Annotated in this window: 39 protein-coding genes and 2 pseudogenes (1 of these 41 running past the window's edge); 18 read left to right on the top strand and 23 right to left on the bottom strand. The window is 61.0% G+C overall.

The genetic code is table 11. The features are described 5' to 3' along the window. Nucleotides 1-615, top strand: partial view of a TlpA disulfide reductase family protein gene (locus PMI35_RS25060; protein ID WP_008056455.1) — the 3' portion only. It extends 240 nt beyond the left edge of the window; 615 of the gene's 855 nt are visible here — the last part of the coding sequence; its start codon lies beyond the left edge, outside the window; the stop codon is at nucleotides 613-615. Next, the gene (gene dsbG, locus PMI35_RS25065; RefSeq protein ID WP_008056453.1) at nucleotides 591-1,358 is read left to right on the top strand and encodes a thiol:disulfide interchange protein DsbG; all 768 of its coding nucleotides are present in this window, start codon (nucleotides 591-593) and stop codon (nucleotides 1,356-1,358) included. Before PMI35_RS25060 ends, dsbG begins: the two co-directional genes overlap by 25 nt. A 116-nt stretch (nucleotides 1,359-1,474) precedes the next feature. Here dsbG and PMI35_RS25070 read toward each other — a convergent pair whose 3' ends face one another. Both PMI35_RS25070 and PMI35_RS25075 read right to left on the bottom strand, forming a co-directional pair. Beyond that, complete coding sequence (locus PMI35_RS25070) at nucleotides 1,475-2,287, bottom strand: alpha/beta fold hydrolase (RefSeq protein ID WP_008056452.1); 813 nt, start codon at nucleotides 2,285-2,287, stop codon at nucleotides 1,475-1,477. Nucleotides 2,288-2,493: 206 nt separating this feature from the next. Then, nucleotides 2,494-15,489 carry a non-ribosomal peptide synthetase gene (locus tag PMI35_RS25075; RefSeq protein WP_008056447.1) on the bottom strand — a complete coding sequence of 4,332 codons (12,996 nt, stop codon included), beginning with the start codon at nucleotides 15,487-15,489 and terminating at the stop codon, nucleotides 2,494-2,496. A gap of 374 nt (nucleotides 15,490-15,863) precedes the next feature. Here PMI35_RS25075 and PMI35_RS25080 point away from each other — a divergent pair, with 374 nt between their 5' ends. After that, nucleotides 15,864-16,412, top strand: coding sequence for an RNA polymerase factor sigma-70 (locus tag PMI35_RS25080; protein WP_008056446.1), 549 nt, complete (start codon nucleotides 15,864-15,866; stop codon nucleotides 16,410-16,412). A gap of 46 nt (nucleotides 16,413-16,458) precedes the next feature. On the opposite strand, the gene PMI35_RS25085 is transcribed toward PMI35_RS25080, so the two are convergent. The 6 genes and pseudogenes from PMI35_RS25085 to PMI35_RS35205 form a co-directional block, all read right to left on the bottom strand. Next, on the bottom strand, nucleotides 16,459-16,677 hold the full coding sequence (locus PMI35_RS25085; protein WP_008056445.1) for a hypothetical protein: 219 nt from the start codon (nucleotides 16,675-16,677) through the stop codon (nucleotides 16,459-16,461). Between the two features lie 393 nt (nucleotides 16,678-17,070). Then, nucleotides 17,071-17,331, bottom strand: a complete 261-nt coding sequence (locus PMI35_RS25090) for a DUF6429 family protein (protein WP_008056443.1) — start codon at nucleotides 17,329-17,331, stop codon at nucleotides 17,071-17,073. 32 nt (nucleotides 17,332-17,363) lie between these two features. Continuing rightward, nucleotides 17,364-17,591 (bottom strand): annotated as a pseudogene (locus PMI35_RS0132375) (type II toxin-antitoxin system HicB family antitoxin); the annotation flags it as partial. A 166-nt stretch (nucleotides 17,592-17,757) separates the two neighbouring features. Next, the gene (locus tag PMI35_RS25095) at nucleotides 17,758-18,042 is read right to left on the bottom strand and encodes a type II toxin-antitoxin system RelE family toxin (RefSeq protein ID WP_008056441.1); all 285 of its coding nucleotides are present in this window, start codon (nucleotides 18,040-18,042) and stop codon (nucleotides 17,758-17,760) included. Beyond that, the gene (locus tag PMI35_RS25100) at nucleotides 18,032-18,277 is read right to left on the bottom strand and encodes a type II toxin-antitoxin system Phd/YefM family antitoxin (protein WP_008056440.1); all 246 of its coding nucleotides are present in this window, start codon (nucleotides 18,275-18,277) and stop codon (nucleotides 18,032-18,034) included. The genes PMI35_RS25095 and PMI35_RS25100 overlap by 11 nt, the downstream gene beginning before the upstream one ends. Before the next feature lie 123 nt (nucleotides 18,278-18,400). Beyond that, nucleotides 18,401-18,618: pseudogene (locus PMI35_RS35205) on the bottom strand (hypothetical protein). 504 nt (nucleotides 18,619-19,122) lie between these two features. Between PMI35_RS35205 and PMI35_RS25105 the strand changes: the two are divergent. The 4 genes from PMI35_RS25105 (at nucleotide 19,123) to PMI35_RS25115 (ending at nucleotide 22,112) form a co-directional block, all read left to right on the top strand. Next, nucleotides 19,123-19,482, top strand: a complete 360-nt coding sequence (locus PMI35_RS25105; protein WP_008056439.1) for a DUF6124 family protein — start codon at nucleotides 19,123-19,125, stop codon at nucleotides 19,480-19,482. 232 nt (nucleotides 19,483-19,714) lie between these two features. Then, the gene (locus tag PMI35_RS0132370) at nucleotides 19,715-20,023 is read left to right on the top strand and encodes a type II toxin-antitoxin system TacA family antitoxin (RefSeq protein WP_008056438.1); all 309 of its coding nucleotides are present in this window, start codon (nucleotides 19,715-19,717) and stop codon (nucleotides 20,021-20,023) included. Beyond that, nucleotides 19,981-20,499 carry a hypothetical protein gene (locus tag PMI35_RS25110; protein WP_008056437.1) on the top strand — a complete coding sequence of 173 codons (519 nt, stop codon included), beginning with the start codon at nucleotides 19,981-19,983 and terminating at the stop codon, nucleotides 20,497-20,499. The genes PMI35_RS0132370 and PMI35_RS25110 overlap by 43 nt, the downstream gene beginning before the upstream one ends. A gap of 746 nt (nucleotides 20,500-21,245) precedes the next feature. Then, the gene (locus PMI35_RS25115; protein WP_008056432.1) at nucleotides 21,246-22,112 is read left to right on the top strand and encodes a hypothetical protein; all 867 of its coding nucleotides are present in this window, start codon (nucleotides 21,246-21,248) and stop codon (nucleotides 22,110-22,112) included. A 267-nt stretch (nucleotides 22,113-22,379) separates the two neighbouring features. Here PMI35_RS25115 and PMI35_RS0132365 read toward each other — a convergent pair whose 3' ends face one another. Beyond that, on the bottom strand, nucleotides 22,380-23,504 hold the full coding sequence (locus PMI35_RS0132365) for a site-specific integrase (protein WP_032831440.1): 1,125 nt from the start codon (nucleotides 23,502-23,504) through the stop codon (nucleotides 22,380-22,382). A 103-nt stretch (nucleotides 23,505-23,607) separates the two neighbouring features. Between PMI35_RS0132365 and dusA the strand changes: the two genes are divergently transcribed. Further along, a complete protein-coding gene (gene dusA / locus PMI35_RS25120; RefSeq protein WP_081504790.1) occupies nucleotides 23,608-24,618 on the top strand; it encodes a tRNA dihydrouridine(20/20a) synthase DusA in 1,011 nt (336 codons plus the stop codon). A 13-nt stretch (nucleotides 24,619-24,631) separates the two neighbouring features. Here the strand turns inward: dusA and PMI35_RS25125 are convergent, their stop codons facing one another. The 9 genes from PMI35_RS25125 to PMI35_RS25165 all read right to left on the bottom strand — a co-directional run bounded on the left by PMI35_RS25125 (nucleotide 24,632) and on the right by PMI35_RS25165 (nucleotide 36,349). Continuing rightward, a complete protein-coding gene (locus PMI35_RS25125) occupies nucleotides 24,632-25,945 on the bottom strand; it encodes a sensor histidine kinase (RefSeq protein ID WP_008056427.1) in 1,314 nt (437 codons plus the stop codon). Next, complete coding sequence (locus PMI35_RS25130; RefSeq protein ID WP_008056426.1) at nucleotides 25,942-26,610, bottom strand: response regulator transcription factor; 669 nt, start codon at nucleotides 26,608-26,610, stop codon at nucleotides 25,942-25,944. The genes PMI35_RS25125 and PMI35_RS25130 overlap by 4 nt, the downstream gene beginning before the upstream one ends. 3 nt (nucleotides 26,611-26,613) lie before the next feature. Continuing rightward, complete coding sequence (locus PMI35_RS25135) at nucleotides 26,614-26,937, bottom strand: PepSY domain-containing protein (RefSeq protein ID WP_008056425.1); 324 nt, start codon at nucleotides 26,935-26,937, stop codon at nucleotides 26,614-26,616. Further along, nucleotides 26,937-27,245: a PepSY domain-containing protein gene (locus PMI35_RS25140; protein ID WP_008056424.1), complete on the bottom strand. Its 309-nt coding sequence runs from the start codon at nucleotides 27,243-27,245 to the stop codon at nucleotides 26,937-26,939. Before PMI35_RS25140 ends, PMI35_RS25135 begins: the two co-directional genes overlap by 1 nt. A gap of 89 nt (nucleotides 27,246-27,334) precedes the next feature. After that, the gene (locus tag PMI35_RS25145; RefSeq protein WP_008056423.1) at nucleotides 27,335-28,501 is read right to left on the bottom strand and encodes a zinc-binding metallopeptidase family protein; all 1,167 of its coding nucleotides are present in this window, start codon (nucleotides 28,499-28,501) and stop codon (nucleotides 27,335-27,337) included. Nucleotides 28,502-28,662: 161 nt separating this feature from the next. Next, on the bottom strand, nucleotides 28,663-31,020 hold the full coding sequence (ligA, locus tag PMI35_RS25150; RefSeq protein WP_008056422.1) for an NAD-dependent DNA ligase LigA: 2,358 nt from the start codon (nucleotides 31,018-31,020) through the stop codon (nucleotides 28,663-28,665). A gap of 77 nt (nucleotides 31,021-31,097) precedes the next feature. Then, nucleotides 31,098-31,943 (bottom strand): cell division protein ZipA, encoded by an 846-nt coding sequence (gene zipA / locus PMI35_RS25155; RefSeq protein WP_008056421.1) that lies wholly within the window; start codon nucleotides 31,941-31,943, stop codon nucleotides 31,098-31,100. Between the two features lie 255 nt (nucleotides 31,944-32,198). After that, nucleotides 32,199-35,687: a chromosome segregation protein SMC gene (gene smc / locus PMI35_RS25160; protein WP_008056420.1), complete on the bottom strand. Its 3,489-nt coding sequence runs from the start codon at nucleotides 35,685-35,687 to the stop codon at nucleotides 32,199-32,201. 2 nt (nucleotides 35,688-35,689) lie between these two features. Further along, nucleotides 35,690-36,349 carry a GntR family transcriptional regulator gene (locus tag PMI35_RS25165; RefSeq protein ID WP_008056419.1) on the bottom strand — a complete coding sequence of 220 codons (660 nt, stop codon included), beginning with the start codon at nucleotides 36,347-36,349 and terminating at the stop codon, nucleotides 35,690-35,692. A gap of 266 nt (nucleotides 36,350-36,615) precedes the next feature. On the opposite strand from PMI35_RS25165, the gene xdhA reads away from it, so the two are divergent. The 4 genes from xdhA to guaD all read left to right on the top strand — a co-directional run bounded on the left by xdhA (nucleotide 36,616) and on the right by guaD (nucleotide 42,751). Then, a complete protein-coding gene (xdhA, locus tag PMI35_RS25170) occupies nucleotides 36,616-38,070 on the top strand; it encodes a xanthine dehydrogenase small subunit (protein WP_008056418.1) in 1,455 nt (484 codons plus the stop codon). After that, nucleotides 38,063-40,462, top strand: a complete 2,400-nt coding sequence (gene xdhB, locus PMI35_RS25175) for a xanthine dehydrogenase molybdopterin binding subunit (protein ID WP_008056417.1) — start codon at nucleotides 38,063-38,065, stop codon at nucleotides 40,460-40,462. The genes xdhA and xdhB overlap by 8 nt, the downstream gene beginning before the upstream one ends. Nucleotides 40,463-40,580: 118 nt before the next feature. Further along, complete coding sequence (gene xdhC, locus PMI35_RS25180; RefSeq protein WP_008056416.1) at nucleotides 40,581-41,438, top strand: xanthine dehydrogenase accessory protein XdhC; 858 nt, start codon at nucleotides 40,581-40,583, stop codon at nucleotides 41,436-41,438. Nucleotides 41,439-41,446: 8 nt separating this feature from the next. Next, a complete protein-coding gene (gene guaD / locus PMI35_RS25185; RefSeq protein WP_008056415.1) occupies nucleotides 41,447-42,751 on the top strand; it encodes a guanine deaminase in 1,305 nt (434 codons plus the stop codon). Nucleotides 42,752-42,929: 178 nt separating this feature from the next. On the opposite strand, the gene PMI35_RS25190 is transcribed toward guaD, so the two are convergent. Further along, nucleotides 42,930-43,694, bottom strand: coding sequence for a GntR family transcriptional regulator (locus tag PMI35_RS25190; RefSeq protein ID WP_008056414.1), 765 nt, complete (start codon nucleotides 43,692-43,694; stop codon nucleotides 42,930-42,932). Nucleotides 43,695-43,917: 223 nt separating this feature from the next. Between PMI35_RS25190 and PMI35_RS25195 the strand changes: the two genes are divergently transcribed. Then, nucleotides 43,918-45,108, top strand: a complete 1,191-nt coding sequence (locus tag PMI35_RS25195; protein ID WP_008056413.1) for a benzoate/H(+) symporter BenE family transporter — start codon at nucleotides 43,918-43,920, stop codon at nucleotides 45,106-45,108. Between the two features lie 44 nt (nucleotides 45,109-45,152). Here the strand turns inward: PMI35_RS25195 and PMI35_RS25200 are convergent, their stop codons facing one another. Continuing rightward, on the bottom strand, nucleotides 45,153-45,497 hold the full coding sequence (locus tag PMI35_RS25200; RefSeq protein ID WP_008056407.1) for a YggL family protein: 345 nt from the start codon (nucleotides 45,495-45,497) through the stop codon (nucleotides 45,153-45,155). Between the two features lie 232 nt (nucleotides 45,498-45,729). On the opposite strand from PMI35_RS25200, the gene dacB reads away from it, so the two are divergent. Beyond that, nucleotides 45,730-47,190, top strand: coding sequence for a D-alanyl-D-alanine carboxypeptidase/D-alanyl-D-alanine endopeptidase (gene dacB / locus PMI35_RS25205; protein ID WP_008056405.1), 1,461 nt, complete (start codon nucleotides 45,730-45,732; stop codon nucleotides 47,188-47,190). A 125-nt stretch (nucleotides 47,191-47,315) separates the two neighbouring features. On the opposite strand, the gene PMI35_RS25210 is transcribed toward dacB, so the two are convergent. Together PMI35_RS25210 and rlmKL are read right to left on the bottom strand one after the other, a co-directional pair. Beyond that, a complete protein-coding gene (locus PMI35_RS25210; RefSeq protein WP_008056403.1) occupies nucleotides 47,316-49,703 on the bottom strand; it encodes a sensor domain-containing diguanylate cyclase in 2,388 nt (795 codons plus the stop codon). A 212-nt stretch (nucleotides 49,704-49,915) separates the two neighbouring features. Beyond that, the gene (gene rlmKL, locus PMI35_RS25215; RefSeq protein WP_008056401.1) at nucleotides 49,916-52,186 is read right to left on the bottom strand and encodes a bifunctional 23S rRNA (guanine(2069)-N(7))-methyltransferase RlmK/23S rRNA (guanine(2445)-N(2))-methyltransferase RlmL; all 2,271 of its coding nucleotides are present in this window, start codon (nucleotides 52,184-52,186) and stop codon (nucleotides 49,916-49,918) included. A gap of 528 nt (nucleotides 52,187-52,714) precedes the next feature. Here rlmKL and rmf point away from each other — a divergent pair. Further along, entirely contained in the window at nucleotides 52,715-52,930 is a 216-nt protein-coding gene (gene rmf / locus PMI35_RS33680; RefSeq protein WP_003223300.1) for a ribosome modulation factor, read from the top strand. A gap of 212 nt (nucleotides 52,931-53,142) precedes the next feature. On the opposite strand, the gene PMI35_RS25220 is transcribed toward rmf, so the two are convergent. Further along, entirely contained in the window at nucleotides 53,143-54,162 is a 1,020-nt protein-coding gene (locus PMI35_RS25220) for a quinone-dependent dihydroorotate dehydrogenase (protein ID WP_008056399.1), read from the bottom strand. A 229-nt stretch (nucleotides 54,163-54,391) separates the two neighbouring features. On the opposite strand from PMI35_RS25220, the gene PMI35_RS25225 reads away from it, so the two are divergent. The 3 genes from PMI35_RS25225 to PMI35_RS25235 form a co-directional block, all read left to right on the top strand. Further along, complete coding sequence (locus PMI35_RS25225; RefSeq protein ID WP_008056398.1) at nucleotides 54,392-55,603, top strand: CmpA/NrtA family ABC transporter substrate-binding protein; 1,212 nt, start codon at nucleotides 54,392-54,394, stop codon at nucleotides 55,601-55,603. A gap of 15 nt (nucleotides 55,604-55,618) precedes the next feature. Beyond that, nucleotides 55,619-56,194, top strand: a complete 576-nt coding sequence (locus PMI35_RS25230) for an ANTAR domain-containing response regulator (protein WP_008056396.1) — start codon at nucleotides 55,619-55,621, stop codon at nucleotides 56,192-56,194. Between the two features lie 267 nt (nucleotides 56,195-56,461). After that, on the top strand, nucleotides 56,462-57,671 hold a 1,210-nt coding region (locus tag PMI35_RS25235), incomplete at its 3' end, for a nitrate/nitrite transporter (RefSeq protein WP_008056394.1).

Here is a 57,671-nt window from a genome sequence, read left to right as displayed (position 1 = left end):
GGTTTCCTCGCCTGGCCCGGGGTCATCGCGCTGGTGCTCGCCACGCTCTACCGTGGCTGGCGTCGCCCGGGCCTGCGCCGTCCACTGGGCTTCGGCGTGGCCAGCGGCCTGGCGTTCTGGTTGCTGGCGACCTTCTCGCTGAGCATTTTTGAACAGGGCACGCGCTTGCCGGACATCAGCCTGCGCAATTCCGCCGGTGAAACCGTGCAATTGGCGGACTACAAGGGCGGCCCGCTGGTGATCAATCTCTGGGCCACCTGGTGCCCGCCCTGCCGCCGGGAAATGCCGGTGCTGGAACACGCCCAGCAACAGCGCCCCGACCTGACCTTCCTGTTCGTCAATCAGGCCGAAAGCATGCAGAGCGTCAGCACGTTCCTGGAAACCCAGGGCCTGAGCCTGTCCAACGTGCTGTTCGACGGCGGAGGTCGTCTGGGCCAGGCCGTCGGCTCCATGGCATTGCCAACTACGCTGTTCTATAGCCCCGACGGTCGCCTGTTGGGCAGTCATCTGGGCGAGCTGTCGCAAGCCAGCCTGGCTCGCGCCCTGGAAAACTTCGATTCCGTTCCTGCCACTTCTTCAAGGAAACTGCCATGCCCCGCCTCCGCCACCTGCTGACCCTGAGCCTGGGTGCCGCCCTGCTGCACCTGCCAACGGTGCAGGCCGAAGAGCTGCCCGAGGCGATCAAGAAGATTGAAGCCAAGGGCGCGAAAATCGTCGGTCAATTCGACGCCCCCGATGGTTTGCGCGGCTACGCGGCGCAATACCAGAACCGCGGCATGGCGCTGTACCTGACGCCCGATGGCAAGCACGTTTTGCTGGGTAATCTGTACGACGCCGAAGGCAATGACCTGAGCAGCGCGCCGTTGCAGAAACTGGTGTACGCACCAATGTCCAAGGAAGTCTGGGCCAAGATGGAATCAAGCAACTGGATCGCCGACGGCAAGAAGGATGCACCACGGATCGTCTACATGTTCAGCGATCCGAACTGCCCTTACTGCAGCATGTTCTGGGAACAGGCGCGGCCGTGGGTCAAGGCCGGCAAGGTGCAGTTGCGGCACATCATGGTCGGGATCATCCGTGAGGACAGCCCGGGCAAATCCGCGGCGCTGCTCGCCGCCAAGGACCCGCAAAAGGCCCTGTACGACCACGAAGCCGCAGGCAAGAGCAGCTCGCTCAAGGCCTTGAAGGATGTACCGCCGGCGATTCAGGCGAAACTCGCGGCCAACATGCAACTGATGGAAGACCTGGAGCTGCAAGCCACTCCGGCGATTTTCTACATGGATGACAAGGGCGAGTTGCAGCAACAGCAAGGGGCGCCGGCGCCGGACAAGCTGGCGAAGATTCTCGGGCCGAAATAATTTTCCGATGATTCGGTGGTGAACTCACCGCCGCCATCGCGAGCAGGCTCGCTCCCACAGGTGATTGCATTTCCCTGTGGGAGCGAGCCTGCTCGCGATGGGGCCATCACAATCGACTAATTTCTCTGGGCTAAAAACTCGAGCAGCGCCTCGGTGACAAACCCCGGATTCTCCAGATTGGAAATATGCCCCGCCTCCGGCACCAGCACATACGGGCAACCAATCATCCCGGCCATTTCAATCGTTTCGCTGGGCGGACGTGGCTTGTCCTGATCGCCACATATCAGCAACGTGGTTGCGGCATTCAACTCACCCAGACGCGGCAACAAATCATCCCGGCCAAAGGTGATCCGCCCCATCGGTACGATGCTTTCGCGCAATCGCTCAGGCGGCAGCGCGGCGAGTTTGGCGCGAAAATCCTGGTACAGCGCCGAATGCGGATCGATGCCCGGACGGAAGAAGATCGGCACCACGATATCCAGCAATTGCTCGGAAATGACGCCGGTTTCCTCAATCATCTTGAACAGTGAAAAGTAGTACTGCCGGGTCGGTTCCGGCTCTACGCCGACGTAGGTGTCCATCAGCACCAGCCCGTTGAGCCGTTGCGGTGCCGACAGCGCCAGACGCACACCCCACATGCCCCCCACTGACAGTCCGACCAGGGTCACGCGATCGATGTCCAGGTGATCGAGCAAGGCCAAGACCTGGCGTGCGATGTCGTTTAGTGAGGTTGTACCGACAGGCAGCGATCCGGATTCACCGTGGCCCCACAGGTCCAGGGCGATCACCCGGTACTGTTGCGACAATGCGGCAATCTGCGGCGCCCACATGGCCTGGTCCCACAGGTAACTGCCGGCCAGCAGGACGGCCGGGCCGGTGCCTTGATCGATGTAGTGGAGGGGTTGGCCGTCGATGGTTACGAAGGGCATCGCAGTGGCTCCGTTTGAAAATGGAGCCGGAAGATTGAGCGGCTGACGGTTTGCCGTCAATCACACGATTGTATGCGTCTGTACCGGCCCCTTCGCTGGCAAGCCAGCTCCCACAGGGTTTTGTGGTGTTCACATGTTATGTGTTCACCAACGAACCTGTGGGAGCTGGCTTGCCAGCGATTGGGGCCGGCACAGACACTAGAGAATCAAAGCCCCTCCAGCTCCGCCATCAAGTCATTCAACCGGTCCACCTTCTCCTCGGTGATGTCGCTGGCCGCCAACCCATCGATGTACCCGGCCAGTTCCTCCACCGTGCTGCATTCGAACATCGCCCGCAGCGGCACATCGCGCTGCAGGGTTTTCTGCACCCGCGAGGCGATCTGCGTGGCCAGCAGCGAATGCCCGCCCAGTTCGAAGAAGTTGTCGCGGATGCCGACTTTCTCGACCCTCAGCACCTCGGCCCAGATGTCCGCCAACGTTCGCTCCAGGTCGTTGCGCGGTGCCTGGTAGTCCTGGCTTTGCAACTGGCCGATCTCCAACGCCGGCAGGGCCTTGCGATCTAGTTTGCCGTTGGCGTTGAGTGGCAGCCTGTCGAGCCACAGCCAGTGCAGCGGCACCATGTATTCCGGCAGTTCGGCGCGCAGGCGTTGCTTGATGCGCTCCAGGCAATCAACCGGATTCAGCGTTGCATCCGCCGCCACCAGGTAGCCCACCAGGTGCTTGCCATTGACCCCTTCCTGCACCCCGACCGCCGCATCGCGGATTTGCGGCTGTTCGTGCAGGCGCGCTTCGATCTCACCCAGTTCGATGCGGTAGCCGCGAATCTTCACCTGATGGTCGATACGCCCGACGTATTCCAGCACGCCGTCACTGCGACGGCGGGCCAGGTCGCCGGTGCGATACAGGCGATCGCCCGGTGCGCCGAACGGGTTCGGCACAAAAACCTGGGCCGTGCGCAGCGGATCGCTGACGTAGCCGCGCCCGACCCCGGTGCCCGCCACGCACAACTCGCCCACCGCACCCAGCGGCACCAATTCCAGCGCGCCGTCGAGCAGGTACAGGCGGTTGTTGTCGGTCGGCGTACCGATCGGCAAGTAGCTGCCGCGGGTGGAGGCCATGTCGACGCGGAAGAACGCCACGTCATCCGAGCATTCCGCCGGGCCATAGGCATTCACCAGCCCGATCTGCGGGTAGCGCAGCAGCCATTGATGCGCCAGCTCCGGCGGCATCGCCTCCCCTGTCGGCAGCATCCAGCGCAGGCCATCGAGGCTCATGCGTTCCTGGGCGAGCATGCCCTGGATCAGCGACGGCACGCTTTCCAGCACGGTGATGCCCTGGCTTTGAACGTGGGCGAGCAAACCCTGCGGGTCATGGGCGACGGTGTTCGGCACGATGTCCACCCGCGCGCCGAACAACGGCGCAGCGAGGAACTGCCAGACCGAAATATCGAAGCTTTGCGAAGCGGTCTGGGCAATCACGTCTGCCTCGCCCAGGCTCAGGTAAGGCACCTTGCTCAACTGGTTATTGAGCATGCCGCGCTGCTCGACCATCACGCCCTTGGGCAAACCGGTGGAGCCGGAGGTGTAGATCACGTAGGCCAGGTTGTCCGGCCCGCTGTGGATGCCCGGGTTGGCCACCGAGACAGCGCTCGCCTGCACATCTTCCCACACCAGCAACCGCGGCCGACTGGCGCAACCGAACTCATCCAGCAACGCCAGTGCTTGTGCGTGACAGGCGCGGGTGCACAGCAGCAACGGCGTGCGGCTCAAGTCGATGATGCGACTCAGGCGCTGGCTCGGCAGCCCCGGGTCCAGCGGCAGATAACCGGCACCGGCCTTGAAGCTGCCGATGATCATGCCGAGCAAATCGAGGCTGCGTTCGGCCAGCAGCGCCACCGGTTGATCCAGCCCGACGCCAGCGGCAATCAGCGCATGGCCGAGGCGGTTACTGCGCTGGTTCAATTCGAAGTAGCTGTATTGCTGATCCAGGCAACTGGCGGCAATCTGCTGCGGATGCTCCGCCACTTGCGCTTCAAACAAGGCAACGTAGCTCTGCTCCAGGGGGTATTTGTGTTCGCTCTGGTTGCAGCCGTGGATCAGGAAGTCCTGCTCCTCGTCCCCCAGCAGCGGCAGGTCTGCCATGTCGCCATGGAAGCCTTCGACCAACGCCAGCAGCAGGCGCTTGAACTCGCCGAGCATGCGTTCGACGGTGGACTCATCGAAATATCGCTGGTCGTAGGACAGGTGCAAGCCCAGGTCATCACCTGGATAACACACCGCCGTCAGCGGGAAGTTGGTGTGGGTGCGGCCCGAATCCGAGGTCGCCTTCAGGCTTTGCGCACGGTCCAGTACCGAGACTTCCACCGGGGCGTTTTCGAACACGAACAGGCTGTCGAACAGCGGCTGGCCCTTGGGCAGTTCGCTGTTTTCCTGGATGCTCACCAGCGGCAGGTACTCGTACTCACGCAGTTGCATGTTGCTGTCGAGCAAACCGCTCAGCCATTGGCGCACGCTGCAACGCTGATCGTCGTCAGGCATTTTCACCCGCAACGCAATGCTGTTGATGAACAGGCCGACGGTGCGTTGCATCTCCGGCATCTCGACCGGGCGCCCGGCCACCGTGACCCCGAACAGCACGTCGCGATCGCCGCTCAACCGGCGCAATACCAGGGCCCACGCTGCCTGGGCGAAGGTGTTGATGGTCAGCTGATGCGCCTGGGCCAGTTCACGTAGCCGTGCACCGTCACGGGCATCGAGGCGGGTATAGCGGTCGCCGACGATCATGCCGCCGCTGTCGCCGGCATGTTCGCGCAGGAACGGCCGGTCGCTCGGGATCGGCGTGGTCCGCTCAAACCCCTGCAGGTTGGTTTTCCACCACTGCCGCGCTTCGGCCAGGCTCTGGTGTTGCAGCCAGGCGATGTAGTCGCGATAACGCGGCGGCAAGGCTAACTGCGCTTCCCGGCCTTCGCCGAGGGCGGTGTAGATTTCGAAGAAGTCGTTCATCAGCAACGAACGGCACCAGGCATCGATCAGGATGTGGTGGTTGCTCATCATGAACCAGTAACGCTCCGCGCCCACCCGGATCAAGCGCAGGTGGAACGGTGCCTGGTTGAGCAGATCGAACCCGGCCTCGCGCTCGGACTTGAGCAAGGCCTGCAGCTTCGGCTCCTGCTCGACGGCGGCGATCTCGGTCCAGTCCAGGTACTCGATCGGCGTGCCGCCCGGCTTGTGGATGACCTGCAGCATGTCTTCGCCGACGTTCCAGCAGAACGAGGCGCGCAAGGCTTCGTGGCGAGCGATCACCGCTTGCCAGGCCTGGGCGAACCGCTGCGCATCGAGCTCGCTGTTGATGCGGTAGCGATCCTGCATGTAGTACAGGCCTGTGCCGGGTTCCAGCAGGGTGTGCAGCAGCATGCCTTCCTGCATCGGCGTCAGCGGGTAGACGTCTTCGATCTGCCCCGCGGCAATCGGCAGCGCATCCAGTTGCGTCTGGTTCAGTTTCGCCAGCGGGAAGTCCGACGGCGTCAGGCCGCCCGCGTCATCGCGCAGGCAGTGTTCGATCAGGCTGCGCAATTCGCCGAGGTAAGCATCGGCCAGCTCGCTGATGGTCTGAGGCTCATACCGTTCGGCGCTGAAGGTCCAGCGCAGCACCAGTTCGCCGCCGTAGACCTGACTGTCGACGCTCAATTCATTCGGCAGCGGCGCCTGCGCATCGTGGGCCGCGCCAATGGCCTCATCCAGCGGATGGAACAGCGCATCGGCCGCAAAGCTCTGGTCGAACTGCCCCAGGTAGTTGAAGGTGATCGGCGCCGCCGGCAGTTCGGCCATGCGCTGGCGGCTCGGCTCATCCGCCAGATAACGCAGCACGCCATACCCCAGCCCTTTGTGCGGCACGGCGCGCAGTTGCTCCTTGATCGCCTTGATCGATGCGCCCTGCCCGGCCGCCTCCTCGATGTTCGAGGGTGTCAGGCGCAGCGGGTAGGCGCTGGTGAACCAGCCGACGGTGCGGGTCAGGTCGATCTCGTCGAACAGCGCCTCGCGGCCATGGCCTTCGAGTTGAACCAGCGCCGATTCGTGACCGCTCCAACGGCACAGCACACGGGCCAACGCGGTCAGCAACAGGTCATTGACCTGGGTGCGATAAGCACTCGGCGCCTGTTGCAGCAATTGCCGGGTGCGCTCGCTGTCGAGGCGCACGCTGACGGTTTGCGCATGCCGCTGCTGACGACCACCTTCCGGCCGATCGCAAGGCAATTCGGCGCTCGGCCCGGCCAATTGCGCTTGCCACCAGCCCAGTTCTTCACGCAGGGACTCGCTGCCAGCATAGGCCTGCAAGCGCGCGGCCCAATCCTTGAAGGCGCTGGTCTTGGCCGGCAGTTTCATCGGTTGTTGCGCATCGAGTTGGCGATAGACGTTCTGCAGATCGTCCAGCAGCACGCGCCATGAAACGCCGTCGATCACCAGGTGGTGAATCGCGATGAACAAGCGCTGCTGACCCTGGGGACCATCGACCAGCAACACCCGCAGCAACGGCCCCTCTTCGAGATCGAGGCTGCGCTGGGCGTCGGCGAACAAAGCAGCGCATTTGTCCATGGACGCGACGCGGACTTGCCACAGCACCGGCATATCGGAAAGCGCCTGGTGCTGCGCCTGCCATTGACCGCCCACCTGGCTGAAGCGCAAGCGCAACGCATCATGCTGCTCAATCACCGCCAGCAGCGCTTGCTCCAGGCGATGGGGTTCCAGGGTCACGCTCGGTTGCAGCAGCAACGCCTGGTTCCAGTGTTGGCGCTGGGGAATGGCAGTGTCGAAGAACCAGTGCTGGATCGGCGTCAGGTGCGACTCGCCGCTGAGCAAACCTTGCTCGGCGGTGACCTGTTCGGTGCGGGTCGCCACGGCGGCGAGGGTCTGCACGGTCTGGTGCTGGAACAGGTCGCGGGGGCTGAAGTGAATGCCCTGCTGGCGCGCGCGGCTGACCACCTGAATCGACAGGATCGAGTCGCCACCGAGTTCGAAGAAGTTATCGTTGAGCCCCACCTGCTCGACGTTCAGCACTTCGCACCAGATCTGCGCCAACGTCAGCTCCAGCTCATTGCTGGGCGCCACATACTGCTGGCGGTTCAACTCCGGGTCTGGCGCCGGCAGTGCGCGGCGGTCGAGTTTGCCGTTGGCGGTCAGCGGCATGCTCGCCAGCAGGATCAGGTGAGTCGGCACCATATAATCCGGCAGCTGGGATTTGAGGTGCGACTTGAGTGATTCACGCAGTGCGGTTTGTTGCGACTCGTCCTGTTCGGCGACGTCGGCTACCAGATAGCCAACCAGTTGTTTGCCGCTCGGTGCATCGAGCGCCAACACAACCGCTTCACGCACCGATTCATGTTCCAGCAAACGGGTTTCAATCTCGCCCAGCTCGATGCGGAAACCACGAATCTTCACTTGATGGTCAATACGCCCGAGGTATTCCACCAGGCCATCGGCACGCTGGCGCACCAGGTCGCCAGTGCGATAGATACGCCCGCCGTTGCCGGCAAACGGATCGGCAACAAAGCGCTCCGCCGTCATGCCCGCACGTTGGTGATAACCCTGGGCCAGGCCGGCACCACCGACGTACAACTCGCCGGTCGCGCCCTGCGGCACCAACGCCAGGTCGGCATCGAGAATGTAAGCCACGCGGTCGCCGATCACGCTGCCGATCGGCACGCTGCCGGCGCCCTCCTCCAACACCTCGGGGGCCAGGCTGGCCAGTGGCATGACCACCGTTTCCGTCGGGCCGTAGGCATTGAAGAACAGCTTCGGCTTGAACGCCGCACGAATCCGCGCCAGGTGTTCACCGGTCAGCGCCTCGCCGCCGGTGATGATCATGCGCACCGGCAGGGTTGCATTTTGCGTCGCCAGCCACTGCGCCAACTGGCTGCCGTAGCTCGGGGTGAAACCGAGGATGTTGATGTGGTGGCGACGGATCAGCCCGCAGATCTCTTGCGCGTCCCATTGGCCCTGGGCGCGCAGCACAACTTGGGCACCGCTCAACAGCGGCACTAATAGACGCTCGGTGGCGGCGTCGAAGTTGATCGAATAGAAGTGCAACTCGCAGTCATCCGGGCGCATGCCGAAACGCTCGATCACCGCGCGGCAATGCATGGCGATTTCGCCGTGGGACACCACCACGCCTTTCGGCTTACCGGTGGAGCCCGAGGTGTAGATCAGGTACGCCTGATGTTGTGGCAGGCTGATCGGCGGCAGTGCGCTGACCGGGTAGTTGGCCAGCAACCCGCTGTCTTCCTCCAGACACCAGCGGCCGACGCCCGCGGGAAAATCGCCGAGGGCCTGGAACATCGCAGCGTCACTGAGCAGCAAACCGACGCCGCTGTCTTCGATCATGTAGTGCAAGCGATCCAGCGGGTATTCCGGGTCCAGCGGCACGTAGGCGCCACCGGCCTTGAGGATCGCCAGCAGGCCGACGACCATCTCCAGCGAACGCTCCAGCGCCAGACCCACCCGCACCTGCGGGCCGACACCGCGCTCGCGCAGCATCCAGGCCAGGCGATTGGCGCGGCTGTCGAGCTCGGCGTAGCTCAGGGTTTGTCCGGCGAAGGTCAGGGCCGGCGCATCGGGGCGCGCCAGGGCCTGTTCGCTGAACAGCTGATGGATGCACTGGTCGAGTCGATGCTCGCCCGGCTCAACGCCAAGGCTGTCGAGCAGCTGTTGCTGTTCGCCGGTTTCGAGCAACGGCAACTCACTGAGGCGCTGCTGCGGATCAGCAATCAGCGCCTCCAGCAGGTTGCGCCAATGGGCGGCCATGCGCGCAATGCGTGGCTCGTCGAACAGATCGGTGCTGTAGGTCAGGCAGCAACCGAGGCGATGGTCGAGGTCGGTGACTTCCAGGTTGAGGTCGAACTTGGTCGCGCGGGCATCGTTGGCCAGGTATTGCACGGTCATGCCGGCCAGGGTGCGGGTCTGCTGGAACTCCCAGCGCTGCACGTTGCACATCACCTGGAACAGCGGGTTGTAGGCGGCGCTGCGCGGTGGCTGCAAGGCTTCGACCAGATGATCGAACGGCAGGTCCTGATGGGACTGGCCCTCGATCACGGTGTGGCGAACCTGCTCGAACAACTCGCCGACGGACATCTGCCCATCGAGCTGGCAACGCAGCACCTGGGTGTTGAGGAACGCGCCGATCAGCCCTTCGCTTTCCGGACGAATCCGGTTGGCCACCGGCGCGCCGATGCGCAGGTCGGTCTGGCCGCTATAGCGATACAGCAACGTGGCCAGGGCGGCGGTCATGGTCATGAACAGGGTCAAGCCGTTTTGCGCATTGAAGGCACGCACCCGTGCCGCCAGGTCATCGCTCAGGTCGAAACGGTACAACTCGCCCTGGTGGCTTTGTACCGGAGGACGCGGACGGTCGGCCGGCAATTCCAGCAGTGGATGCTCACGACCCAGCTGCGCGGTCCAGTAATCGAGCTGGCGCTGGCGCTCACCGGACTCCAGCCATTGGCGCTGCCAGACGCTGTAATCCAGGTACTGCACCGGCAACGGTGCCAGCGGTGATTCACGATCCTCGACCAAGGCTTCGTACAGCGCAGTGAGTTCCCGGGCAAAGATGTCCATCGCCCAGCCTTCGGTGACGATGTGGTGCAGGGTCAGCACCAGGTAGTGTTCCTGCTCGGCGGTCTTGACCAGGCAGGCGCGCAGCAGCGGTCCGGTTTCCAGATCGAAAGGCTTGTGCGCTTCATCGTCGGCCAGTTGCTGGACTTGCCACTCACGGCCATCGGCATCCAGCGCGGTGAAGTCCTTGCAGTCGATGCGCACACCCGTCTCGGCATGCACCTGCTGGCGCGCGACGCCATCGACGCTCGGGAAGGTGGTGCGCAGGGTTTCGTGACGCAGGATCAAGGCCTGCAACGCGGCCTCGAAACGCTCGACATCCAGCACCCCGCGCAAGCGCGCCATGCCACCGACGTTGTAGGCCGGGCTGTCCGGCTCCATCTGCCAGAGGAACCACATGCGCTGCTGGGAATAGGACAGCGGCACCGCTTGGCTGCGGTCGACCTTGGCGATCGGCGGCTGTTCGTTGGTACGGCCGCTGGCCTGGATCAGGCGCACCTGTTCGGCATACGCGCCCAGCTCACTGTTTTCGAATAGCGCGCGCAACGGCAACTCGACGTCGCAGGCCTGGCGTGTGCGGGAAATGATTTGCGTGGCCAGCAGCGAATGGCCGCCGAGGGCGAAGAAGTCATCGCGCAGGCCGACTTGCTCGAGACCCAGCACGGCACGCCAGATACCGGCGATCTGCTGTTGCAGTTCGGTCACCGGTTCGACGTGTTCGCGCACCTGCCATTGCGGTTCCGGCAGGGCACGACGGTCGAGTTTGCCGCTCGGACTGAGGGGCATTTCGTTCAGGCGCATCAGCTGTGCCGGGACCATGTACTCCGGCAGTTCGGCCGCCAGTGCGGTTTTCAGGCGGGTGTTTTGGGCTTCTGCGGACTCAGTGGAGTCGGCGGTGTAGTAGCCGATCAACTGGCCACCGGCCGACGTTTCGCGCACCAGCACCACGGCTTGGGCGACACCGACTTGCGCCAACAGCCGCGCTTCGATTTCTTCCGGCTCGACGCGAAAGCCGCGCAGTTTGACCTGCTGATCGAGACGTCCGAGGTATTCGATCACGCCATCGGTGGTCCAGCGCGCACGGTCACCGGTGCGGTACAGGCGCGCGCCCTGCTCGCCCAAAGGATCGACCACAAAACGCTCGGCGGTCAGGCCCGGGCGACCCAGATAACCACGGGCCAGGCCGATGCCGCTGATGCACAGTTCACCTGGCACGCCGGCCGGTACGGGATTCAGATCACTGTCGAGTACGCGGCAGATCACGTTACCCAGCGGCCGGCCAATCGGCGAGCGCTCGCCATCGGCACGGGAGCAGTGCCAATGGGTCACGTTGATCGCGGTTTCGGTCGGGCCGTAGCGGTTGTGCAACTGCACGGCCGGCAGTTGTTGCAGCACGCGGTTGCGCAGCTCGGCCGGCAGCGCTTCGCCGCCGGAGAACAGCCGGCGCAGGCTGGTGCATTCGGCACTCAGCGGTTCGTCGATGAACAACGCCAGCAGCGGCGGCACGAAGTGCAGCGTGGTCACGCCGTACGCTTGGACCAGCTGCGCGATGCGCTGCGGATCGCGGTGTTCACCCGGCCCGGCAAGCAGCAGCCGGGCCCCGGTGATCAGCGGCCAGAAGCACTCCCACACCGACACGTCGAAACTGATCGGCGCTTTCTGCATCAGCACATCGGTTTCATTCAGGCGGTAAGTGTCCTGCATCCATTGCAGGCGTTCGGCGAGGGCCGCGTGGGTGTTGCCGACGCCTTTCGGTTGGCCGGTGGAGCCGGAGGTGTAGATCACATAGGCCAGGTTGTCGCCGTGCAGGTGCAGGCCCGGCGTGTGGCTTGGCCAGCTTTCCAGATGCAGGGCGTCCATCGCGATCACGCTGACGCCGTCGGTCGCTGGCAAGCGATCGAGCAATTGAGTTTGCGTCAGCAGCAACTCCACGCCGCTGTCGCTGAGCATGTAGGCCAGGCGTTCGGCCGGGTAATCCGGATCGAGTGGCACGTAGGCGCCACCGGCCTTGATGATCGCCAACAGGCCGATCAGCAGTTGCGGCGAACGCTCGGCGGCAATCGCCACGCACACATCCGGGCCGACGCCTTTGTCGCGCAGGTAGTGGGCCAGGCGATTGGCCTGGGTGTGCAGTTCGGCGAAATCCAGGCTGCCGCCGTCCCACACCAGCGCGGTGCGTTCCGGGGTCAGGCGAGCCTGTTCGTTGAGCAGCTCCGGCAGCCAGCGGCGGGCAGGCGGGAACGGGGCAACGGCCCACTGCGCCTGCTGATCGAACTCAGGCCCGGTCAGCGTTGGCAGGTCGCCGATGGCGGTTTGCGGTTGCTTACTGATGGCGCGCAACAGGTTGCGGTAATGCTCGGCCAGACGCTCGATGGTTGCGGCATCGAACAGCTCGCTGGCGTAGTCGAAGGACAGGCTCAAGCGCCCGTTGCGATCTTCTTCGCTGTGCAACTGCAGGTCGAACTTGGCCTCGCGACTGTGCCACGGCAGCTCTTCGGCGAGCAGCCCGGGCAAGCGCTTCAAGGCACTGAGATCCCGTTGCTGGTGGTTGAACATGACCTGGAACAGGCCCTGTTCACGCGCCTGCGGGAACGCCTCGAGCAGTTGCTCGAACGGCAGGTCCTGATGCGCCTGTGCGCCCAGCGCGGCCTGCCGGGTTTGCGCCAGCAACTCTACGAATGGCAGCCGCGAATCCACCTCGGCACGCAGCACCTGGGTGTTGATGAAGAAGCCGATCAGGCCTTGGGTTTCCAGGCGCGGACGGTTGGCATTGGGCACGCCGATGCGGATGTCGCGCGCACCGCTGTAGCGATGCAACAGGCTCTGGAACGCGGTGAGCAACAGCATGTACGGCGTGGCTTGGTGGGCCTGGGCGGTCTGGCGAATGGCATCGCTCAAGTCCGCCCCCAGGCGCACGGTATGGCGGGCGGCGCTGTGCAGCTGTTGCGCCGAGCGCGGATGGTCGCTGGCCAGGTTCAGGGTTGGATGCTCCTCGCCCAACTGCGCCTTCCAGTAAGCCAGTTGGCGCTCGCCCTCCCCTTGCGCCAGCCATTGGCGCTGCCAACTGCCATAGTCGGCGTACTGGGTTGGCAATGGCGCGAGCGTGGCCTGTTGTCCTTGGGCTGCCGCCGCGTACAGCCGGGAAAATTCGTCGATCAACACATTCATCGACCAGCCATCGGCGATGATGTGGTGCAGCGTTACCAGCAGTTGGTGATCTTCGTCGTCGAGGCGCACCAGCGTCACCCAGAGCAACGGACCTTTCTCCAGGTCGAACTGAGTGTGCGCTTCGTCCTCACGAATTTGTTGCGCCCGGGCTTCACGCTCGGCCATCGGCAAATCGCTGATGTCGATGCGCTGCAGATTGAATTCAGCGGCCGCATCCACCTGCTGCAACGCCACCCCGTCACGCTCGAAGAAGCGCGTGCGCAGGGATTCGTGACGCTCGATCAACTGCTGGAAACTGACGCGCAGGGCGTCTTCGTCCAGTTCGCCACGCAGGCGCAAGGCACCGGGAATGTTGTAGGCGCTGCTCTGCGGGTCGAGCTGCCAGGTGATCCACAGGCGATTTTGCGCCAGGGATTGCGGCATGGCTTCGCTGCGCGACAGCGTGGTGATCGCGCCTTGGGCGAGGCCACCGTCTTGTTGTTGCCGAGCCACTACTTCAGCGAAGGCGCCAAGGGTCGGCGCTTCGAACAGCAGGCGCAGGTTCAGCTCCAGGCCGAGTGTTTCACGTAGGCGCGCCACCACTTGCGTGGCCGCGATGGAGTTACCGCCCAGCAGGAAGAAATGATCGTCGGCAGCGACCTGCTTGACCTGCAATTGCTCACACCAGATCTGCCCGATCAGGCTTTGCAGCTCCGAGGCGGACTCGCCATTGCCTGCGCTCTCTGTGACCGCCGAAGGGAACAGAGCATAACTGTCGAGGCTGCCATCGACCAGGCGATTACGGCACGCCGAGCGTTGCAGCTTGCCGCTGGAAGTCTTGGGCAAGGCGCCCGGATTGAGCAGCAGCACCACGCTCGGCGTTTCCTGATACGCCTCGGCCACGGACTGGCGGATAGCCTTGATCAAGGCTTCGGGCGGGAGGATTTTTTGCACGCTGCGGCTGATTTCCGCGGCGATGCCGATGCCTTCCTGGCCGTCAACACTCACCGCAAAGGCAGCGACGCGCCCCTTGCGCACCACCTCCACTTCACGCTCGACAGTCTGCTCGATGTCCTGTGGATAAAGGTTGTGGCCGCGCACGATCAGCATGTCTTTCAGGCGCCCGGTGATGAACAGTTCACCGTCGCGGATGAAGCCCAGGTCGCCGGTACGCAGCCATTTTTTATCTGCGTGCTGGACGAAGGTCTTGGCCGAGGCCTCGGGGTTGCGCCAGTAACCGTGGGCGATGCTCGGCCCAGCGGCCCAGACTTCACCGACCGCGTTGTCAGCCAGTTCGCTGAGCGACGCCGGGTCCATGATCAACACCGCGTGATCCGGCTGGCTGATGCCGCAGCTCATGATCGCGCTGCCCTCGCCGGCCTCGGCACGGTTTTGCGCGAGTGCCTGATCGTCGACTCGCAAATTGCCGATGCCTTGGCCACGCGGAGTGCCGGCAACGAACAGCGTGGCTTCCGCCAGACCGTAGGAGGCCATGAAACTGTCTTCGCTGAAACCGCAGGTGGCGAACTTCTCGGCGAAGCGTTCCAGGGTGTCGAGGCGAATCGGTTCCGACCCGGAATACGCCACGCGCCAGCCGCTCAGGTCGAGGCGCTCCAGGGCCGACTCACTGACCCGTTCGCTGCACAGGCGATAGGCAAAATCCGGCCCGCCGCTAATAGTCCCGCCGTATTCACTGATCGCTTCGAGCCAGCGCAACGGTCGGCCGAGGAAGTACGCCGGCGACATCAACACGCACGGCACGCCACTGAAAATCGGCTGCAACAGGCCGCCGATCAGGCCCATGTCGTGGTACAGCGGCAGCCAGCTGACGATCACGTCGTCGGGGTTCAGGTCGATGCCGAAACCGTGGCGGATCAGCAATTCGTTGGCCACCAGGTTGCCGTGGCTGACCTGCACGCCCTTGGGCAAAGCGGTGGAACCAGAGGTGTATTGCAGGAAGGCGATGTCATCGTCTGCCAGGGCTGGCGCGACCCAGCGATCGGCGTGGGCGCTGTCGAGGGTATCGACACACAACAGCGGCGGCGCCCCTTCGATTTGCAGCAACGAATCGCGCAGGCCGGCACTGGTCAGCAACAGGCGCGGCTCCGCATCGCCGATGATCGACAGCAACCGCTCCTGATGATACCGGCGCGCCGACTCCGGCGGATAGGCCGGCACCGCGATCACCCCGGCATACAGGCAGCCGAAAAACGCCGCGACGTAATCAGGGCCACTGGGAAACAGCAACACCGCACGCTCGCCAAAACCGGCCTCGGCCTGCAGCGCGCCGGCAATCGTCCGCGCCCGCTGATCCAGCTCGCGATAACTGAGCACCACAGCCTGGTCCTGGGTTTCGGCGAGAAAACGCAAGGCCACCCGATCCGGCGTGACGGCCGCGCGGCGCTGGAGGGCTTGGACCAGAGTGCTGGGGAGTTCGAACGCGTCGGTCATGAGGTTTCCTGCCTGAATTCGGCTTGCAATTGGAATCGATGTCGTAACGTCACGCCCCATCGGGGGGCATGCAGGACGCGGTCTTCGCCGACCGCGCAAGGCATTGGCAATGCGGTGGTGTCCGGGGCTGCAGCCCGGAGCCATTCACCAATGAGAACGGATGACCCTGGCAAATAATTAGTCGACAGCCTTGCGCACCAAGCAGGCCGTGGCGCGACAGCGTGTCGCAGTTCTCACTCTGCACCTTTCAGGCGCATTACTTCTCTTTCTCAATTGACAATCATTATCATTCAACATAATTTGTCGCTCGATGTGTAGGGCGGCCCCGGCCTTCTTGTCGTCCCACTAACCTATTGGCAGCAAGGTGATCTCCAATGACGGAACAAGCGTCCACAAGCAGGTGCGATTCGCCGCTACTTCAGGCATTCGTCGACAATCGACTGATACTGGTCAAGATTGCAGCCCGCATCACCGGCTGCCGCTCGCGCGCTGAAGATGTGGTGCAAGACGCGTTCTTCCGCCTGCAATCGGCGCCGAACATCACCTCCTCGTTCAAGGCGCAGCTCAGCTACCTGTTCCAGATCGTGCGCAACCTGGCCATCGACCACTACCGCAAGCAGGCCCTGGAACAGAAATATTCCGGCCCTGAAGAAGAAGGCCTCAACGTGGTCATCCAGGGCGCCTCCCCGGAAACCTCGCACATCAACTTCTCCACCCTGGAACACATCGCCGACGCCCTGACCGAACTGCCAAGCCGGACGCGTTATGCCTTCGAGATGTACCGCTTGCATGGCGTGCCGCAGAAGGACATTGCCAAGGAGTTGGGGGTGTCACCGACGTTGGTGAACTTCATGATTCGGGATGCGTTGGTGCATTGTCGGAAGGTGTCGGGGAGTCGGGCGGATACGTTTGCCCAGCGTTGAGACTTGATCGTTGGATCATAAAAGCCGTTCTGAGATTCGTGACGAATCAGTCGTCATGCAGTAAACCTGAGCTGTATTCGCTGAAGCTGCTGCCAAGCGCACTGCCGTGGAAATTCAGCTTGCTGGCGGTGTTGCTTTGGCTCGGGGTGAAGCCAGCAGACGGTTGGCAGTCTTCAAAATAGCAGCAGTGGGTGCTCGTCCCCGAACAGGCGCTCAACAGCAAAGCACTGGCGATTAGCGCGACTTTGATTTGGGTTGAGATCATTTTTCAGATTCCTGTGAGGAGGTACGGTGATTTGAGCCGACGTCTTCATCCTAGACCGCTGACCCGTCTCCTATAATGAAACCTGGATGAGTGACAGGGTTCGTTCAGGATCGGTGGTTTTGCGCACAACTCTCCCAGCGTCCGTCGAACCGCTACCCCTCCCCCAAACTTATGTATTAAAGACAGCTGTTTTCCGGGAGCTTACATTCGCTCACCGGCAAGGACGCATTCCAAACAGACACTCACGCCGAAGGCACTGAGTAAATTCATTACGTAGTCATCCTCCTCATAGTCATCATCTTCGCCATCCTTGCCTTGGCGTTGTATGGCTGGTATCGCCACCTGCGAGACGATGAAGATGACCTTGTTTAGCCTGCATGACGTAGCCTGAAGTCACGTCTCAGGGTTGGCTGCAGGCTCCCCTTGAGCTCTCACCCCAAACAACCGATCGGCTATCTGCAGACCTCGCTCCAACCCTTCCTCCGTCAACCAGATCGATTTGTTCTTGTTCACCGGATTACTGATGAAACCCTGTTCATGCAATCGGCTCGTGGTCTCGAAGTCGAACCGTTTCCAAGCTCGGCCGTCATCGAAGCTGAAGATTGCCAACAGGGCAAGCACGGCTTCTTCAATCAGTTTGTCGTCGTATTCCATGATGGTTGCTCCGCTCGTATTCATTGAGCTCTGCACCAGGCGCAAGCTCAGGATGCCCGAGTAGGTTTCTGCGGTGCGCGTCCGAGTTTCGCGCAGGTCTCCAGGTAATCGGTGACGGCCTCTTCAAATACCGCTCGGAGCTCACTGACTGACGCGCCGTGAAAACCCACGACATCCTTGATACCCACGATGTGCCCAACAAACAGGCCGTCTTCGTCACTGTAGTCAATGCGGGCGGCGTAGCCGTTGCAGTTCATCATATTCACGGGGTAACTCCTGCCTGTTCAAGGAAAGCCAGGGCGTCACGCAAGATTCAGATTTTGTGCAGGTCGGCGACCAGAATATCGAGGTGAGCCTCGATGGAGCTGTAGGCAAAGTCCGGGAATCATGTAGGGAGGTTACTTTTGCTGAACCTACCGCAGCCGCTCAACGAGGCTTCTTCGCACGCTCATACACCGCACTACGCTCCCGCTTCCCTACTGCTACCACCGAAACCACGATGCGCGCTTCAATAACCTCATACACCAACCTGTACCCGGATGATTTCAACTTGATCTTGTAGCAGTCCGGCATCCCATGCAGCGCATCCGCTGGCACTCTGGGATTTTCCAATCGTTCGGCGAGCTTTTTTTTGAGTTGGTCGCGCAAGGTACGGCCCAATTTGTCCCACTCCTTGCGTGCCGAAGGCAGGAATTCGAGCTTATAAGTCATCCAGTTCTACCGGCACGGGCGTTTCGTGGCGGCGAGCGCGGACCAGCTCCGCCAGATCCAGATCGTCCAGCCGCTCCATCATGGCTTCGAAGACATCGGCTGGGACCATGTAGCCCATGACACGATTATGGTTGAGGACGGCGACTGGGCTGCCATGGGCGCCACTCAGTACTGCCGAAGGATTTTTCTTCAATTCAGATACGCTGACGGCAATATCGGCCAATACGCTTTGCATGATTAAGACTCCAATTTAGGTCCTTATATTGGTCTAAATTGGCGTTTTCAGCAAGCTGGGAACCAAAGGGGGCGGAGCAAAAGGTAGGAATTGATTTTGCTGGTTCAAGTGGTTCGTGGCGGATCAATCGTCATGCAACAGACCTGAACTGTATTCGTTGAAACTGCTGCCAAGCGCACTGCCATGGAAATTCAGTTTGGCGGTGTTACTGCTATGGCTAGGTCCAAGCCATCAGACGACTGGCAGTCTTCGGAATAACAGCTTCGGGTACTCGCCCCTGAACAGGCGCTCAACAGCAAAGCACCGGCGACTAGCGCGACTTTGATTACGTTTGAGATCATTTTTCAGATTCCTGCGGGGAGGCGCAGTGGTTTGGGCTGGAGCCTCCATCCTAGGCCGTTGGCCTGCCGGCCATAATGAAACCCTGCTGAGTGACAGCATTGGTTCAGGATCCGTTGCATCTCAAATAGAAAAGGACGCCTCTCGGGGACGTCCTACTTTTTTATGGTACTTGTTTAAATCACCTACAGCTTACTTCCTGAAAGCTACAAGACCTTGCGCCGTTGCCTACCGCTACGCCAGAATCCGCCGGCTTGTGCGCCTAGGGCCTGGGCTCTATCGTTTTCCGGTCGCTGAAAACAGCGATCGGGTTTGGTAGCCCGGATCAACTAGTCGTATAGCTCACCGCTCACAGACCCTTTTCGGGCTCTGCTTTATGGTGGCCATGCGTAGGGCTCCCTCGGGAGCGCCGGGTCCTAGTTACCGGTCTACCAACCCGCGTATGGCCGCCACCCCTCGTTTGGTAGCGAGGTGAAGGCTCCTTTTTTCGAACTAGGAGTTTCACTATGATCAAGGTCACACCAAACCCGCCGGACTCCGAGCCGGTAACCCCGTACGAGCGCGATTCAACAAAACTCAACGAAGCCGCCGAACGCGACCTCGACTTCCGCGGCCCTTCAATTGCCGACATCAAAGCCACCCCGCGTAGACCTTGCACACTGTTTATCGTCGACCCAGAGGTGAAAACCGAAACTTTGGCGGTTTTTCTGGTCGAGACGCTGGCTTCAGTCGATGTGATGATTCATCACTTGGTGGATCATCTGGACGGTGAGTCGCGCAATGCCCTATTGGGAATTTCAAACAGCATCATGTTGGCGGAGATCACGGCGAATCGGGTGCTTGATCAGATTGATCCGCCTGAATAAGTGGGGGCTCATGACGAGTCACGCGGCGGGATCTTTTTTCCCGCTGTCCCTCACTATTGCGCCCCCTACCGTTCAGCAGGACTTGTGTAGCCGAATGCGTTACGTGTAGACAACAGCTACACAGCAGCCCTATGATTTATCCATGGGGTGAGCCAATGCATCCCAGCCACGCGGTGGCTAAAGCGCACTGCCGCATATTTGAGGAAGCTTGAGCAACAACAGGACCAAAATCATGACCACTACTCTTTTGCCTGCGAAGACCGCTGCAACAGAAAAAACCAAAGCCGTCCCTATCAATATGCGGGTCGACTTTAGAAAGCGAGACTTGATCGACGTGGCCGTAGCCATTTCTGGAAGCGATCGGACCAGCTTCATCCTAGATGCTGCCTGTAAAAAAGCTGAGGAAGTCATCCTGGATCAGCGCCTGTTCAGCCTTGCAGACAGTGAGTTTGACGCGTTCGAACAAGCCTTACAGTCGAATCCCGTAAGGAACAACGAATGTCTTCGCCAACTACTCGAACGACCACCCCGGTGGAGCTAAGCGCCCCGGAAAAATTGTCTGTAAGCCACGATTTGAGCGCTTTTGATTGTGGTGATGAATCTATCAACGAGTACCTGACAAAAAGGGCTCTCAAAGCGCAGAACGCCAAGCACGCTTCCGTGTTTGTCACCTGTATCAAGGGCACCAGCACCGTCGTCGGCTACTACACATTGTCGAACGGCGTGGTGATGCGCGCAGATGTGATGCCCAAACGGGCGCAGCGCAATTCTCCAGATCAGCACCCAGTGACCATCTTGGGTCGCATGGGGGTATGTAAGACTGCCCAGGGCACGGGACTGTCCCTAGATCTACTCAAGGACGCCATTATTCGTGCAATTTCCGCGTCCAGCGACGTCGCGTCAACGGCTCTTTTGGTGCACCCACTCACTGATCGTCTGGTGGGGTATTACGAAAAGGCGGGATTCATTCGTTGCCCGCAACTGTCCCCAATTACCATGATGCTTCCGTTCACCTGATGAGCGCTGGGACAGCACTCTGGCCGCATTCAACTGCGGCCTATGAAACTGTCGCCATGTTGGCCGAGACTGAAAAAGGACTGAAAAAGTGAAAAAGAGTGAAAAAGGGGACGAGTGAAAAAGGGGACAGATTTATTTTTTGTTTTTTACGCGCCTGCGTCTAAAATAATAAATCGGTCCCCTTTTCCCTTTTTTCTCTTTTTAAAAAATAAATCCGCCCCCTTTTCCCTAAGGGAGTTAATATTAAAGATTTTGCCGATTACCTGGAGACACAACGGGCAGCTGCTGTAAAAGAATGCAATCAGCTTAACGGAACCCATAAATCCTATTAAATCCGAAATAACTCGGCACGCGCTTATAGCCAATTACAATTATTGAACCAATCAAGCGGGCCACTCAACAGCAGGCACGTAATTGACGTGCCTGCTGTTGACCTAAGCTAGATAGATATTAAAAAAGAGAGATGCAACCCCTTGAATAGTAAAACAAACTAACTGCCTGTATCGTGTGTTTGACAAAGCAAGAACGGCTGAGTAGAAAACTCCCTTCACCCAGCAAAGCATAGGAAGAGTAGAGCGTCCAACAGCCCTACTCTCCATCGGTTAGCGGCGACTCCCCCGCTCCTTGACTTATCGCGATTTGCCTGCCAAACCTAATGCTATTGGGTAAATTTACCCAAAGTGAACATCCCGAAAAGGTAGAGGCGATACTACGCACAACAACGCTATCTGAAGAGGAGTATGGTCGTGGCCTGGGGCATCATCGCCAATATAAGCACTTGGATATCGCTTATTGCATTCCTTGCAGCCACCGCCGCATGGGTATTTAAGGTGCACTCGGCACGCGATGAACGCCTAATTCGAACCGCCACTACCGAGCAACAAGCAACACTCGTAAGAAAAGTTTTAGCCACCACTGACATCAACACCGACAAACTAACTAAAGACCAACAGTACAAGCTCGCTTTGGAGCAAACTCAGAATCGTGTAAAAACATTCAAAATCACTGCGATCGTTGTTTGCTTTTTGGCGACAATCGCCTTAAGCGTCACGACATTTGCAATATACATGAATACAACAATTGACCCACCCCCAGATAACGAAGCTCGATTTGATGTAAAGTTCGAAAGCATTAAGTACTTTAAAGTCGGAAAACAAATTCGAGCGCAATTAACTTTACACGCATTCCCACTGACAAATAAAAACACCGAAGCCGCAACAATTTTCACAGGGAAAATTGACGTACACAATGAAGACCTGTATGACAAAACAATTGATACCAGCAACTTAACTTGCAAGGAAATCAAAAGCTGCCTTTATGCAAAAGTATTTGAAGAATATACAAACGACCCGATTATTGTAAAAGGCGGAAATCCAAACCCCGTCAATATAACTTCGATCTTCGATATCCCCCCAAGTGTAAAGCTGATAAGAATATGGTTTGCTTTTTATCAAAAAGAAGCAAACAACAATAATTTATGCACAATAGACACAGTCAAACCACCACTAAAAGAGGAAATACCATATTTAAAAGTAATTACAACCAAGGGAGAAGATACGACAGACAAATGCTGGCAAGCAACAGATGTGATAATTCAACCAGTAGCCTTATAAAAACTTATGAGGAGAGCGCACATTGAAACTCACAACATGTTTTAGAATAGCAATAATTCTATTCTTCATAGGAGCTCATACAGCACAAGCAAACATTCAGAACATTGAGTGCTCGAACTATAAACCTTGTCTCGGAATTGTCTATGCTGACGATGATGATGGTGGTGGCGGGGGGGGAGAAACACCGGGATCAGGAAACGGCGGGCCTCCAAAAAAATGACATACTGGGAGCTAGCAGAGTGGCAAACGCTAGCTCTCCCTAGATGACTACTTCATTGTCCAGGCACCCAGCCTCACAGGTGCCTGGACAATCGTTTCCAGCCACGGCCACTTCGCGTAATGGTTACCTCTCCCCCGCAAATGAGTATACCGTCGCAGCGAATTCCAATCTCGATGACCTGAAACATTCGCCACCCTCGGAATATCCCAATCAATCTCAAACAATCTGCTTACCCCATCGTGGCGCAGATCATGAAAGTGCAGGTCCTCAATCTCCAGAAATTTGCAAGCCTTCGCCCAGCTTGTTGAAATAGACGACGAATTGTAGGGAAAAATCTCAGCACACGACTTTGGCATGGTCTTCAGAATTCGCCACGCTTCATCGGGGATGTAGCACCAAACATCGTTGCCGATCTTCTGACCAGGGTTCTTCATATCCCGCACCAAGACGCGCTGGCCAGCTTCATCGACATCAGCCCAGAGAATGCGACAGATCTCATCCTGCCTTCGCGTCGAAAACAACGCGAAACCAGTCACCTTAAGCATATTGATTGAGCTGGGACGTCGATGCAGTATGCCACTGAAATGTTCGAGCAACTTATCAAGCTCACCCAATGTGGGGCGCCGGTCCCGCTCTCGGCTCTTCATGTTGTAGCCCAGCTTCCTCAACACTTTTCGAGCATCCGCCATCGCATGCGGATCGACCTCATATCCCCATGCAGGTCGAGCAATCGACAAAACAGCCCCAAGATGGGCCAGGTCATTGCCAGCAGTCTGCGGTTGAACGCCACCGCCCTCCTTGCTCATACGCCAGAGCGCAAAGTCCACCAACCGTTGGCTGTTTATGTCGGAGTCAATGGTCTGACCAAAATCCGACGCTGCAATGGCATTGAGGGTGGCTTCCTTGGTCTTGCCCAGCGGTCGGGCTTTCTCCATTTCGACCAGGTATCGCTTGATCATGTCCTGGACGGTAATCCCCTTGCGATTCGCTCGCTCAATCGCACCAGGTTGATCGAGATCTGCCTCACGTCGACGCACCCAGGCCTGAGCCGCCTGTTTTCGGGCGAAGGTCTGGCTCTCTTGGTAGACTTGCACTCCGTCGCGCTTGATGCGGATCTGAGCCGTGTAGCTCACTGTCCCATCCGCCAGTTTTCTTGCCCTGATAGTCGCCATATCGAAAGTGGTACGCGTCAGTTTTGAAGTGGTACATCGTACCACCGAGAGTCAAAAAACGCCCGAAAACGCCCCAAAACACGCTGAAAATATGTAGAGCAAAATGGTACCAAACACCCACTCCAGCCCAACAAACACACGCCCTGCGCTGTCTCGGCGGTTCAGCGTTGCACCCATGATGGATTGGACCGACCGTCACTGTCGTTTCTTCCTGCGCCTGCTGTCGAAGAACGCCCTGCTCTACACCGAGATGGTCACCACCGGTGCCCTGCTCAACGGCGATCACGAGCGGTTTCTGCGACACAACGAGGCCGAGCATCCGTTGGCGTTGCAGTTGGGCGGCAGTGTGCCGTTGGACTTGGCGGCGTGTGCGCGGATGGCGCAGGAGCATGGGTACGATGAGGTGAATCTGAATGTGGGCTGCCCCAGTGACCGGGTGCAGAACAATATGATCGGGGCGTGCCTGATGGGGCATCCGCAGTTGGTGGCCGATTGTGTGAAGGCGATGCGCGATGCGGTGTCGATTCCGGTGACGGTGAAGCATCGGATCGGGATCAACGGGCGTGACAGTTATGAAGAGCTGTGCGATTTCGTCGGTACGGTGCGTGATGCCGGTTGCACCAGTTTTACCGTGCATGCGCGGATTGCGATTCTGGAGGGGTTGTCGCCGAAGGAGAATCGCGATATTCCGCCCCTGCGTTATGACGTGGCCGCGCGGTTGAAGGCGGATTATCCGGAGTTGGAGATTATTCTCAACGGCGGGATCAAGAGCCTGGAAGCCTGTCATGAGCATTTACAGACGTTCGACGGGGTGATGCTCGGGCGTGAGGCTTATCACAACCCTTACGTGATGGCCGAGGTGGATCAGCAGTTGTTTGGCAGCACTGCGCCGGTGATCACGCGCGCCGAGGCGTTGGCGCAGTTGCGGCCTTATATCGCTGCGCATCTGGAAGCCGGTGGGGCGATGCACCATATCACCCGGCATGTGCTGGGGCTGGGCACCGGGTTTCCGGGGGCACGCAAGTTTCGTCAGTTGCTGTCGGTGGATATCCACAAGGCGAAGGAGCCTTTGGCCTTGCTGGATCAGGCGGCCGGGTTGCTCGAGGGGCGTTGAGCGTCCCGCTGTTTTAGCGTTTGGGCAAATCGATGGTCACTTTCAGGCCGCCCCACTCGCTTTCGTGCAGCAGCAACACCCCGCCCCAGGTGTCGACGATGTCGCGCACGATGCCCAGGCCCAGGCCATGCCCGTCGGTCTGCTCATCCAGGCGGGTGCCGCGGCTGAAGACTTGGTCGCGCTGGTCCTGGGGAATCCCCGGGCCGTCATCTTCCACGTTTAATTCGTAGGCTTGCGCGGTTTCGACCACGCTCAGGCGCACTTCGGCGTCCGCCCATTTACAGGCGTTGTCCAACAGGTTGCCGAGCAGTTCCAGCAGGTCTTCGCGGTCCCAGGGCAACTGCAGGCCGGTCGGCGCAACATAGCTGAGGTGCAGGTGTTCGCCGTGGATCATGTTCAGGGTGGCGAGCAATCCCGGCAGTTCGGCATCGCAATCGAACAAGGCACCTGGCAAGGCGTCGCCGGCCAGGCGGGCGCGGTTGAGTTCGCGATTGAGTCGCAGGCGGACCTGTTCCAGTTGCTCCTTGAGGACCTGGCGCAGTTGCGGGTGCGCGTCGAGTTGTTCGCTGGAGGCCAGGCTCAATAACACTGCCAACGGGGTTTTCAGGGCGTGGCCGAGGTTGCCCAAGGCATTGCGTGAACGCTTGAGGCTGTCTTCGGTGTGAGCCAGCAAGTGGTTGATCTGGGTCACCAGCGGTTCCAGTTCGATCGGCACCTGATCGTCGAGTTGCGAGCGCTGACCCTGTTGCAGTTGCGCGATCTGTTCCCGAGCCTTTTCCAGCGGACGCAAGGCGCGCCGCACGGTGAGCCGTTGCAGCAGGAGGATCAGCAGCAGGCCCGCCAGCCCCAGCCCGAGGCCGATCTGCTGCATGCGCTGGAAGCTCTCGCGCACCGGCGTGTAGTCCTGCGCCACGCTGATGGAAATCGACTGGCCCAGGCGTCGATAGTCCGAACGCAGCACCAGCAACTGTTGGCCTTCCGGGCCCAGTTGCAGGTTGCTCTCCAGGCCCGGACGCTCGAGGCGTGGCAGTTCCTGGTCCCAGAGCGAGCGGGAACGCCAGTGGCTGTCGGCAAAATCGATGCGGAAGTAGTGGCCGGAAAACGGCCGCTGATACGCCGGCGACAACAGTCGCTCGTCCAGTTGCAAGCCTTGGGGGCCGCGAACCAGCGCTATCAACAGGGTTTCGCTGTCGTTGCGCAACCCGGCTTCGAGGTAGCGCTGCAAGCCCACTTCGAACAGCCACAGGCTGGTTTGCGCCAGCACCAGGCCGACGATGACCATCACGCTGATCAGGCCCAGGCTCAAACGGCGCTGGATCGACTTCACCGGGCTTGTCCACCGAGCAGGTAACCCTGGCCGCGACGGGTTTCGATCACGTTGCGCCCGAGTTTGCGCCGCAGGTGATTGACGTGGACTTCCAGCACATTCGAGTCGCGCTCGGTTTCGCCGTCGTAGAGGTGTTCGGCCAGGTGGCTTTTGGACAGGATCTGTTCCGGGTGCAGCATGAAGTAACGCAACAGGCGAAACTCGGCGGCCGTGAGCTGGATGTCGGCGCCATCGCGGGTCACGCACTGGCGCCCTTCATCCAGTTGCAGCCCGGCCGCCTTCAGGGTCGGTTGATTGACCTGGCCGTGGGAGCGGCGCAACAGGGCCTGGATGCGCAGGTGCAGTTCTTCGGGGTGGAACGGCTTGGTCAGGTAGTCGTCGGCGCCGGCCTTGAGGCCTTCGATGCGCTCGGCCCAGGAACCGCGGGCGGTGAGGATCAGCACCGGCGTCGTGAGACCTCCGGCGCGCCACTGGGTCAATACCTCAAGCCCGGGGACCCCCGGCAGGCCGAGGTCGAGGATGATCAAGTCGTAGGGCTCGGTGCTGCCCTGGTACACGGCGTCGCGACCGTCGGCCAGCCAGTCCACGGCATACCCTTGGCGATTGAGGCCGGCCACCAGTTCGTCGGCCAGCGGCACGTGGTCTTCCACCAGGAGCAAGCGCATCGGTCAATCTTCCTTGTCTTTGAGTAAACGGCCGGTGGTGGCGTCGATGTCGAGCTCGCGGACCACGCCGTCGCGGGTCAGCAATTCGACTTCATAAATGTAGACGTCGTGCTTCTCTTCGAGCTCGGCTTCCAGCAGCTTGGCCCCCGGATAACGATCCAGGGCCTGCTGCAACAGTTGCTCGAGCGGCAGGATGACACCTTGTTGGCGCAGGCGCAGGGCCTCGTCCTGGTCGAGGTCGCGGGCCGCCACCACCGAGCAAAAAACCAGCAGCGCCAGCGCCAGGCGGGCGCTGACGCGTCGATGTGAAAAGGCATGCAGCGTCATTACGTGTCCTGATGATCCTTGAGAATCTGCCCGCTGACCGCGTCCAGCTCCAGGTCCCACTCGATGCCCTGCGGATCGCGCAGTTCAACCTGGTAGATGTACTTGCCGTACTCTTCTTCCAGTTCGGTTTCGGTGACGGTGGAACCGGGATGCTTGGCCAGCGCTGCGGCATTGAGCTTCTCGAAAGACACAATGGTACCAGCGTCGCGCAGCCTCAGGGCTTCGTCGGGGCCGAGGTCGCGCGCATGGGCGAGGCTGGCGGTCAGGCCGATGAGGGATGCGATGGTCAGGGCAGTGAAGGATTTCATGGGGTGTCTCCGTATTCTTTTATGTGTTGCCTACGGGGGCCACCTTAGCGAAACCAACTTAATTGAAACTGAATTGCCATCATGTATAACTATTGCGCCAGTACCTCATCCGCCCTGCCGCCCTCGCGCTGGATCACCAGGTGGATGAAGTGCAGCTTGGCGATCACCGCGGGCGGCAGCACGAAGGGGTAGAAATCTGGCTGGCCCATGCTGCGCGACAGCTCGTTGAGCATGCCGGCCAGTTCGATCCACGCATTGACGAATGACAGGAACGCGGTGCCGCCGGGATGTTGCGGATCGTAGAGGGTGCTGGGGGGAAAAAAGGGCTGATAGTCGAGGTCCATTTCCCGTGCGCTCATGCCAAACCCGAGCGCGGTGTCGACCGCGTCCATCATGTGCAGGTAGTGCGCCCAGGTTTCGGCCCAGTCTTCCCAGGGGTGCATGGTGGCGTAGGCGCTGACGTATTGCTGCTGCCAGTCGAGCGGCGCGCCTTGTTGATAATGCCGTTCCAGGGCCTCGGCGTAGCTGGCGCGTTCTTCGCCGAACAGGCCGCGAAAGGGTTCCAGCCAGTCGCTGTTGGCAATCAGGCGATCCCAGTAGTAATGCCCGACTTCGTGACGGAAATGCCCGAGCAAGGTGCGATAGGGTTCGTGCATTTGCACCCGTACCTGTTCGCGGTGGGCGTCGTCGGCTTCCTTGATGTCGAGGGTGATCAGGCCGTTGGCGTGGCCGGTGGTGGGTGCCTTGCCTTCGAGATCGACGCCGATGAAATCGAAGGCCAGGCCGATTTCTTCGTCGAGGGTTTTCGGGATAACTGGCAACCCGAGGCTGACCAATTGCGCGACCAATCGGCGCTTGGCGGTTTCCACCTTGCGCCAGCGTTCGTGGTTTTCGGAGATGGATAAGTCGGGGATGATGCGGTTCAGGCTACAGGCGATGCACAGCGAGTCGTGGTCATTGGCTGGCAGCAGCCAATTGCACGCGGCGGGCGAATCGAGATTGGCGCAGCGACGGAACAGGCCCGCGCCGGGATCGGCATCGAGCAGCCAGGTGTCGGGTTGTTCGCCCGGTTGCAGCGAGGACAAGCGACTTTGCTGCGGTTGATAACCCAGGGCTGCGGAACAGGCCAGGCATTGGCTGTTGCGAAAGAACAGCGACTGGCCGCAACGACAGGGCCAGATCTTGCTGTTGCGCGAGCTTTCGCCGATGAAGGGGGCAGCGATGCGCGAGGTGAGCTGTTCGAAGAAGCGGTACATGAGCGATCTCTCCCTGGGGCTTGCCAAGACTAGATCATTCCTGGGCGCAGATCGTTCCCACGCTCTGCGGGGGCAAATCAAAAGATCGCAGCCTGCGGCAGCTCCTACATTGTGTTGCGTATACCCTGTAGGAGCTGCCGAAGGCTGCGATCTTGGCGAAGTTAAACGTTAATACCGTGTTTCTTCAGGAACTCGACGAATGCCTCTTCATCCAGCACTTTCAACCCCAGCTCATTGGCCTTGGTCAGCTTCGACCCCGCCCCCGGTCCCGCGACCACGCAGTGGGTCTTGGCCGACACGGAACCGGCGACCTTGGCGCCGAGGCTTTCGAGTTTGTCCTTGGCTACGTCGCGGCTCATCAATTCCAGCGAACCGGTGAGCACCCAGGTCTGGCCGGCCAAAGGGAGGCCTTCGACGACTTTCTTCTCGCTGAGCCAGTGCATGCCGAAATCGGCCAGTTGCTTCTCGGCGGCCTCGGCCAGTTGGCGATTGGCCTCGACGGCGAAAAACTCGCGCACCGAGGTAGCCTGTTTTTCTGGCAAGGTCTGGCGCATGTCCAGCCAGTCGGCGCTGATCACCGCTTGCAGCGAGCCGAACTTGTCGGCCAGTTTCTGTGCCCCGCCCGGCCCTACCGAAGGAATGTGCAGCTTGTCGAGGAAACCGCCCAGGGTGGTGCTGGCGGCAAACTCGGCGCCCAGTTCGCCCTGGTCCTGAATCTGCAAACCGTGGTTGAGCAGCTCGGTAATCACCTGCTGGTTGTGCGCATCTTCGAAGAAGCTGTGGATTTCGTGGGCCACTTCCAGACCGACGTCCGGCAGGTAGGTCAGCACTTGCGGCAGGGCCTGCTGGACCCGTTCCAGCGAACCCAGGGAACGCGCCAGCACCTTGGCCGTTTCTTCGCCGACATCGGGAATCCCCAAGGCGTAGATGAAGCGTGCCAGCCCCGGCTTTTTGCTATCGGCGATGGCGCTGAGCAGCTTGTTGCTCGACAGCTCGGCGAAGCCTTCCAGGTCGACGATGTCTTCGAACTTCAGGGCGTACAAGTCGGCCGGCGAGCTCACCAGCCCTTCATCGACCAGCTGTTCTACGCTCTTGTCGCCCAGGCCTTCGATGTCCATGGCCCGACGGGAGACGAAGTGAATGATCGCCTGCTTGAGTTGTGCGCCGCAGGCCAGGCGACCGACACAGCGATACACCGCGCCTTCGCTGACGGTCTCGCGGCCCTTGCTGCGCTTGACCAGTTGCGTGCGCTCGACGTGGGAGCCGCACACCGGGCACTGCTGCGGAATTTGCACCGGCCGGGCGTCTTCCGGGCGACGCTCGGTGACCACTTGCACCACTTGCGGAATCACGTCGCCAGCGCGGCGTATGATCACCGTGTCGCCGATCATCAGGCCCAGGCGCGCCACTTCGTCCATGTTGTGCAGCGTCGCGTTGGCCACGGTAACCCCCGCCACCTTGACCGGCCTGAGGCGCGCCACCGGCGTCACCGCGCCGGTGCGACCGACCTGGAATTCCACGTCGAGCAACTCGGTGAGTTCTTCCATGGCCGGGAATTTATGGGCGATGGCCCAGCGCGGTTCGCGGGCACGGAAGCCCAGTTCACGCTGGGACGCGATGCTGTTGACCTTGAACACCACGCCGTCGATTTCATAGGGCAAGGCATTGCGGCGCTCGCCGATGTCGCGGTAGTAGTCCAGGCACTCGTCGATGCCGTTCGCCAACTTCAGCTCATGGCTGATCGGCATGCCCCAGGCCTTGAGCTGTTGCAGATTGCCGATGTGCGTGTCGGCGATGTCCGCAGACACCTGGCCGATGCCGTAGCAGCAGAATTCCAGCGGGCGGTTGGCGGTGATCTTCGAGTCCAGCTGGCGCAAGCTGCCCGCTGCGGCGTTGCGCGGGTTGGCGAAGGTCTTGCCGCCGACTTCCAGTTGCGTGGCGTTGAGCCGTTCGAAACCGGCCTTGGACATGAACACTTCGCCGCGCACTTCCAGGGTCGCCGGCCAGCCGGTGCCGTGCAGCTTGAGCGGGATGTTGCGCACGGTGCGCACGTTGACGCTGATGTCTTCGCCGGTGGTGCCGTCGCCACGGGTGGCCCCGCGCACCAGCATGCCGTCCTGATAGAGCAGGCTGACCGCCAGGCCATCGAGCTTGGGCTCGCAGCTGTATTCCACCGCCGCGCCCGCACCGAACAGGTCACCGGCCGGCAGGTCCAGGCCTTCGGTCACCCGACGGTCGAACTCGCGCATGTCGGTTTCTTCGAAGGCGTTGCCCAGGCTGAGCATCGGCACTTCGTGGCGCACCTGGGTGAACGCCGACAGTGCCGCGCTGCCAACCCGCTGGGTTGGCGAGTCGCTGGTGACCAGGTCGGGATGGGCCGCTTCGAGGGCCTTGAGCTCGTTGAACAACCGGTCGTACTCGGCGTCCGGGATGCTCGGCTCGTCCAGCACGTGGTAGCGATAGTTGTGCAGATCCAGCTCGGCACGTAGCTCTAGAATGCGGTCTTGGGCGGCAGTCATGGGTGGTCTCTCATAAAGCAAAAGAGCAGCCGAGGCTGCTCAATTTGTTGATGCTGTACACATCATTGTTGCAAATATCAGCGCTTCTGGGTCAGTGCGCGACGTTCGAATTCAACGATGCGCTGACGGTAGTGCTCGATCGTCTGGGCGGTCAGTACGCTGCGCTGGTCGTCCTTCAGTTCACCGTTCAACTCTTGCGACAATTTACGCGCCGCAGCCACCATCACATCGAAGGCCTGCTTGGGATGACGCGGGCCTGGCAGGCCGAGGAAGAAGCTCACGGCCGGGGTGCTGAAGTGGTCGATGTCGTCCAGGTCGAAGACGCCAGGCTTGACCGCGTTGGCCATGGAGAACAGCACTTCGCCATTGCCCGCCATGCTTTCGTGGCGGTGGAAGATGTCCATTTCGCCAAAACGCAGGCCGCTCTCGAGAATGTTCTGCAGCAGCGCCGGGCCTTTGAAGCCGGCTGGGTCGCGGCAGATCACGCTGATCACCAGCACTTCTTCGGCTTGCGGCTGTTCCTTGTCGCTGACAGCAGGCGCTGCCTTGGTGTCATCGGGGAAATCGTCGTCACGGCTGCTGAAGCTCGGGCCGCCGTCCAGGTCGAGGCTCAGGTTCATGTCGCCCTGGGAAGGCTCGCCATGGCCACGCTTGCCACGCTTGGAGCCCGATTCGCGGGCCGGCATGCTCACCGACGGCAGGTCCTGCTCGTCCAGTTGCGGTTCCTTGTGCGTATCCAGGACGCGAGACGGGCCCAACAGCTCGGGGCTGGTGTCCTCGTCGGGCAGGTTGGACAGGCTCCGGTCGAGACGGAATTTCAGTTTTCCCTTGCCGCCGCGCATACGGCGCCAGCCATCGAAAAGAATACCGGCAATGACAATAATGCCGATGACGATCAGCCACTCGCGCAGACCGATTTCCATGTAATCCCGTGCCTCTATAAAAAATGCTGAAAAATAAGGGGCTTACATTCTGTAAACCGCTTTAAAACGTGGCGCCAACTCTATGTTCTGACAGGCGTTTTACCCACGTATACGAAAAATTGACATTAAACTAGCACGACCAAAGGCAACTTTACACCGTCTGGCACGTTGGTCCCTCGAATATGTCGATTGGCCAGCAAGTCGGCATGGCTAATTGCGTCCCACTCCTAAGAAGTCCCCCCTGAAACCCCAGTTTCAGGCGTCCACCATCGCCATGGCCTCCTCGACATCCACCGCCACCAGACGCGAGCATCCCGGTTCGTGCATCGTCACCCCCATCAATTGCTCGGCCATTTCCATGGCGATCTTGTTGTGGGTGATATAGATGAACTGCACCGTCTGCGACATCTCCTTGACCAGTCGTGCATAGCGTCCAACGTTGGCGTCATCCAATGGCGCGTCCACTTCATCGAGCATGCAGAACGGCGCCGGGTTCAACTTGAAGATCGCAAAAACCAGGGCCAATGCGGTCAGGGCTTTTTCGCCACCGGAGAGCAAATGGATGGTGCTGTTCTTCTTTCCGGGCGGCTGCGCCATGATCGTCACCCCTGTATCGAGTAGATCTTCGCCCGTCAGTTCCAAATACGCGCGTCCTCCACCGAAAACTTTTGGGAAAAGGGCCTGTAAACCGCCATTGATCTGATCAAAGGTATCTTTGAAACGGTTTCGGGTTTCCTTGTCGATCTTGCGGATCACGTTCTCGAGCGTGTCGAGCGCTTCGACCAGGTCGTCGTTCTGGGCGTCCAGATAACGTTTACGCTCCGATTGTTGCTGGTATTCATCGATGGCCGCGAGGTTGATCGCGCCCAGGCGCTGGATCCGCGCGCCAATGCGCTCGAGTTCTTCCTCGGCGGCTTTCTCGCTGGCCTCGGCGGTCAGCGTGGCCAGCACGCCGTGCAGGTCGTAGCCGTCTTCGAGCAACTGGTCCTGCAAAGCCTTGCGGCGCACGGTCAGGGCTTGCCATTCCATGCGCTGGTTTTCGAGCTGGCCGCGAATCAGCTGGGACTGCTGTTCGGCCTGGTTGCGGCGCTTTTCGGCATCACGCAATTCGCGGTCGGCGTCTTCCAGGGCGATCTGCGCGGTCTTGAGTTCTTCGTCGACGGTCATGCGCTTGTCGAGCAGTTCTTCGAGCTTGAGGCGCAACTCTTCCAGCGGCGCCTCGCCCTCCTCCAGATTGAGGCTCAGTTGCTCGCGTTTTTCCGTCAGGCGTTCGGCCTGCATTTCCAGGCGCTCAAGGGCCTGGCGCGTCGAATCATGCTGGGCCCGCAGCGAGCCCAGGCGCACGGCCAGTTGATGGGCGTGATCCTTGTGCTGACGGGCTTCCTGACGCACCCGGTCAAGTCGTTCGCGCAAGCTGTCGCGCTGGGCCAGCAGCAGCTCGCGCTGTTCGGTGTCCAGCGCCATGCTGTCGAGCGCTTCCTGCAATTGCAGGCGGGCTTCGCCGATGTGTTCATGTTCCAGGGCCCGCTGTTCGGCCAACTCCTGGAGTTCTTCATCAAGGCGCGTGCGGCGCAAGGTCAACTGCTCGGCCTTGGCTTTGCCGGCCGACAATTGAGCTTTCAACTCACCTTGCTGGCGGGCTTCGTCTTGCAGCAGACGGCGCAAATGTTCACGACCGTTTTCCTGCTGGCGCTGTTGCGCCCGCAGGTTTTGCAATTCGGTTTCCAGGGCTTCGACGGCCGCTTCACGCTCTTCGCGTTCAAGACCCAGTTGCTGGATTTCCTGACCACGGGCGAGCATCCCGCTTTCCGCTTCGCTGGCGCGGCGCACACGCAAAAAGTGCCGACCGACCCAATATCCGTCGCGGCTGATCAGGCTCTGGCCCGCGGCCAATTGGCCACGCAACGCCAGCGCCTGTTCGAGGCTTTCGACGGGTTTGACCTGCCCCAGCCATGGCGACAGATCGATCTGCGCCTCGACTTTATCGAGTAGGCTGCCGGGCACTCGCGCGCCGTCGGTGGCGGGGCTGAGCAGGCGCAAATCGCCTTGGGTAAACCCGGACAAATCGAAATCGCCGAAGTCATCCACCAGCACCGCTTGCAGGTCGGCACCGAGCACGGTTTCCACCGCCGACTCCCAACCGGCTTCGACTTTCAGGCCTTCGGCCAGGCGCGGGCGGTCCGCCAGCTGCTGCTCGCGCAACCATTGCGCGGTGCCGGTGCCCGGGTCGAGCGCCGCTTGCTGCAAGGCTTCGAGCGAAGCCAGGCGACCGTTGAGGCGCTGCAGATCGCCCTGGGCCTGTTGTTGCGCCGACAGTGCGTGCTGCAATTGCTGGCGCAGTTGCTCGAGCTTTTCAACCTGAGCTTCTTCACTGGTCTGCAAATCCTCGAGGGTCGCCTCGGATTCAGCGAGCTGTTCGTTGAGCGCCATGATCGCCGCATCTTCCGGGTCCGCCGACAACAAGGCGCGCTCTTCACCCAGGCGCCGGTGCCGATCGGCCAGGCGCTCCAAGCTGGTTTCCAGCTGCTGGATCCGCGATTGCTGGACTTCCGACTGACGCCGTGGCTCGGCAGCGCTGAGGTTGAACGTGTCCCACTGCTCCTGCCAGCCGTGCATGGTGGTTTCCGATTCTTCCAGCGCGGCGGCGGCCTCTTCGGCGGCTGCGCTGGTGACTTCCTGCTCCGGCGTGAGCATGTCCAGCTCTTCGCCGAGGGTCAGCAGCAGCGTGCGGTCGTGGCCCAGGTGCGACTCGGTCTCCAGGCGCGCGCGCTCGGCTTCTTTCAGATCGTCCTGCAACTGGCGCAAGCGCTGCTGGCCGTGCTGGATGCTCTGCTCGACCCGGGCGATGTCGCCGCCGACCGAATAGAAGCGCCCCTGCACCAGATTGAAGCGCTCGGAGAGGTCGTGATGGCCGTCGCGCAAGCGTTCGATGCTGGCGTCGGCGTTGCGCTGTTCGGCCACCAGGGCTTCGAAACTGACTTCCTGGGTGCCGATGATCGCTTCGCGCTGGCCCACCTGGTCGTTCAGGTCCTGCCAGCGCAGGGCCGACAGTTGCGCCTTGAGCTGGCGCTCCTCGGCTTTGAATTCCTGGTACTTCTTGGCCGCTTCGGCCTGGCGGTGCAGGCGTTCGAGCTGACGTTCGAGCTCTTCGCGCAGGTCGGTCAGGCGCTCCAGGTTTTCGTGGGTGCGGCGGATGCGATTTTCGGTTTCGCGCCGGCGCTCCTTGTACTTGGAGATGCCCGCGGCTTCTTCGATGAAGTTGCGCAGGTCTTCGGGCTTGGACTCGATCAGCTTGGAGATCATCCCCTGCTCGATGATCGAGTAGCTGCGCGGGCCCAGGCCGGTGCCGAGGAAGATATCGGTGATGTCGCGGCGACGGCATTTGGTGCCGTTGAGGTAATAAGTGGTCTGGCTGTCGCGGGTCACTTTGCGGCGAATGGAGATTTCCGCGTAAGCGGCGTATTCGCCAAGCAAAGTGCCATCGGAGTTATCGAACACCAACTCGATGCTCGCCTGGCTCACCGGCTTGCGACTGGTGGAGCCATTGAAGATGACGTCGGTCATCGACTCGCCGCGCAGGTTCTTCGCCGAACTCTCGCCCATCACCCAGCGTACGGCGTCGATGATGTTCGACTTGCCGCAGCCATTGGGCCCGACCACCGCCGCCATGTTGCTGGGGAAGTTCACCGTGGTCGGGTCGACGAAGGACTTGAACCCCGCCAGCTTGATGCACTTTAGCCGCACGCTTATGCGTCCGTCAGGGCAGAGATCACCAGATCGCAACTGCGCTGGCCATAAGCGGTCAGCACTTCGCGGATCAGTGGGAAATCACGGGCGATCACGGCAGCAAGCAGGCGTTCGAACAGCTCCAGGTACTCGCTCATCGAGGCCTTGCGTTGCTCCAGGGCGAGAAAATACGCACGGCTCATGGCCGGCTGCAGGTTCTCGACGGTTTCCTGCAGGTAAGGATTGTTGGCGAACGGATACGTAGCGCGCATCACGTTGAAACTGTCGTCGACGAAGGCATGGATGTCCTGGCGCTCGTAGCTGGCGGTCAGGCGCTGCTGGATCTGCACGAACGGCGCCAGGTCGGCCTGGACTTTCCAGCCAGTGGCCACGGCATTGGCGAGCAGGATGTACATCTCGCTCATCAGCGTGCACAGGCTCTTGACCTTGTGCGCGGTGAGTTCGGTGACGTGGGCGCCACGGCGCGGCAGGATGGCGATCAGGTGCCGGCGCTCGAGAATCAGCAACGCCTCGCGAACCGAGCCGCGGCTGACGTCAAGTGCCTGCGTGACCTTCTGTTCCTGGATGCGCTCCCCGGGCTTCATTTCGCCGCGAATGATGCGTTCGGCGAGGTGATGCGCGATTTGCTCGGCGAGGCTGTCCGGCGCCTTGAACGTCATGGTTGTCCTTCAAACTCTTCGATTTGCACAAGCGGCGCAGTGTAGCGCAATTGATACGTCATGGCGCAGGGCCCACCGGGTGGTTTTTGGCACGATTCAAGCAAAAAGCAGGCTGTTGATCGAGGGTCAATAATGAAGAAATGGAGCGTTAGTCGACAAAATGCATTTTCCTGACCTTTAAGTCAGAAAATCATTGACCGAAAAGTCAGACCTGCTAAATTCGGTTCATATCGGTTAACAACAATAATGAGTCTGCGAGGCCTTCCGTGATCCAGTTTTTACTAAACCAGGAACTCCGTAGCGAGCACGCCCTGGACCCGAACCTGACCGTGCTCAATTATCTGCGCGACCATATAGGCAAACCCGGTACCAAAGAAGGCTGCGCCAGCGGTGACTGCGGCGCGTGCACCGTGGTCGTCGGCGAGTTGCAGACCGATGACGAAGGCCGCGAACACATTCGCTATCGCAGCCTCAACTCGTGCCTGACCTTCGTGTCGTCCTTGCACGGCAAGCAGCTGATCAGCGTTGAAGACCTCAAGCACAAGGGCGAGCTGCACAGCGTGCAGAAGGCCATGGTCGAGTGCCACGGCTCGCAATGCGGGTTCTGCACCCCTGGATTCGTGATGTCGTTGTTTGCCCTGCAAAAGAACAGCGACGCACCGGATCAGCACAAGGCTCACGAAGCCCTGGCCGGCAACCTCTGCCGCTGCACCGGCTATCGGCCGATCCTCGAAGCCGCCGAGCAGTCCTGCTGCGCTAAAAAGCCCGACCAGTTCGACGCCAACGAAGCCCAGACCATTGCCCGGCTCAAGGCCATCGCGCCGACCGCTATCGGCGAACTCAACAGCGGCGACAAGCGCTGCCTGGTGCCCCTGACCGTGGCCGACCTGGCCGACCTCTACGACGCTTATCCACAGGCCCGCCTGCTGGCCGGCGGTACCGACCTGGCGCTGGAAGTGACGCAGTTCCACCGCACCCTGCCGGTGATGATCTACGTCGGCAACGTCGCCGAAATGAAGCGTATCGACCGTTTCGACGACCGCCTGGAAATCGGTGCCGCCACCGCCCTCTCCGACTGCTACGAGGCCCTGAAGGCCGAGTACCCGGACTTCGGCGAACTGCTGCAGCGCTTCGCCTCCTTGCAGATTCGCAACCAGGGCACCCTGGGCGGCAATATCGGCAACGCCTCGCCCATCGGTGACTCGCCTCCCCTGCTGATTGCCCTGGGCGCGCAGATTGTCCTGTGCAAGGGCGAAACCCGGCGCACCCTGGCCCTGGAAGATTACTTCATCGATTATCGCGTCACGGCGCGCCAGGAAAGCGAGTTCATCGAGAAGATCATCGTGCCGCGTGCCAGCGTCGAACAGCTGTTCCGCGCCTACAAGGTGTCCAAGCGCCTGGACGATGACATTTCTGCCGTGTGCGCGGCGTTCAACCTGCGCCTGGAAAACGGTGTGATCGCCGATGCCCGCGTGGCCTTCGGTGGCATGGCGGCCATTCCAAAACGCGCCAACAGTTGTGAAACCGCGTTGATCGGTTCGCCCTTCAACAGCGCCACCGTTGAACGCGCCTGCGCTGCGCTGGCCGAAGACTTCACACCGCTGTCGGACTTCCGCGCCAGCAAGGAATACCGCCTGCTCAGCGCGCAGAACCTGCTGCGCAAATACTTCATCGAACTGCAAACGCCGCACATCGAGACTCGGGTGACCGCTTATGTCTAACCATCACGCCGTAGAGAAGACCCAGGCCGAACTGGCTGAGCTGTTCGCCAAGGACCTGACCACCGGTGTCGGCCGCAGCGTCAAGCACGACAGCGCCGCCAAGCATGTGTCCGGTGAAGCGCAGTACATCGACGATCGCCTAGAGTTTCCGAACCAGCTGCACGTGTACGCCCGCATGTCGGACCGTGCCCACGCCCGGATCATCAGCATCGACACCTCGCCCTGCTATGCCTTTGAAGGCGTGCGCATCGCCATTACCCACGAAGACGTGCCGGGCCTGAAGGACATTGGTCCGTTGCTGCCGGGCGATCCGCTGCTGGCGATCGACACCGTGCAGTTCGTCGGTCAACCGGTGGTGGCCGTTGCCGCCAAGGACCTGGAAACCGCACGCAAGGCGGCAATGGCCGCGATCATCGAATACGAAGACCTGGAGCCGGTGCTGGACGTGGTCGAAGCCTTGCGCAAGCGCCACTTCGTGCTCGACAGCCACACGCACCAACGCGGCGATTCGGTCACGGCGCTGGCCACCGCCGAGCATCGCATTCAAGGCACCCTGCACATCGGCGGCCAGGAACACTTCTACCTGGAAACCCAGATTTCCTCGGTGATGCCCACCGAAGACGGCGGCATGATCGTCTACTGCTCGACCCAGAACCCCACCGAAGTGCAGAAGCTGGTGGCCGAAGTGCTGGACGTGTCGATGAACAAGATCGTCGTCGACATGCGCCGCATGGGTGGCGGTTTTGGCGGCAAGGAAACCCAGGCGGCGAGCCCGGCGTGCCTGTGCGCAGTGATCGCGCACCTCACCGGCCAACCGACCAAGATGCGCCTGCCGCGTGTCGAAGACATGCTGATGACCGGCAAGCGTCACCCGTTTTATGTCGAATACGACGTGGGCTTCGACAGCACCGGGCGCCTGCACGGCATCAACCTGGAACTGGCCGGCAACTGTGGCTGTTCGCCTGACCTGTCGGCGTCGATCGTCGACCGCGCGATGTTCCACTCCGACAACTCGTATTACCTGGGCGACGCGACCGTCAACGGCCATCGCTGCAAGACCAACACCGCGTCGAACACCGCCTACCGTGGCTTCGGTGGCCCGCAAGGCATGGTCGCCATCGAGGAAGTGATGGACGCCATCGCCCGGCATCTGGCCCTCGACCCGCTGGCGGTGCGCAAGGCCAACTACTACGGCAAGACCGAGCGCAACGTCACCCATTACTACCAGACCGTCGAGCACAACATGCTCGAGGAAATGACCGCCGAACTGGAAGAAAGCTGCCAGTACGCCGAGCGCCGCGAAGCGATCCGTCGCTACAACGCCAACAGCCCGATCCTGAAAAAGGGCCTGGCGCTGACCCCGGTGAAATTCGGCATCTCCTTCACCGCCAGCTTCCTCAACCAGGCCGGCGCCCTGGTGCACGTCTACACCGACGGCAGCATCCACCTGAACCATGGCGGCACCGAGATGGGCCAGGGCCTGAACACCAAGGTCGCGCAGGTCGTGGCCGAAGTGTTCCAAGTGGAAATGGACCGAGTGCAGATCACCGCGACCAACACCGACAAGGTGCCGAACACCTCGCCGACCGCAGCGTCCAGCGGTGCGGACTTGAACGGTAAAGCGGCTCAGAACGCTGCTGAAACCATCAAGAAACGCCTGGTCGAATTCGCCGCAAGGCAATACAAGGTCAGCGAAGAAGACGTGGAGTTCCACAACGGTCACGTGCGGGTTCGCGATCACATCCTGACCTTCGAAGCATTGATCCAGCAGGCCTACTTCGCCCAGGTATCGCTGTCGAGCACCGGGTTCTACAAGACCCCGAAAATCTACTACGACCGCAGCCAGGCCCGGGGACGCCCGTTCTACTACTTCGCCTTCGGTGCCGCCTGCTGCGAGGTGATCATCGACACCCTGACCGGCGAGTACAAAATGCTGCGCACCGACATCCTCCACGACGTCGGCGCCTCGCTGAACCCGGCCATCGACATCGGCCAGGTCGAGGGTGGTTTCATCCAGGGCATGGGCTGGCTGACCATGGAAGAACTGGTGTGGAACAACAAGGGCAAGCTGATGACCAACGGCCCGGCCAGCTACAAGATCCCGGCCGTGGCGGACATGCCGCTGGACCTGCGGGTGAAGCTGGTGGAAAACCGCAAGAACCCGGAAGACACGGTGTTCCATTCCAAGGCCGTGGGCGAGCCGCCGTTCATGCTCGGCATCGCCGCCTGGTGCGCGATCAAGGACGCCGTGGCCAGCCTGGGCGACTACAAGCATCAACCGAAAATCGACGCACCGGCGACCCCGGAGCGGGTGTTGTGGGGCTGTGAGCAGATGCGCCAGTTGAAGGTGGCGAAGGCTGTCGAGGCCGAAACCGAGTTGGCTTCGCTCTAAGACCGAGGCGCGCCTATCGCGAGCAGGCTCACTCCTACAGGGGAATGCATTCCAAATGTAGGAGTGAGCCCTGCTCGCGATGGGGCCCGGATAGACAACAGAGATGTTGAGGTGAGACATGTACAACTGGATCGACGCCCTCGCCGACCTGCAGAACCAAGGTGAACCCTGCGTGCTGGTGACCATCATCGAAGAGCTCGGCTCGACGCCGCGCAATGCCGGCTCGAAGATGGTCATCAGCGCCCACCAGACCTTCGACACCATCGGTGGCGGGCATCTGGAATACAAAGCCATGCAGATCGCCCGCGAGATGCTCGCCAGCGGCAAGCAGGACACCCATCTTGAGCGCTTCAGTCTCGGCGCCAGCCTGGGCCAGTGCTGCGGTGGTGCGACCGTGCTGCTGTTCGAACCGATGGGCCAGGTCCAGGCGCAGATCGCCGTGTTCGGCGCCGGCCACGTCGGCCGCGCGATGGTGCCGCTGTTGGCCAGCCTGCCATGCCGGGTGCGCTGGATCGACTCGCGGGAAGACGAATTCCCCGAACAGATCCCCCACGGCGTGCGCAAGATCGTCAGCGAAGAACCGGTGGATGAAATCGACGACCTGCCCGCCGGCAGCTACTGCATCGTCATGACCCACAACCATCAGCTCGACCTCGAGCTCACCGCGGCGATTCTCAAGCGCAACGACTTCGCCTATTTCGGCCTGATCGGTTCGAAGACCAAGCGCGTGAAGTTCGAACACCGCCTGCGCGACCGCGGCTTCGACAGCGGCGTCGTGCAACGCATGCGCTGCCCGATGGGCATCGGCGAAGTCAAAGGCAAGTTGCCTGTGGAAATCGCCATCTCCATCGCCGGCGAGATCATCGCCACCTATAACGCCAATTTCGGCCAGCAAACGTCCCGCGCCGAACCGATTGCCAAACTGCTGCCCGCTTCACGCCGCAGTCAGGCCGCAAACCTGAAAGCCTCAAATTGAGAACTGACATGCCTCTGACTCGCAAAGCTTACCGCGCCGCCATCCTGCACAGCATTGCCGACCCCGCAGAAGTGGGTATCGAAGCCTCCTACGAGTATTTCGAAGACGGCCTGCTGGTGGTCGAAAACGGCAAAATCAGCGCCCTCGGCCACGCCAGTGAACTGCTGCCAACCCTGCCGGCCGATATCGAGATCACCCATTACCAGGATGCGCTGATCACCCCCGGCTTCATCGACACCCACATCCACCTGCCGCAAACCGGCATGGTCGGCGCCTACGGCGAGCAACTGCTGGACTGGCTCAATACCTACACCTTCCCCTGTGAAAGCCAGTTCGCCGACAAGGGCCACGCTGACCAGGTGGCGGACATCTTTATCAAGGAACTGCTGCGCAACGGCACCACCACCGCGCTGGTGTTCGGCAGCGTGCACCCGCAATCGGTGAACTCGTTCTTCGAGGCCGCCGAGCAGCTGGACCTGCGCATGATCGCCGGCAAGGTGATGATGGACCGCAACGCCCCGGACTACCTGACCGACACCGCCGAATCCAGCTACCTCGAAAGCAAGGCGTTGATCGAGCGCTGGCACGGCAAGGGTCGCCTGCACTATGCCGTCACCCCGCGTTTTGCACCGACCAGCACCCCGGAACAGCTGACCCTGGCCGGCCAATTGCTGACCGAATACCCGGATCTGTACATGCAGACCCACATCAGCGAAAACCTCAAGGAAATCGAGTGGGTCAAGGAACTGTTCCCGGAGCGCAAAGGTTACCTGGACGTCTACGACCACTACCAGTTGCTCGGCGAGCGCTCGGTGTTCGCCCACGGTGTGCACCTGTGCGATGACGAATGCGCGCGACTGGCAGAAACCGGTTCGGCCATCTCGTTCTGCCCGACGTCGAACTTCTTCCTTGGCAGCGGCCTGTTCAACCTGCCGATGGCCGAGAAGCACAAACTCAATGTCGGCATCGGCACCGATGTCGGCGGCGGCACCAGTTTCTCGCTGCTGCAAACGCTGAACGAAGCGTACAAGGTCATGCAGCTGCAAGGTGCGCGCCTGAGCCCCTTCAAGTCGCTGTACCTGGCCACCCTCGGCGGCGCCCGTGCGCTGCGCCTTGAAGACAAGATCGGCAACCTGCAGCCGGGCACCGACGCCGACTTCCTGGTGCTGGACTACAACGCCACGCCGTTGCTCGGCTATCGCCTGCAGCAGGCCAATAACATTGCCGAGACGTTGTTTGTACTGATGACGCTGGGGGATGACCGGACAGTGTTGCAGACCTATGCGGCGGGGAATCTGGTGCATCAGCGGTAATTTTTTTCAGGCATAAAAAATCCCCCGTCGCTGTACAGCCCGGGGGATTTTTATTGCCTGTCAGTCCGCCATCGCTGGCAAGCCAGCTCCCACAGGGTCCGAGGTGAATTGCAAATTTTGTAAACACCAAGGATCACTGTGGGAGCTGGCTTGCCAGCGATAGGGGCGACGCGGTCTATCAGATTTTCGCTGGCGAACGCCCAGGCTTCTTGGTCTGCAGCAAATGCGAGAACACCGCGTGCAAATCATCCGACGCACTTTCTTCATCGAGATTGAGCTTGCTGTCGATGTGATCCATGTGATGCATCATCAGGTTCACCGCCAGTTCAGCGTCGCGCTTTTCAATGGCGTCGATCAACTGGGTGTGCTCGTCGTAGGAGCAGTGGGAACGGTTACCGCTTTCGTACTGGGCGATGATCAGCGACGTCTGGGACACCAGGCTGCGCTGGAAGCTGATCAGCGGGGCGTTTTTCGCCGCTTCGGCCAGTTTCAGGTGGAATTCGCCCGACAGGCGGATACCGGCACCCCGGTCGCCACGGGAGAAGCTGTCGCGCTCGTCGTTGACCATCTGCCGCAATTCGGCAATTTGCTCGGCGGTGGCATGCTGCACCGCCAATTCAGTGATCGCACGTTCCACCAGACGCCGGGCCATGAACACCTGGCGCGCCTCTTCGACGCTCGGGCTGGCAACGACGGCGCCGCGATTCGGACGCAGCAATACCACGCTTTCATGGGCCAGGCGCGACAGCGCGCGGCGAATGATGGTGCGGCTGACCCCGAAAATTTCCCCCAGCGCTTCTTCGCTCAACTTGGTGCCGGGCGCCAGGCGCTGTTCGAGGATGGCCTCGAAGATATGCGCGTAGACAATATCGTCCTGGGTTCCGCTGCGGCCGGCTTTGCCTGCTCGCGGCTGTTTCTTTAGGGGTTGCAACTGTTCGTTCATGGGCACTCGAGTCGGGAGAACTGCGGCGAATTGACGGTGACTGTAATACGGCACAGTGGGTCGCTGGCAAGTATCGCGTAAAAAACACTGCGATTGTACACAATGGTTAGTGCCAACACGACTGTACGGCTGTTTGTCACTTCCGCTGTATCGCAACGATCCATTACGTTTGAGTTTAGGCTTTAAAGCAGAATCCGCCGCCTGAACAAGGAACACCGCTGTCATGACAGACGCCACGCACACGCAACTGCGCCCCCTGGCCGACACTTCGCCGTCGGCCATCGTCGCCGGGTTCATCGCCATGATGACCGGCTACACCAGTTCCCTGGTGCTGATGTTCCAGGCCGGGCAAGCGGCCGGGCTGACCAGCGGGCAGATTTCGTCGTGGATCTGGGCGATTTCCATCGGCATGGCGGTGTGCTCGATCGGCCTGTCGTTGCGCTATCGCACCCCCATCACCATCGCCTGGTCCACCCCGGGCGCGGCCTTGCTGATCACAAGCCTCGGTGGCGTGACCTACGGCGAAGCGATCGGCGCCTATATAACCTGCGCGGTGCTGGTGACGATCTGCGGGCTGACCGGCAGTTTCGAACGCCTGGTGAAAAAGATTCCCGCGTCACTGGCGGCGGCATTGCTGGCGGGGATCCTGTTCAAGATCGGCAGCGAGATTTTCGTCGCGGCCCAACATCGCACCGCACTGGTGCTGGGCATGTTTTTTACCTACCTGGTGGTCAAACGCCTGTCGCCGCGCTACGCCGTACTGGGCGCTTTGCTGATCGGTACGGCCTTGTCCGGCGTCATGGGGCTGCTGGACTTCAGCGCGTTCCACCTGGAAGTGGCCACACCGGTGTGGACCACACCGCATTTCTCCCTCGCCGCGACCATCAGCATCGGCATTCCGTTGTTCGTGGTGGCGATGACTTCGCAAAACATGCCGGGCATTGCCGTGCTGCGCGCCGATGGCTACAACGTGCCGGCCTCGCCGCTGATCACCACCACCGGCATCGCCTCGTTGTTGCTGGCGCCATTCGGCTCCCACGGGATCAACCTGGCCGCCATCAGCGCGGCGATCTGTACCGGGCCACATGCCCATGAGGATCGCAACAAACGCTACACGGCGGCGGTCTGGTGCGGGGTTTTCTATGGCATCGCCGGTGTGTTCGGCGCGACGCTGGCCGCGTTGTTTGCCGCACTGCCCAAGGAGCTGGTGCTGTCGATTGCCGCACTGGCGTTGTTCGGTTCGATCATCAACGGCTTGAGCATCGCCATGAGCGAGGCGAAGGAGCGTGAAGCGGCGCTGATCACCTTCATGGTCACGGCATCGGGGCTGACGCTGTTTTCCATCGGTTCGGCATTCTGGGGGATTGTGGCGGGGGTTGTGACGCTGGTGATTCTGAATTGGGGTAAACGTTAATACCAAAAAAAACGGCGACCCTCGGGTCGCCGTTTCTTAGAACATCAAGCTACCGGATTGATCGGCTTTTCCGGGTACCAGACGTCCAGCAGCGGGCTGACTTCAACGCTGGTCAGCTCGGTGCGGCCTTTGAGCCAGGCTTCAACGGCAGCGCGTTGTTCAGCGCTGACCGAGCCACGCTTGATCAGGCAAACCAGACCGTAGTCATCACCGCCGACATAGCCCAGACCGTTGGCTTCCATGGCTTCTTTGAGGAACGCCTCGAGGAAGGCATCAATGGCTTCTTCGGACAGATCTTCCTTGAAATCCAGGTTCAGTTCGAAACCCAGCTCTTGAAATTCATCGACGCACAGTTTTTTGCGCAGACGCTGGGAACGGTTAGTCGCCATTGGAACAATCCTCTTAAGTAATAACGGGCCGCACTTTAGCAGTTTAAGCCGCCAATTGCCCGACTCTCTGGGCCGCCACGCCTACCGTCGGTAAAAAATAGCCCATTGGAAGGCCCACGTACGGCACACGCCGTAGCACCTTGGGGCATAATGCCGACACTTTCATGACCACTGAGGGAAATTATCTTCATGCCCTCGTCTTTTTCCCCCTCGGCTGTAGGGTTTTATCTACATGATCAAATCGTTGCGTCCATTGCTCCTGGCCGGCCTGCTATTGCCCCTGGCCCTCCCGGTTTCCGCTGACCCGATCAATACCAGCCTGTCGCCCAATGTCGAAAAAGCCCTCAAGGCCAGCAAGTTGCAGGACAACGCCCTGTCGCTGGTGATGATTCCGCTGAACGGCCCCGGCACCCCGACTATTTTCAACGCCGACGTCTCGGTCAACCCGGCCTCAACCATGAAGCTGGTCACCACTTACGCGGCCCTGGAAATGCTCGGCCCCAATCACCAGTGGAAAACCGAGTTCTATACCGATGGCACCCTCAGCGGCGGCATCCTCAACGGCAACCTCTACCTCAAGGGTGGCGGCGATCCGAAGCTGAACATGGAAAAACTCTGGCTGCTGATGCGCGACCTGCGCGCCAACGGCGTGACCCAGGTGACCGGCGACCTGGTCCTGGACAAGAACTTCTTCGTGCAGCCGCAACTGCCCGAGTTCAACGACGACGGCAACGACGAGAACAAGCCCTTCCTGGTCAAGCCCGATGCGTTGCTGGTCAACCTCAAGGCCCTGCGTTTCGTCGCGCGCAACGACGGCGGGCGTGTGCTGGTCTCCGTGGAACCGCCTATTGCCAGTATCCGCATCGAAAACCAGGTCAAGGCGATCAACTCCAAGCAATGCACCGGTGGCGTGCGTTACAACCCGGTCCCCCAGGCCGATGGCAGCGTGACCGTGACGGTCGGCGGCCAGTTGGGCGAAGGCTGCAGCTCGCAGACTTACCTGTCGTTGCTCGACCACGCCACCTACACCGCCGGCGCCGTGCGCGCGATCTGGAAAGAACTGGGCGGCAGCATCCAGGGCCGGGATGTGCTGGCGCCAACGCCGAAGGATGCCAAGGTACTGGCGCGGGCGTTCTCGCCGGACCTGGCGGAAATCATCCGCGACATCAACAAATACAGTAACAACACCATGGCCCAGCAGCTGTTCCTGAGCCTGGGGCAGAAGTTCCGCACCGATGCCGACGCCGACGACGCCAAGGCCGCCCAGCGCGTGGTCCGTCAGTGGCTGGCGAAGAAAGGCATCACCGCGCCGCACCTGGTGATGGAGAACGGCTCTGGCCTGTCCCGCTCCGAACGCGTCAGTGCCCGGGAAATGGCGTCGATGCTGCAGGCTGCCTGGCGCAGCCCTTACGCCGCCGAGTACATCAGCTCGATGCCGATTGCCGGTACCGACGGCACCATGCGCAAACGCCTGAAGACCACCGCGATGCGCGGTGAAGCCCACGTCAAGACCGGCACCTTGAACACCGTGCGGGCGATCGCCGGCTTCAGCCGCGACGTCAACGGCAACACCTGGGCGGTGGTGGCGATCCTCAACGACAAGGCACCGTTTGGCGCGTCGTCGGTGCTCGACCAGGTGCTGCTGGACCTGTATCGCCAGCCGAAACTGGCGCAGACGGCTTCGGTGTTGTAAGCACACCTCAATCAACTGTGGGAGCGAGCCTGCTCGCGATGATGGCGGCACATCCAACAATGATGTGACTGAAAGACCGCTATCGCGAGCAAGCTCGCTCCCACAGGTATTGCGTACAACCAGAATCAGTTCATCTCCCCCTGCACCCGATCCCTGCCCTCCTGCTTCGCCACATACACCCCCGAATCCGCCCGCAACAACAGTGCATCCGCGCCCTCGCCAACCCGCCAGCTGGCAATGCCGAAACTCGCCGTGACGACACCTACCTCATCGATCGGCGCACTGCGCAGGCTTTGCCACAACTCCAGTGCCAGCAGTTGGGCCGGCTCGCCACCGATGTCCGGGCAAAGGACCATGAACTCTTCGCCGCCCAGGCGACAGAACACATCCGTGCGCCGCAGCCGCTGGCCAATGCGCTCGCACACGGCCTGCAACACCCGATCGCCCACGGCATGGCCGTACTGGTCATTGATGCGCTTGAAGTGGTCGATGTCGAGCATGATCACCGACAGTTCGCCACCGCCGCGCTCCACCCGGGCCATTTCGGTGGTCAGGCGTTCCTGGAAATAGCGGCGGTTGTGGATACCGGTTAGGGCGTCGGTGACCGACTGCGCCCGCAGTTCTTCTTCCACCCGCTTGGTGTCGGTGATGTCGGAGATGTAGCCATGCCAGAGCACGCCGCCGCCCGGCAGTTCTTCCGGGGTCGCTTCGCCGCGGACCCAGCGCAGGCCGCGTTGGGGCAATTGCACGCGGTATTCCTCGCGCCAGTGGCTGAGGGTGTTGGCCGAGGCGCGGATCGAGGCGCGCACGCGGGTGGTGTCCTGAGGATGAATCCGCGTGAAAATCGCCTCGGCGTTGAGCAGCAGCACGTCCGGCTCCAGCTCATAGATCTCGCGAATGCCGTCGCTGGCGTAGATCACGCTGAAACGCCCGTCGAACTCCATCTTGAACTGGTAGATGCCGCCGGGCACATGGGCACTGAGTTTCTTCAGCAACAGGTCCCGTGCGGCCAGGGCCTCGTGCACACGCTTGCGTTCGGTGATGTCGATGCAGATCGCCAGGTGCCCGACCCACAACCCCTGTTCGTCGAGAACCGGAGTCGCCAGCATGTTGACGATCAGGTGGCTGCCATCGCTGCGCACCAGCGTCCACTCCCGCGCCTCATCGCCACCCTCGACCAGCATCGCATGACAGGCCGGTACCGGCTTGCCGTAACGCGCCGTCAATTCTGCCGAGCGTGCCGCGAGTTCCCGGGGCAAGTGCAGGTTTTCCAGGGTCATGTGCCCGACCACTTCGGCGACGGTGTAACCGAGCATCTGCTCGGCGCCAGCATTGAAGGTGCTGATCACTCCGCGCAGGTCCGTGGCAATGATCGCCACCTGGGTCGCGGCATCCAGCACCCCGCGCAACTGGCCATGGGTGCCACGCAGCTCCTGTTCGCGGGCGCGCAGTTCCCCGGTCCGTTGCTCGACCATTTTCAGCGCCCGCTGCCGCTGACTGGCCAGTACATAGAGCAAGGCGCTGAGCAGCACACTGAGCAGGCCACCGAGCACCACCAGCGTCGTCACTGAAGAATGGTTGGCCTTGAGGAAAGCCGCGCTGGGGCGGATATCGACCTGGTAATCGTGATCGGCAAGACGCAACAACCGCGTCGCAGACAAGTCACTGGACGCTGGCGCATTGGGCGATTCGAACAGCACCTCGTGCTGCTCATCGGTGGACAGGTCGAGGATGCGCACCGAAAGATAATCACGCCCCGCCTCCGGCAACCCGTCCGCCAGCAACTGGCGCATGCTGATCACTGCCATGACATATCCGAACGGTTTGCCGATGGCGCCGCCAACGCTGCTGCGCAGCATGACCGGCGCGACCAACAGCACGCCGCGGGCATATGTCGGCTCGATATTGACCAAGTGCATCGGCTGCGACACGGCCATGCCCTGGTGCTTATCGGCCCGTTCCAGCGTGGCGCGACGCAAGGGCTGGGCCAGCAAGTCATAACCCAGTGGCGCACCGAGCTTGCTTTGCGTCTGGCTATACAGCACCGCCACGTACTCATCCCGATCACCGGCCAATTGCAGTTGTCCGGCGGCATTGAGTTCGCGCAGGGTGAATTCGCTCAGGCCCTCCTCGCGCGCCCGGCGCTCGAAGGCTGGCCGCTGGTCACGACTGACCCGTTCGGCGAACGAATAGGCCTGGGTGCGGTGCAACAGGGGTTGGGTGTAGCCGTTGAATTCTGCGCGCGAGACCGTATCGGAGTTGGCAAAGAACCGGCGCAGGCCATCGAGGCGCTGCTCCTGATCCTGGAAACGTTCTTCGATTCGGCTGTAGCGTTCGCTGGCCAGCAACTGGAAGCGTTGCCGCAATTGATGTTGAAACAGGTTCAGCGTCGACCAGGCGAGCAATGCCGTGAGAATCCCGCCGACGAGCAAGACCATGAGCGCGACCAGCCCGGCCGGGACATCTTCGCTGATAAAACCCAGGATCTTGGGGCGCACGGCGTGCAACGACATAGACGCAACTCAAAACGCCATGTGCGGGAAAGCCCATTGGCCGTGGATTGAGTTATAGCTATTAGCCACTAATTTGACCAGCACTGTGGAACCAACAACGCCTGGTCCGCCAACTGTAGGAGCGAGGCTTGCCCGCGAACCAGGCACCGCGGTGTGTATGTCACACCGCGTTATCGTTCTTCGCCGGCAAGCCTGGCTCCTACAGAGATCTATCAGCGAGCAGTGATTTTCCAGGCGCGATGGATCTTGGCGTTACGGGAAAAATCCGCATCGATGGTCTGGGCGGTGATCTCTTCGATCGCGTAGCGCTCGCTGAGGTTGGGCTCGAGCTCGAACTTGCGAAAGTTGTTGGAGAAGTACAACACCCCACCCGGTGCCAGCCGCGCCATGGCCAGGTCGATCAGTTGCACCTGGTCACGCTGCACATCAAAGACCCCTTCCATACGCTTGGAGTTGGAGAACGTCGGCGGGTCGATGAAGATCAGGTCGTACTCTTCACGGCAGGCGTCCAGCCAGACCATCACATCACTCTGCTCCAGACGGTTCTTGTCGGAGAAACCGTTCAGGGACAGGTTGCGACGCGCCCAGTCCAGGTAGGTTTTCGACAGGTCGACGCTGGTGGTGCTGCGCGCGCCGCCTTTGGCCGCGTGGACACTGGCGGTGGCGGTGTAGCAATACAGATTGAGGAAGCGCTTGCCGGCGGCCTCTTTCTGGATGCGCATGCGCATTGGCCGGTGGTCGAGGAACAACCCGGTATCGAGGTAATCGGTGAGGTTGACCAGCAGCTTCACGCCGCCTTCGTTGACCTCGACGAACTTGCCCTGGGCCGCCTGACGCTCGTACTGCTTGGTGCCGCTCTGACGCTCGCGGCGCTTGACCACCACCCGGTTCTTGTCGATGTTCAGCGCCTGCGGGATCGCCGCCAGGGCGTCGAACATGCGCGCCGAAGCCTTCTGCGGATCGATGGATTTCGGTGCGGCGTATTCCTGGACGTGGACCCAATCCTGGTACAGGTCGATGGCCATGGAGTATTCCGGCATGTCGGCATCGTAGACACGATAGCAATCGATGCCTTCACGCTTGACCCACTTGCCCAGCGCCTTGAGGTTTTTCTGCAGGCGGTTGGCAAACATCTGCCCACCTTCGCTCAGGCGCGGCTGCTCGAACACCGGAGCCGGTGCTGCCGTCGGCTTGATCGGGTTGCCATTCTTGTTGTACTGGCGCTCTTGCGGCTCGTTCGGCGCCTGTTCGTAGGCCGCCTCTTCACGCTCGGCCTGACGCTGTTCCGGAGTACGACGCTCGCCGGTGACGAATTGATCCGGCAACACCTTGATCAGCAACAGCTTGCACGGCAAGGCGCCGTTCCAGAACGAATACTGCTTGTGGCTGCGGATGCCCATGCGCTTGCCCAGGTCCGGGGCGCCGGTGAACACCGCGGCTTCCCAGTTGAGGCAAGCCTGACGCAGGCGTTCGCCAAGGTTCTGGTAGAGGTAGAGCAGGCTCGCCTCGTCGCCCAGACGCTCGCCGTACGGTGGGTTGCAGATCACCAGGCCTTTCTGGTTCTGGTCCGGACGCGGCTCGAAGGTCGCGACTTCGCCCTGGTAGATCTTGATCCACTCGCTCAGGCCGGCACGTTCGACGTTGTTGCGGCCTGGTTGAATCAGGCGCGGATCGGCTTCGTAACCGCGAATCCACAGCGGTGGCTTGGCCAGGCCGGCAGCCGCACGCTCACTGGCTTCTTCATGCAATTTTTTCCACAGCGCCGGTACGTGACCGAGCCAGGCAGTGAAACCCCATTGCTCGCGGCGCAGGTTTGGCGCGATATCGGCGGCGATCATCGCGGCTTCAACCAGGAAGGTACCCACACCACACATCGGGTCCGCCAGCGCGCCGCCTTCAGCCGCGATACGCGGCCAGCCGGAACGGATCAGGATCGCCGCCGCCAGGTTTTCCTTCAGCGGTGCCGCACCTTGCTGCAGGCGATAGCCGCGCTGGTGCAGGCTATGGCCGGACAGGTCGAGGGAGAGGATCGCTTCACCGCGATCCAGGCGCAGATGGATGCGCAGGTCCGGGTTGAGCTTGTCGATGGACGGACGGTCACCCTGCGGGGTGCGCAGTTTGTCGACGATGGCGTCCTTGACCTTCAAGGCGCCGAAGTGCGTGTTGTCGATGCCCGAGCCGTGGCCGCTGAATTCGACGGCCAGGGTGCCGTCATTGAGCATGTGGTCTTGCCACTCGATGTCCAGCACACCGTGGTAGAGGTCTTCGGCGTCTTTCATCGGGAAACGCTTGAGCACCAGCAGCACCCGGTTGGCCAGGCGCGACCACAGGCACAGGCGATAAGCGGTTTCCATGGTGGCCATGCCACGCACGGCAGAAGTGTGCTCACGCGCTTCCTCAAGGCCAAGCCCGACGGCTTCCTCGATGAGCAGGCCTTCAAGGCCTTTTGGGCAAGTGAGGAAGAGTTCGAAACGATCGGACATGAGGATTACAGTGCCTTTGCTGAGTGAACCGGCAACGCATTGCCGGCCCGGTTTTCAATCAGGCGCTTTTCTTGAAGAGCGCCCGCGTGGCACGAAGGTGTGCCGTTCCACCCTTGCTGCCCGGGTTAAATGAGCTTAGATGCAAGGACAGATAAAAAAGTTAATGCAACAAAATGACATAAGTCGACCCTTCGTCGAATAGTCCGTCCCGGCAACGGGAGGCATTCTCAGCAAGGGATTAACCTGATCATCTAACGCAGGGCCGATCATACCGGGGTTTGATCAATAAATACGCCACAAACATCATGTTACTTAGTGCCATAGCAAATTAATAGTTACGTCCTTATGACAAAACGATCATTCCCTCGATGTGACGCATTGGTTAGAACTCAATACAGGTTGGCGCCGCAATGACGCCAACACCTTGGCTCGTCACGCCGGCAACGAGCCCCAACGGCAGAGTTTTTCTGCCAGACCTCGATTGAGGTCGACGCGATACCTACAGTCAACAAGTGAGGGCAACACCCTATGAGAAGACTTAAGCGTGATCCGTTGGAAAGAGCATTTTTGCGCGGATATCAATATGGCGTTGGTGGCAAATCCCGTGAGCTTTGCCCATTTACTCTACCGTCGGTACGCCAAGCCTGGATTAACGGCTGGCGAGAAGGACGCGGCGACAACTGGGACGGTATGACCGGCACTGCGGGAATCCACAGACTCAACGAACTTCACGCCGTCGGCTAACACAGGGCACACACTCCGACACACAATCTGATCATGTAGCGAATTAACCACGCACGTCCCATCCGGACGGCGGGCTGCGGCCCAAGGGCTCCTTTGAAGGGGCCCTTTTTTATACCTGTTGCATGGTCAGACACCATCCCTGTGGGAGCACGGCTTGCCGGCGATGGCGTCCTTGAGACCGCTATCGCCGGCAAGCCGTGCTCCTACAGGGATTAGCGCAAGGCGGCGATCGCGTCGACCGATTCGCGAATCAGCGCCGGGCCCTTGTAGATGAAGCCCGAGTAGATCTGCACCAGGCTCGCGCCCGCGCTGATTTTCTCCGCCGCGTGCCGGCCTTCGGTGATGCCACCCGCCGCGATGATCGGCAAGCGACCGCCCAGTTCCGCGGCCAGCACCTTCACGGTGTGCGTGCTCTTGTCACGTACCGGTGCGCCGGACAGTCCGCCCGCCTCGTCACCATGTTCCATGCCTTCGACGCCCACGCGACTCAGGGTGGTGTTGGTGGCGATGACCGCGTCCATACCGGTTTCGATCAACGCCTGTGCGACCTGCGCGGTTTCTTCGTCGGTCATGTCCGGCGCGATCTTGATCGCCAGCGGCACGTGCCTGCCGTGACGCAGCGCCAGTTCCGCCCGGCGCGTGGCGAGGTCGGCCAGCAGTTGCTTGAGCGAATCACCGAATTGCAGGCTGCGCAGGCCCGGGGTATTGGGCGAGCTGACGTTGACTGTGACATAGCTGGCGTGGGCGTAGACCTTGTCCAGGCAGATCAGGTAGTCGTCGACCGCCCGCTCGACCGGGGTGTCGAAGTTCTTGCCGATGTTGATGCCCAGCACGCCCTTGTACTTGGCGGCCGCCACGCGGGCCAGCAGGTGATCGACACCCAGGTTGTTGAAGCCCATGCGGTTGATGATCGCCTCGGCCTCCGGCAAGCGGAACAACCGCGGCTTCGGATTGCCCGGTTGCGCACGCGGGGTAATGGTGCCGATTTCGACAAAACCAAAACCCAGCTGCGCAAAGCCGTCGATGGCCGCGCCATTCTTGTCCAGGCCAGCGGCCAGGCCTACCGGGTTCGGGAAGTCCAGGCCCATGACATTCACCGGCAGTTTTGCCGGGGCCTTGCACAGCAAACCGTTGAGCCCCAGACGCCCGCCCGCGCCGATCAGGTCCAGGGACAGATCGTGGGAGGTTTCCGGGGAAAGTTTGAACAACAGCTGACGGGCCAGGGTGTACATGGGCGGGCTTGACTCGATTGGCGGCGAAATGAGGCGGCGATTATACCCGCGCATCGGGGTCGCAAGCGAGGCGCGCGACAAAAACAGCGGGCGATGGCATATGCCTTGCACCGGCACAGGTATCAGCACGCAGGCCAACGACGGAATGCGTGCCAGGACAATGGCGTCGTCAGCCGCCCCTGCTCACACGGGGTCCGGGACGACGTTTTTTTTGGAAGGTGCGAAATCGATGAACGAACCCTCAACCAATCCCCTGGCCTGGGTCAATGGCAGCGATGCCCCGGAAAAGACCGAAATCAACCTCGGCTTCATGGCCCTGAGCGACTGCGCTTCGGTGGTGGTCGCCGCCACCCAGGGCTTCGCCCAGCCCTACGGACTGACCCTGAATCTCAAGCGCCAGTCGTCCTGGGCCAACCTGCGGGACAAACTGGTCAGCGGCGAACTCGACGCCGCCCACAGCCTCTACGGCTTGATCTACGCCGTGCACCTGGGCATCGGCGGCGTGGCCCCCACCGACATGGCGGTGCTCATGGGCCTGAACCAGAACGGCCAGAGCATCAACCTCTCCCACGGCTTGCAGGCCGCCGGCGTGACCAGTCCTGAAGCACTGGACCGTCACGTGCACCAAACTCGCCCAAAACTGACCTTTGCCCAGACCTTTCCCACCGGCACCCATGCCATGTGGTTGTACTACTGGCTGGCGAGCCAGGGCATACATCCGTTGCACGACGTCGACAGCGTCGTGGTGCCGCCGCCGCAAATGGTGGCGCACCTGCAAGCCGGGCGCATCGACGGCTTCTGCGTCGGCGAGCCCTGGGCCGACAGCGCGGTGAAGCAGAACCTCGGCTTTAGCCTGGCCACCTCCCAGGCCATCTGGCCCGACCACCCGGAAAAAGTCCTCGGTTGTACGCGCGCCTTCGTCGAGCAATACCCCAACACCGCCCGCGCCCTGGTGATGGCGATCCTCGAAGCCAGCCGTTTCATCGACGACAGCGTCGAGAATCGCCGCAGTACCGCGCAATTGCTCAGCGCACCCCAGTACCTCGATGCGCCGTTGTCGTGTATCGAACCACGGCTGCTGGGCGACTATGCCGACGGCCTGGGCAACGAATGGCAAGACCCGCATGCGCTGCGTTTCCATGGGCAGGGGGCGGTCAACCTGCCCTACCTGTCCGACGGCATGTGGTTCATGACTCAGTTTCGTCGCTGGGGCCTGTTGCGCGACGACCCCGATTACCTCGCCGTAGCTCGTCAGGTGCAGCAACTAGACTTATACCGTGAGGCCGCCAGCGCCGTCGGTGTCGCCGCCCCGGGCAATGAGATGCGCAGCAGCCAGTTGATCGACGGCAAGGTCTGGGACGGTGCGGACCCGGCTGGTTATGCCCGCAGCTTCAGGCTGCACGCCATGAGCGACAGCTCGCCACTTCTCGCCAGCCGCTGACAGGAGACTGCAAACATGCTGCGTATCCTGCTGATCAACGACACAGCGAAAAAAGTCGGGCGCCTGAAAGCTGCCCTGACCGAGGCCGGCTTCGAGGTCATCGACGAATCCGGACTGACCATCGACTTGCCCGAACGCGTCGAAACGGTGCGCCCGGACGTGATCCTGATCGATACCGAGTCACCGAGCCGCGATGTCATGGAGCAAGTGGTGCTGGTCAGCCGCGACCAGCCACGGCCGATCGTGATGTTTACCGACGAACACGACCCCGATGTGATGCGCCAGGCGATCAAGTCCGGAGTCAGTGCCTACATCGTGGAAGGCATTCACGCACAGCGCCTGCAACCGATTCTCGACGTGGCCATGGCGCGCTTCGAAAGCGACCAGGCCCTGCGCGCCCAACTGCACGCCCGTGACCAGCAACTGGCCGAGCGCAAGCGCATTGAGCTGGCCAAGGGGCTGCTGATGAAGATGAAGGACTGCAACGAAGAAGAGGCCTACACCCTGATGCGTCGCCAGGCGATGAGCCGCCAGCAGAAGCTGATCCAGGTGGCGGAGCAGATCATTGCCATGAGTGAGTTGCTTGGCTGAACAGCAAAAGATCGCAGCCTTCGGCAGCTCCTACAAATGGAATGCGTACACCCTGTAGGAGCTGCCGAAGGCTGCGATCTTTTCGGCCCAACCAAAAAATCCGCCATGTGGCACAAATCTGGCTAAGTAATCCCTACAGGTAACCAACGGCGGTTGCCCCACCTACGACAAAGACGTCGCTCACCTCATTTGCCCCATGGCGAATCAGGTGGCGGCGTTTTTTTTGTTTTGGCTCCCGTTCGAGACTCCTATCAGCTGAGGTAAGCGATGAATTCAAGCTTCTGGAAATCCGGCCATACCCCGACACTGTTCGCAGCCTTCCTCTATTTCGACCTGAGTTTCATGGTGTGGTACCTGCTCGGCCCGCTGGCCGTACAGATCGCTGGCGACCTGCACCTGACCACGCAACAACGCGGGCTGGTGGTGGCCACGCCGATTCTGGCCGGCGCGGTACTGCGCTTCGCAATGGGGATGCTGGCTGATCGCCTGTCTCCCAAGACCGCCGGCCTGATCGGCCAGGTGATCGTCATCTGTGCGTTGTTCGGTGCCTGGAAACTCGGCATCCACACCTACGAGCAAGCCTTGCTGCTGGGGCTGTTCCTCGGCATGGCCGGCGCCTCCTTCGCCGTCGCCCTGCCCCTGGCATCGCAGTGGTATCCGCCGCAGCACCAAGGCAAAGCCATGGGCATTGCCGGGGCCGGGAACTCCGGCACCGTACTCGCGGCGCTGATTGCGCCGGTTCTGGCGGCTGCCTTTGGCTGGAGCAATGTGTTCGGCTTCGCGTTGATCCCGCTGATCCTGACGCTGATCGTTTTCGCCTGGCTGGCCAAGAACGCGCCTGAGCGGCCGAAAGCCAAGTCGATGGCCGACTACTTCAAGGCCCTGGGCGACCGCGACAGCTGGTGGTTCATGTTTTTCTACAGCGTGACCTTCGGTGGCTTCATCGGCCTGGCCAGCGCCCTGCCTGGTTACTTCAACGACCAGTACGGCCTGAGTCCGGTGACCGCTGGCTACTACACGGCAGCCTGTGTGTTTGGCGGCAGCCTGATGCGTCCGCTGGGCGGCGCCCTGGCCGATCGTTTCGGCGGCATTCGCACCCTGCTCGCGATGTACACCGTGGCAGCCATCTGTATTGCTGCCGTCGGTTTCAACTTGCCGAGTTCCTATGCCGCGCTGGCCCTGTTCGTGTGCACCATGCTCGGTTTGGGTGCAGGCAACGGTGCGGTGTTCCAGTTGGTGCCACAGCGTTTCCGTCGCGAGATCGGCGTCATGACCGGCCTGATCGGCATGGCCGGCGGCATCGGTGGCTTTGCCCTGGCGGCAGGCATGGGTGCGATCAAGCAAAGCACCGGCAGCTACCAGATGGCATTGTGGTTGTTCGCCAGCCTGGGCGTGCTCGCCTGGTTCGGCCTGCACGGCGTAAAACGCCGCTGGAGAACCACCTGGGGTTCGGCCGCCGTAACGGCTGGTCGGGGCT

It is taken from the genome of Pseudomonas sp. GM78, from assembly GCF_000282475.1.
GTDB lineage: Bacteria > Pseudomonadota > Gammaproteobacteria > Pseudomonadales > Pseudomonadaceae > Aquipseudomonas.
This window is presented reverse-complemented; position numbering and strand designations above follow the sequence as displayed.

Bases quoted from the DNA above. Each gene is read 5' to 3' on its own strand.
- PMI35_RS25135 (WP_008056425.1), bottom strand. From the start codon at position 26,937: ATGACGCTGCATGCCTTTTCACATCGACGCGTCAGCGCCCGCCTGGCG.
- PMI35_RS25130 (WP_008056426.1), bottom strand. From the start codon at position 26,610: ATGCGCTTGCTCCTGGTGGAAGACCACGTGCCGCTGGCCGACGAACTG.
- guaD (WP_008056415.1), top strand. From the start codon at position 41,447: ATGCCTCTGACTCGCAAAGCTTACCGCGCCGCCATCCTGCACAGCATT.
- PMI35_RS25105 (WP_008056439.1), top strand. From the start codon at position 19,123: ATGATCAAGGTCACACCAAACCCGCCGGACTCCGAGCCGGTAACCCCG.
- PMI35_RS25070 (WP_008056452.1), bottom strand. From the start codon at position 2,287: ATGCCCTTCGTAACCATCGACGGCCAACCCCTCCACTACATCGATCAA.
- PMI35_RS25190 (WP_008056414.1), bottom strand. From the start codon at position 43,694: ATGAACGAACAGTTGCAACCCCTAAAGAAACAGCCGCGAGCAGGCAAA.
- PMI35_RS25230 (WP_008056396.1), top strand. From the start codon at position 55,619: ATGCTGCGTATCCTGCTGATCAACGACACAGCGAAAAAAGTCGGGCGC.
- PMI35_RS25140 (WP_008056424.1), bottom strand. From the start codon at position 27,245: ATGAAATCCTTCACTGCCCTGACCATCGCATCCCTCATCGGCCTGACC.
- PMI35_RS25145 (WP_008056423.1), bottom strand. From the start codon at position 28,501: ATGTACCGCTTCTTCGAACAGCTCACCTCGCGCATCGCTGCCCCCTTC.
- zipA (WP_008056421.1), bottom strand. From the start codon at position 31,943: ATGGAAATCGGTCTGCGCGAGTGGCTGATCGTCATCGGCATTATTGTC.
- PMI35_RS25220 (WP_008056399.1), bottom strand. From the start codon at position 54,162: ATGTACACCCTGGCCCGTCAGCTGTTGTTCAAACTTTCCCCGGAAACC.
- dsbG (WP_008056453.1), top strand. From the start codon at position 591: ATGCCCCGCCTCCGCCACCTGCTGACCCTGAGCCTGGGTGCCGCCCTG.
- PMI35_RS25085 (WP_008056445.1), bottom strand. From the start codon at position 16,677: ATGATCTCAACCCAAATCAAAGTCGCGCTAATCGCCAGTGCTTTGCTG.
- xdhC (WP_008056416.1), top strand. From the start codon at position 40,581: ATGTACAACTGGATCGACGCCCTCGCCGACCTGCAGAACCAAGGTGAA.
- PMI35_RS25165 (WP_008056419.1), bottom strand. From the start codon at position 36,349: ATGACGTTCAAGGCGCCGGACAGCCTCGCCGAGCAAATCGCGCATCAC.
- dusA (WP_081504790.1), top strand. From the start codon at position 23,608: ATGGTACCAAACACCCACTCCAGCCCAACAAACACACGCCCTGCGCTG.
- PMI35_RS0132365 (WP_032831440.1), bottom strand. From the start codon at position 23,504: ATGGCGACTATCAGGGCAAGAAAACTGGCGGATGGGACAGTGAGCTAC.
- PMI35_RS25225 (WP_008056398.1), top strand. From the start codon at position 54,392: ATGAACGAACCCTCAACCAATCCCCTGGCCTGGGTCAATGGCAGCGAT.
- xdhB (WP_008056417.1), top strand. From the start codon at position 38,063: ATGTCTAACCATCACGCCGTAGAGAAGACCCAGGCCGAACTGGCTGAG.
- rmf (WP_003223300.1), top strand. From the start codon at position 52,715: ATGAGAAGACTTAAGCGTGATCCGTTGGAAAGAGCATTTTTGCGCGGA.
- PMI35_RS25100 (WP_008056440.1), bottom strand. From the start codon at position 18,277: ATGCAAAGCGTATTGGCCGATATTGCCGTCAGCGTATCTGAATTGAAG.
- PMI35_RS25075 (WP_008056447.1), bottom strand. From the start codon at position 15,489: ATGACCGACGCGTTCGAACTCCCCAGCACTCTGGTCCAAGCCCTCCAG.
- PMI35_RS25080 (WP_008056446.1), top strand. From the start codon at position 15,864: ATGACGGAACAAGCGTCCACAAGCAGGTGCGATTCGCCGCTACTTCAG.
- PMI35_RS25210 (WP_008056403.1), bottom strand. From the start codon at position 49,703: ATGTCGTTGCACGCCGTGCGCCCCAAGATCCTGGGTTTTATCAGCGAA.
- PMI35_RS25195 (WP_008056413.1), top strand. From the start codon at position 43,918: ATGACAGACGCCACGCACACGCAACTGCGCCCCCTGGCCGACACTTCG.
- PMI35_RS25110 (WP_008056437.1), top strand. From the start codon at position 19,981: ATGTCTTCGCCAACTACTCGAACGACCACCCCGGTGGAGCTAAGCGCC.
- PMI35_RS25095 (WP_008056441.1), bottom strand. From the start codon at position 18,042: ATGACTTATAAGCTCGAATTCCTGCCTTCGGCACGCAAGGAGTGGGAC.
- PMI35_RS25090 (WP_008056443.1), bottom strand. From the start codon at position 17,331: ATGGAATACGACGACAAACTGATTGAAGAAGCCGTGCTTGCCCTGTTG.
- PMI35_RS0132370 (WP_008056438.1), top strand. From the start codon at position 19,715: ATGACCACTACTCTTTTGCCTGCGAAGACCGCTGCAACAGAAAAAACC.
- dacB (WP_008056405.1), top strand. From the start codon at position 45,730: ATGATCAAATCGTTGCGTCCATTGCTCCTGGCCGGCCTGCTATTGCCC.
- ligA (WP_008056422.1), bottom strand. From the start codon at position 31,020: ATGACTGCCGCCCAAGACCGCATTCTAGAGCTACGTGCCGAGCTGGAT.
- rlmKL (WP_008056401.1), bottom strand. From the start codon at position 52,186: ATGTCCGATCGTTTCGAACTCTTCCTCACTTGCCCAAAAGGCCTTGAA.
- PMI35_RS25200 (WP_008056407.1), bottom strand. From the start codon at position 45,497: ATGGCGACTAACCGTTCCCAGCGTCTGCGCAAAAAACTGTGCGTCGAT.